Raw genomic sequence first — 55,387 nt, 5'->3', positions numbered from 1 at the left:
ACCACCGCGTCAGGCAGCTCTTTTTCAGTTGAAAAATATGTGTCTAACGTCATGTCGGCAGTTACAAGAATTTTATGCGCGCCTTCAACGTTTCTGGAAGAAGTTCCTGTTGCCGCGATTATAACTTCAGTTCCTGCCCTGCGAAGATAATCTGCCGGCGAAAGTGCTTCTATTTCTTCAAATCCGTTTGCCAAAAGAACTACTGCTTTTTTCATTTTTCCTCCATGAACTGAACTGCATTTGTGCAATTGTTCTAAATTGTGTTTATAATTGAAATTATACAATTTATGAAGTATTATGTATATTATGAAATCGGTACTTCTTATAGACTGCTCTTCTTTATTCGGCGGTTTTTTGCATGACAAATTTTCAACTGAGCAAATTTCGCTTGAGTCAGTTTCTAGTAGAGAAGCCTATACAAAAATGATAACTTTGCTGCCCAATTTGATAATCATTGAGGCGGAAGACGGACTTTCAGAAGATGTGATGCATCTTTTGGAAAAAAAGAGCGTTGATCCAAATGCGCGCAAAATTCCTATAATAATCACAGGACCTGTAATTGAACGCTCAAAAATTGCGAATCTTGTTGAATATAATGTAGTAAAATATTTTTCAAGGCCAGTTAAATTTGATGTTTTTTTTGAAGCTGTCGGAAAAATTCTTCAGATTGAATTTTCAATGGACAAAACGCCTTGCATTCTCGATGTCCATTTGAACGGAAGCCTGATTTTTATTGAAGTTGCGTTTGGACTTAACCGCGAAAAACTCATGCTTTTAAAATACAGGCTTGCGGAGCTTATTGACCATTACAAAATAAATGTTCCCAAGGTTATCCTGATGCTCACAAATATTCAGCTTAGCTTTGTTGACGGACTGAACCTTGAGCTTTTGATTGACAATATTTCCGCGGAAGGAAGAATTCCGAACAAATATATAAAAATCCTGACAAACGATGTTTTTACAAAAGAACTTGTAAAAGGGCATCCTGAATATTTTGGAATTCAAGTTTCCAGCGACATTGAATCTATTGTTGGATTTATGGTTGACCAAGATTCAAATTACAACATCAAGGAATTTGTTTGTGATAAAGTTTTGACTTCCGACAAGCCTGCCGAGGATTCCGTTTTGGGATTTATTGATTCTAAAAGCAATCTCGAAGGAAATTTTGGAAGCATGATGCGAATTGCGGTTATTGACGATGACATTGTTGTGCGCAAGCTTCTGCAAAATACATTTTCTTCTGTAAGCGGCGAAACCGACCTTTTTGAAACTGCCGGAACTTTTTTTGATTCACTTTCAGCTGGAAAAGAATACGATGCTGTTATCATGGATTTGTATTTGCCGGACATGGACGGAATCAGTGTTCTCAAAAATTTTCAGCGGAAAGGCTTGCAAATTCCTGTTATTGTGTATTCAAAGGCGGCGGCGAAAGAAGTTGTAATGCAGGCACTTTCCTTGGGCGCAAGAAGCTACCTTGTTAAGCCGCAAAAACCGTCTGTAGTTTTGGGCAAAGTTCTGGAAATTCTGCATTCCAATTCCTAAAAGCCGGAATATTTTATGATAAAGTCGAATTTTCACACGCACTCAACTTTTTGCGACGGAAAAAACACTCCCGAAGAAATGGTTGAAGCCGCAATCGAAAAAAAAATAGACATTTTGGGATTTTCAAGCCATTCGATGTATCCGTTTTCAAGCGACTGGCACATTCCGTCCAATTCTCACGAAGAATATATAAAAGAAATTTTGCGCCTTAAGGAAAAGTATTCCGGCAAAATAAAAATTTACGCAGGCTTTGAGGCGGACTATATCGCTGGAGTTTGCAGCCCAGATTTTAAGAACTATGAAAAATTTAATCCCGACTTTCTGATTGGCTCTGTGCATTTTGTTCCCGGAAAAAAAGGATTTTTTGAAGCTGACGGAAACCAAGATTCAGTTTGTGAAAAAATAAAAGAATGTTTTGGCGGAAACGTTAAAAAAGCTGTTCAGGAATATTTTTCTTTAGAACGCGAAATGCTTGGAAAGTCTTCATTTACATTTCTTGGCCATGCGGATTTGATTAGAAAGCAAAATTTGGGCGGAAGAAATCTTTTTGACGAAAATTCGCAGTGGTATAAAAATGAGCTTAAGGAAGTTGCAAAAGCGGCGGCAAAGGCTGGAGTTTGCGTTGAAGTGAATACCGGCGGAATTTTAAGAAGCGGAATGGAACTTCCGTATCCATCGCCATATTTTTTGTCGCTTTTAAAAGAACGGAACATTTCTGTTACAATAACTTCTGACGCGCATTCTGCTTCTGGAATTGACTGGTGGTTTGATGAGGCTGTTGAGTACATAAAAAAATCCGGCTACACAGAACTTTCGTACTATGAAGACGGATCTTTAAAAAGTCAAAAAATTTGCTAGCGGTTTTTGCGCTCTTCTTTTGCCTGGCATTCTACGCAAAGAACTGCATAAGGAAGAGCTTCAAGACGGGCTTCTGGAATTTGTTTTCCGCATGACAAGCACTGTCCGTAAGTTTCCTGCCGGATTCTGTCCAATGCTCTGTCAATCATTGTGAGCCTGCGCTGGTCAGCTTCTCCGAGCGAATTAAGAAGAGTTCTGTCAATCGTGTCGGATGCAATATCTACGTCATCGCCGGATTCCAATGTGTCAACAAGCTTTGTGAGCTGCTCGTTGCGTCCTGCAAGCGAATCAAGGATTTCATTTCTTTCTGCGATTAACTTTTTTTTCTGTTTATCTACAAATTCTTTTTTCATTTGAGCCTTCCCCTGTAAAACTGCCTTTGATTTCAATGTTTGATGTTGACAGTCTTAAATGTTTTGTTCATAATAGTATACGAATATTTTGTCAAAAAGGCAAACATTTTTTTGGAGGAATTGTGGCTAGTAAAGACGAGGCTATAGAAGTTGAAGGAATTGTAAAAGAAGCATTGCCTAACACAATGTTCCGTGTTGAATTAAAAAATGGCCATATTATTTTGGGACATCTTAGCGGAAAAATGCGCAAGCACTATATCCGTATTGTTCCTGGCGACAGTGTAAAAGTGGAACTTTCGCCTTATGATTTGAACCGCGGCCGTATTATTTTCCGCGAAAGATAAAAATAAGTTTGTTTAAAATGCAAAAGGCTGTCCAAAAAATGGGCAGCTTTTTTTATGCAGCAATAGATTCCCGCAACAAGTGCGGGAATGACAGAATTTCAGTTTAAAGCGATATTTTTTTCATTTACGGCGTACAGTAAATTCTGCGCGCGGCGTATTCTTTTTTATATCAGCTTTTTTCTTGTATTTTTTATAAAGAACTTCCTGAACACGAACTGCCTGCTCATTTTTTTCTGGAGAAAGTTGTTTCCAAAGTCCTGTCTTTTGCAAAATGTGGCTGTGCGTGTTGTCTTGGAAATACAAAAACAAAATTTCTTTAACTGTTTTAAAAACTTTTTTGTCAGAAATTGGGAACATGAGTTCAATTCGCTTGTCAAGGTTTCTTTCCATCCAGTCCGCGCTGCTTAAATAAATTTCTTCAGAGCCGCCGTTCTGGAAATAAAAAATTCTTGAATGTTCAAGGTATCTGTCCACGATGCTTACAACTTTTATGTTTTCGCTCATGCCTTTTACTCCGGGAACTAATGTGCAGATTCCGCGGATGTTGAGTTCTATTTTTACGCCTGCATTGCTTGCCTTGTAAAGCGCTTCGATTATCTGCGGATGGCAAAGGCTGTTCATTTTTGCAACAATGTGTCCCGGAGTTTCTTTTGTGCTTTGCTGAATTTCCCGCTCGATAAGTTCAAGAAGCCGGCTTTTTAAAGTTACTGGCGCCATGTAAAGATGATGCATTGTCTGAAGCGCGCTGTATCCTGAAATTACATTGAAGAACAAAGTTGCGTCGTTTACAAGCTCGTGGTTTGTTGTAAAAACTGACAAATCTTGATAAAGTTTTGCGGTTTTTGGATTGTAGTTTCCAGTTCCTATGTGCGCATAACGCCGGATTCCATCGCTTTCGCGTCTTACAACAAGGCAGATTTTTGCGTGGACTTTTAAATTTACAATTCCGTAGACAACAATTGCGCCTGCTTTTTCAAGTTCTTCTGCCCAGGAAATATTTCGTTTTTCATCAAAGCGAGCTTTCAATTCAACGAAAACCGTAACTTGCTTTCCGTTTTGCGCGGCTTCTTTTAACGCTTTTACAATCGGGCTGTTGCTTCCTGTTCTGTACAAGGTCATTTTTATTGCAAGAACCTGCTCGTCGTGCGCCGCCTGATGTATGAAATTCACAACTGGCTCATAGCTTTCGTAAGGAACATTTAAAAGAATGTCCTGTTGCCTGAAAACGTTCCAGTAAGTTCCTTCTTCCGGAAGTGAATTCGGAAAGAAATGCTCCCATTCAGGATAAATGTATTTTTCCGCGCCTTCAATGTTAAAAAGCTCGTCCAAAGATGAAGGGTCAAGAATTCCGCAGGCTTCGTAAACATCTTCATTTGAAAGCTTAAGTTGTTGTTTTAAAAATTTCAAAAGTTTTTCGCTTGCAAAATCGTAAGTCATTCTTACAGCGAACGAGGACTGGCGTTTTTCAAGAACTTCTTCCATCGCCTGAATAAAATGTTCCCCGGAATCTTCGTTTACTGCAAAATCCGCGTCCCGTGCTATTTTAAAAAGCATTGTTTCCTGAACTTTGTAGCCCGGAAAAAGTTTTGTTCCGTAAAGCCGGATTATGTCGTCAATCAGCGCAAACTGTTTTGTTCCTCCAGAAGACGGAAGCCACACAATTCTGTTTATTGCCGACGGAATTTGAACCAGCGCAACAATATCTGATTCCTGCGAAGTTGAAAGCGCATTTTTGATTTTTCTAACGCCTTCCATTGGCTCAAGAAGAAATGCCGCGGTCAGGCAAAGCGCGCCAACATGAGGAAAAACATCTGTGTCAGTTCTTAATGGCGTTAAAAGCGGAAAAATTTCATGCTTGAAAAGATTTTCTGCAAATGCTTCCTGCGCCTGCGTGTAGTTTTTTGAAGGAACGTAAACAAAGCCTTCATTTGCAAGAGACGGCAAGACATCGTTCATAAGCGTTGAATATTGCAGTTTTATAAGCGCGCGTGTTTTTTCTGAAATTTTTTTAAGCACAGCGGAATCAGTCAGTCCGCTTGAATCAGCAAAGTTTTTTCCTTGGGAATTTTGAAGGCGGCGTTTTATGCTTGCGACTCTTACTTGAAAAAATTCATCAAAGTTGCTTTCTGTAATTGCAAGGAATCGAAGCCGTTCCAAAAGCGGAACTTCTTTTCTTAATGATTCATTTAGAACTCTTGCATTGAATTCAATCCAGCTTAATTCTCTGTTAAAAAATTTTGTCTTTGCCATAAGCTATACCAATACTATTTTGTAGCCAAAAATATTTTCAAACAAGTCGCCTTTTTCTGAAACGGCAAGTTTTTCCAAGGAAAGGTTGTTGTGTCCTTTTGTTCTGAACGTAATGCTGTCTTTTGCAAAAGAAATGTTGAAGTTGTACAAATGCTGTTTATGCGTTCTGTCCAATGCGTCTGCTACACGTAGAATTGCGCTTAGCTTTAAAACGGTCATTCTTCTGCTTCTAGACAAAAGCCTGAACTCTTCATCTTCCTGCGGCATTTTGCTTCCGCGGTGAAAACTTATTATCTGCGCAACAATTGATTTGTCATCTCGGTTCAGTCCGAAAATTTCGCTGTTGTTTACAATATATTTTCCGTGGATATTGTGATCTTCCGCCCTGATAAACATTCCAACGTCGTGAAGAATCGCGCTTATTTCAAGAAGAACGCGGACGTGTGAATCAAAGCCAAGTTCTTTTTGGAGCGCATCGTAAATTTGAAGGCTGGTTTTGCGTACGTATTCAGCATGGTTTTCGTCGCCCTGATATTTTTTTAAAATCGCTCTTGCCCCCGCCAAAATTTGCTGAGTAAAGTCATTTTGAATTTCAGGATTTGAAAGCTGATTCCGGCTTAAAAGAATTCCTTCGCGGATTGAAGTATCTGGAACAATAAATTTTGTTACATTTGTAAGCTGAATGAAAAGTTTGTAGGCAACCAAGGAAATTTGAAATGTCTGAGCTTCATTGTAGCTCATTTTGAATTTTGCGATGCATTCTTCGGGCGTGTAATGCTGAACTTCATCCACGAAATTTTCAAATGCGCCGCGCTCAACTTCCCACAAAAACGGCGAAATCGGCTTTCCGACAAAAAGCGAAACAATTTTCATGTCGTTGCCAAGAACAATAAACTGCTGGATTTTGTCCAAATTTATTTCTGCGTTCAGCGTATTTTTTGTGTTGCGTATAAATTCTGAAATGAATCTTCTAGCATCGTCGAGGTTTCCCATCATGGAATGAATCATCTGCTCAATGATTACAGTTCCAAGCCTCATGCTGTGCGCTCCGATGATTCTGCCTTTTTCCATGAGCATCATTTCTGTTGCGCCGCCTGAAATGTCAAGGAAAATCGAATCGTTTTGCCGGATTGCAACGCTTCCTTCTTTTATACATTCGCTTACGGCAAGATACATGAGTCTGTTTTCTTCAATTCCGTCGATTACGTGGACAATAAAACCTGTTTTTACTTTTATGCGGTCAACGAATGGATCTCTGTTTTCTGCCTCGCGGACTGCGCTTGTGGCAATTACAATTGTTTCTTCCCGGCTGATTCCCCAGGCTGCCAACTGCTCTGCGTAGCGTTCAAGAATATGAAGGCAGATTAAAAGAGTTTCGCGGCTTATTGAGCGTGTGGTAAAAACATCGCGTCCCAAATTTACAGGCTGATCGCTTCGGTCGAGAATATTAAATTTTTTCTGCGATTGGACTTCAACTGGTTCAGCAACAAGAAGCCTTATTCCTGTTGAGCCAATCTCAATTACAGCTTGAGGTGTGTTCATTTAAAAATTACCTTATTCCATTAATTTTTAGAAACGCTTTGATTTGTGTTAATTTGCTGTTAAATTCAGCGTTTTCCAAAAACTATTTTGCATTTTTTAGCTCTAAAAACATTCAGGGCGGAATTTGTTACAGCTTGTCGATAAGCATTGAGCATTTTCCGCTTGGAATAGGAAGCGTTTTTTTCTTTTGATCCAAAATATTGATTGTAAAATAGTAGAGTTTTTCGCTTTCCATCTGAATTTCCCAGCCACGTTTGCTTTTGTTGCTGAGAATTGTAATAAGATTCCGCTTTAATGAAAGCTTTTCAATTCCCATGATTTCAAGGTTCGGAATAATCCAGTCTACAGTTTTTCTTGGAAGGCTTATGTTCAGGCCGATTACGTTTTCAATCATGAGCGCAACTGTTGAAAGTCCGGTAAAATGCAAAAAACGTTTGCGTGGAAAATCTTTTTCGCTTCGGCAAGTTGCAGGACCTTCTTGGCACGGAAGATAAGCTTCGTACAAGTCGCCTTTCCGCTTTGAATCCGCAGGGCTTAATGCTTCGAGAATATAATACAAGTGCCGGATTGAACATTCGCGTGCAAATGCGTAACGCTGGTATTTTTCAAGTCCCTTTATAACCATGAAGTTGAACGGCGCCAAAACAGAGCCTTTGAATCCTTCGCCGTTTTCCTTGAAGTCCGGGCTGTCCGCGCTTAAAGTAGGAAACGGATGGTCTGTGCCGAACGTTTTTGGATTGCTTAAATGCGCAATGAGGGTGTCTGCTCTGTCTGCATTCGGAAGCTCCGCAAGCAACGGCCAGAATCCGGCTATAGTTTTTTGCGAAAGACGCTGCTCGTTTTTGTCCAAATCGTAGTAAAAACCGCTTTCCACATCCCACATGAGGCTGTTTATTCTGGTTTTTAAGCTGAAATACATTTTTTTATACTGAAAGCTCAAATCCTTGTCATTCAGAATGTCGCCAAGAGCTGACATGTGCGCCATATTGATTGCCATGCAGCAGTTGAAATCAACCGGATAAAATGCGCCTTTCCGCGGAGAATTGAACATTGTTGAGCATTCATGCGGAACTGAATAAAGTCCGTTTTGCTGCTTGAAAGTTCTGTCAATCCATTCCATGTATTTTTGCAGCACCGGCATTACTTCTTTTATGCGGCGTTTGTTTGCGCTTTTGTGATACAAATTGAATTCAGCCCAGGCAAAAAGCGGAAGTCCAATTCCCTCTGGATTTTTTTTGTCGATAATAGGGCTGTTTGTTGCTGCGTCATATTTCCATCTGATTGCTCCGTTTTCTTCTTGACGCGCGTAAAAATAATCTATGTTTTTGCTTGCCGGATAATTTCTATTTGAGTAAACAAGGAAAAATGATGAAAAAATTGTTTCAAGCTGATCTAATATATATTTTCCATTTACAGGATAAACAAAAAGTCCTTCGCTGTCTTGCTCGCCTGTTTCTGTGTTAATCCAATATTCAGAAAGCCAGTTCCAAGTTTTATCATAAATATCTACAAAATCCTGATCGTAAAAGTGGATTTTTGGGAAATCACGTTTGTTCACAATTGCTCCTGCTGCTTTTTTTCAAAAGTTGATGTAACGGCATTTTGAGTAATTATAGCACATATTTCTTTAAAATGACAAAAAATAGTGAAAAAATTTGTTTTTTTTCGCTTTGATTTCAAGCCGGGAAAAATAAGATTGCCGTGTCGAACATAGCAACGGCTTGACATTTTTTTGTTGTTCCTGCGCTTGTTGCGAGAATCTTTTTAATTTTTACTGTTCTTCAAAAGCTGAATTTGTCGTGGCGTTTTCAGAATTTGAAATTTCCGCTGGAGTTTCTTCTGCGGAAACTGAATTTTGCGCTTGTGGCTCTGCTTTTTTAGGCTCTGGTGCTGGCGGTTTTGGCAGTTGCGGAACTTTTGACAAATCTGCGGTTGTCTCAAAAGTTCTCGGTCCATCATAGAAAAGCCTTATAAGCTCCATTTTTGACTTATGGCGCGATTTTATAAACAGCGAGCGTGAAGAATTCTGGTAAACATAGCCGGATGAATTGTAAGTTTCAAAGCGCGGATCAGTTCTGAACATTTGGCTCTGGATTTCAATTTTTCCGTGGAAATTAGGAATTCCGTTCAGCATAATGTAATGCGTCAAAGACAACGGGAAATCTATAAAAATATTTGCTGTGTTTGCCGGTTCCTGCGTGTAAAAAATCGATTTTGCGCAAGTCCAAGCCCAAACGCAAGTGCTTCCGTACCAGCCAAGAATTTCTGTGTGCGGATAAAAATAATTATTTCTTACTATAATAGGATAAATGTTTGCGATTGTCCTTATGCTTGTGTCCGTTCCAGAAAGGCTTGAATAAATCATCAGGTTTCCGGCTTGAGCCAGAATTTTATTTCCTTGCAAATTTCCAAGTTTTTGCAAAGCGTCTCCAGTAAAAACCGTTTCGTAAATGTCCATTGAATTTTCCGCGTCTTTTTGAACTTTTAGAATTCCGTTTTCAATTTTGCAGTTTTCCTGAATGGAATTTACGCAAGTTTCTATTACGGCTTCAAGCGGCTGAACAAGCGCGGAATCTTTGCTTTTTAAATTCGTGTAGACGCTTATAATTCCGGCTGCCTGAAACGGCGAAAATCCGGTTGCCTTTGAAACAGTTTCTATGAGATTTTTTATTGCTGAAGATTTTTTTTCACGCAAAATGTAATCGGAAATTCCTTCAACTGTGAAAACTTCCGCCGAATTTGACTGCACAAGCGACGCATATTTTTCAGTTTGAACTGAAAGGCTTCGGCTCATTGAAACAAGATTGTCAAAATATGGAGACGAAATGTAAGTGCGCTTGTTTCCTTTTTTGAACGAATCTGGAATTGAATCGATTGCCTGATTGTATTTTCCTTGTGAAGCGAGTTCCGCAACGTAAGCCGTGATGTCTGTTTCCGAAAGCGAGTCGATTTTTGCCTGCGCCAATACGGACTGAATTTTTTCAACAAGGCTGTAGCGGATTTTTGTTGTAAGTTCTTTGATTTCGTTGTCGCTAGTTCCTTTAAGGCCGGCAACAAGATCAAATGTGAATTTTTTTGTGGGATTGTAATGCGAATATTGCGCCGCGGAATCTGTTTTTGTAAACGCGATTTTTTCCGCGCTGAATCCGTGCGATGTAAAACTGAAAATTCCGTCTTTTGAAGTTACAAGAATATTTGCCGGCGAAACATTTTCCGTGCTGTAAGTTTGCGCAATTTTATATGGAAGAAAAATTTCCGTGCAGTTTTTAGGCGGAATTGCAAGAATTGAAAGCGCAGTTGAATTTTCTTCATCCTGAATTTGCCGGAACATTATGTGCGCGCCGCCTGTAAACGAAAATTCCACGGAATCAGCTAACTCTTCATAGGATTCAAGAAAAAGCGGCTTTAAATTTCCGCTGGAATCTTTTGCAGTTACTGGATTTTTGTCATCCGCTGAAAACGTAATGCCTTTAAAAGATACTTTTATCTGATTTTTTAAACTTGTCCCGTTGTTTTCCGTTTGAATCTGGGAAATTGAAAAATTCAAGTCTCCCAAAGATTTTGAAAATACAGAGTTGGACTTAAATTGAATAACAAAAATGCCGACAATAATAGTTGAATAAAGGAGTGTAAGTCCAAAAAACTTTCTTACAGGATGTTTACGCATAACTTTGCTATTTTATATTTAAAAATTGTAAAAGGCAATAAGCATTCTGGAATATGAGGAATTATGAAAAGTTCGGTAAAAACTACGTTGACGGAGCTTTTGGCTGCGGTTGTTCTTGTTGTGGCGGTTGCTGTTATTTTGAGCATGGGGCTTTCTTCTTGCGCTTCAACTGAAAAAACTGTAGAGCCGGCTCAAACTGCTGAAACTGAAAAGAAATCAGAGACAAAGAAAAAAGCTGAATATTCCAAAACTGATTTTATGGAAGATTTGAAGTCTGTTTTGAACAAAGACGGACCAGAAGCGGCTCTTTCCCTTTATGAAACTAAGCTTCCGGCAAAATATGCGGACGATTTTGATTTGCTTTTTTTAAAGGCTGCGATAAATGTGAGCGCGGAAAATCTTGATGAAGCGCAGGCTCTTTGCAATGAGCTTTCACAGCGCGATCCGCAGAATGATGACGTTGCTTCCCTTGCGGTTACAATTGCAAAAATGAAAGGCGACACTGCCGAGCGCACAAAACAAATCAATTCGCTTTTGGCAAAAGACAAGCTGAATTCCGCGGCGAATGTGGAGCTTGGCGAAGATATGTTTTTAAAGAAAAACTACAAGCAGGCAAAAATTTATTATAAAAGAGCTTTACTTCGCGAGCCAGAAAATATTGATGCTTTGCGCGGAGCCGGACAATGCGACTACTATCTTGAAAATGATGACGAGGCTGAAAAGACTTTCAAAAAAATTCTTGAGATTGACCCGAAAAACACTCAGTCTTTTTTGTATTTAGGAAAACTTGCCTACGCCGCAAATGAATACAAAATCGCTTCTGACTATGCAAAACAGGCGCTCGATACAGACTCTGAAAACTATGAATGCAACCTGGATTACGGAATGTACGAGCGTTATCTTGGGCATTACAAGAATGCGGAAGCTGCCTGGACAAAGGCAATCGAAATTGAGCCGGATTATTTTTTAGCTTACGCATACCGGGCAGGGCTTTATGACGAGCAGGACATTTTTGCAAAGGCGATGGAAGATTACAAAAAAGTCATTGAGCTGAATCCAAATTATTATTTTGCTTACGAAAGCCTTGGAATTCTTGCCCTTCATGAAGAAAACTGGACAACTGCGCGTGAAGCTTTTATGAAATGCTATGATTCCAACAAGAATAATATTTCTTATCCGCTGATGATTACTTACTGTTATTACAAGGAAGGCAACGGAACTGAAGCAAAAAATTTCAGCAATCAGGTTCTTAGAAAAATGGACAGAAACACAATCGAATATTCTATGCTCCGGGTTTTCCATGACAGGGCGGGCGAGCGTCCTTTGCCGCAGAGAATTTCCGCAATGACAAACAGAAATTTGCAGGGAAAAATGTACTATTATCTTGCGCTTTTTTATGATATGTTTGGTGGAACAGAACTTGCCAATGAATATTACGCAAAGGTTGTCAGCATGAACAGCCCGATGTTTTTTGAATTTCGTTTGGCAGAATGGAGAACAAAAGGAAAAGTTCCTTTAAAATAATTTTTTATGGAAGAAAACAAGTCAACACAAAAAATCCTTGAACTTAATGGAAGAAAATTTATTCTCATTGGAACAGCGCACGTTTCAAAAGCCAGCATTTCGGAAGTTGAAAATGCAATTGAAGAACAGAAGCCGGATTCTGTTGCAATCGAGCTTGATGAAAACCGCTTGAAAAATATGGAGGATAAAGAGTCCTGGAAAAAAATGGACATAATTGAAATCCTCAAGAAAAAGCAGGGATTCCTTTTGCTTGCGAACATTGTCCTTTCAGCGTATCAAAAACGAATGGGAGAAGATGCCGGAATAAAGCCCGGAGACGAAATGGCGGCGGCAATTAAAAAAGCCAAGGAGCTTGGAATTCCGCAGATAATGGTTGACCGCCCTGTAACAGTTACGTTGCGCCGTGCCTGGGCAAAAAATTCTTTCATGGGAAAATGCAAGCTGCTTTCGTTGCTTATTGCCACTGCTTTTTCCAAGGAAGAAGTTTCGGAAACTGAAATTGAAAATTTAAAGCAGTCCAGCGAAATGGATACAATGATGCAGGAGCTTTCGGCTTATCTTCCGGCTGTAAAAGAAGTTCTGATTGACGAGCGCGATTTTTACCTTGCTTCAAAAATTTGGTCTTGTCCGCAAAAAAATATTCTTGCAGTTTTGGGAGCAGGTCATTTGCCGGGAGTTTCTTCTCATCTTGAAAAAATTGCATCTGGAAAAGAAATTCCTGATGTGAGCGCAATTGAAAAAGTTCCAGAAAAATCAGCTGGAGCAAAAGTTGCTTCTTGGATAATTCCGATTTTGATTCTGGGACTTATAGTTGCTGGCTTTGTTGTTGGCGGAATTGAAAAAGGCGCGGACTTGATTGGAAGCTGGGTTTTGTGGAATGGAATTCTTGCGGCTATTGGTGCGGCTGTTGCGGGCGGACACATTCTTGCAATTTTAGTTTCTGCTGTTGGCGCGCCGTTCACTTCGCTTTGTCCGTTTATTGGAATTGGATTTGTTTCTGGAATTGTTCAGGCTCTTGTAAAAAAGCCGGCAGTTGAAGATATGGAAAATTTGCAGGCTGATGCTTCGAGCGTGAAAGGTTTTTATAAAAATAGAATTCTTCGCGTTCTGCTTGTTTTCTTTTTGTCTTCAATTGGAAGCAGCATTGGAACTTTTATTGGCGGCGCAAGTTTTATTTCAATTTTTACACGGTGATTTGCAATGGAAAAAATTGAGCCTGCGCTTTATCTTATTCCTGTAACTTTGGGCGAAACTGAATATCAAAAAGTTCTGCCTGAATATAACAAAAAAATTATCCGCGGAATAAAAAATTTCATTGTTGAAAACCGACGTTCCGCAATCCGATTTTTAAAGCTTGCTGATTCATCGATTGACATTGATTCGCTGGAATTTCTTGAGCTTAACGAACATTCAGACCTTGCAAAAATTTCAAATTATCTTGATCCGCTTTTGAAGAAAAAACTTCCGATGGGAATTATTTCAGAAGCTGGTTGTCCTGCTGTTGCCGACCCCGGAGCTGCTATTGTTGAAATGGCGCAGAAAAAAAATTTAAAAGTTGTTCCGCTTTCCGGACCGTCTTCGATGATTATGGCTGTGATGGCAAGCGGACTGAACGGCCAGAGTTTTGCATTTAACGGCTATCTTCCTGTTAAGCCGAATGAACGCGCCGCAAAAATAAGGCAACTTGAAAATCGCGCTTGGAACGAAAAACAGACTCAGCTTTTTATAGAAGCTCCGTACAGAAATTTAAAAATGCTGGAATCGATTTTGAATTCGTGCCGGAATGAAACCCGAGTTTGTGTTGTCGCAGGTCTTACAACTGAACAGGAATTTATCAGGACGCTTTCTGTGGCTGAATGGAAAAAATCAAATGAGCCGCCTATAAATAAAGTTCCAGCAATTTTTTTAATTTACCGGGGATGAAAAATTGAGCATAATTTTAATGGGCATTAAGCACTGCGGAAAATCAACGCAAGGACGCATAATAAGCAAAAAACTTTCAGTGCCGTTTTTTGACACGGACGATGTGATTTTTGAAATGACAGGAAAAACTCCGCGGCAGATTTATACAGAATTTGGAAATGAAGGTTTTCAGGAAGCTGAAGAAAAGGCCTGCTCATTTTTGCAGGAAAAAATAAATTCTTCCGCTGAAAAAAATGCAGTTATAGCGACTGGCGGCGGAATCTGCACAAATAAAAAAGCTCTTGATGTTTTAAAAAAAATCGGAACTTTTGTTTTTTTAAAGACTCCAGAAAGAATTGCAAGCTTCCGTGTTTTGCGGGAAATTTCTGTTGCTCAAGACGGAACGCTTTTGAATGTTCCTGCTTTTATTGCAAAAAAAAATCCACGTTCAATAGCCGATGCAAAAAAAATTTTCCATGACTTTTTTATTGAACGTGAACTTATTTATGAACAGCTGGCCGATGTTGTTATTGATATGTCCGGCTCTTCAAAAGAAGCGAACGCTAGAAAAATAATCGAAACTGTTTCTTCTAAAGTTTAGTTTTCGCAGCCGCAATTTCCACCGCAGTTGCCGCAGCCTCCGTCAGAACATTCGCCTCCACAGCCGCCACCGCAATTTCCGCCGCAGCCACAAGATGGTGGATTCAGTTCTTCTTCTGTAGCATTGCGCACGTCTGCAATTTCAACTTCAAAATGAAGCCGTGTTCCTGCAAGCTCGTGGTTTGCGTCAACTGTTATTTTGTTGTCGCTGATTTTTGTAACGCGCACAATTTGCGGGCCAGAAGCAGTCATCGCCTGAAAAGCCATTCCGACTTCAATAGGAACTCCATCTTCAAAATTTGAGCGGTCAACATCTGTAACAAGTTCTTTTCTATATTCTCCGTAGCCGTCTTTCGGTTCAAGAATTACGCTGAATTTGTCTCCGGGATTTTTTCCTGCTAACTGCTCTTCCAGCTTAGGCAAAAGGTAGCCGCGTCCATGAACATAATCCAAAGTTTTTTCAGTGGAAGAATCGAGAACTGCTCCTTCATCATTTTTCAATACATAATGGATAGAAACATATTTGTCGTTTTCAACTGTCATTGCTTAATCCTGTACAACTTCGGAAATTTCGGGGCAGGTTTCTTTTAAGTAGCGTTCGATTCCCATTTTAAGAGTCATTGTTGCCATAGGACATGAGCCGCAAGCCCCGGTGAGTTTTAGATGAACTTTATTTTCATCATCGATATTTATAAATTCCATGTCGCCGCCATCTGCGTTAAGCTGCGGTCGGAATGCTTCCAAAGTTTCTTTTACTTTTGCAATGAGAGCTTCGTCTGCCATTTCTACCTCTAAAATTTTATTTTTCTAAAGATACAAAATTTGGCAGATTTATGCAATGATTCACTTTTTTGATTTTATGCCATGTTTTCAAGTTTACGGTTTATTTCAAGGATTCTTGTGTGAAGATAATGGTCAACGGCGAATTTTTCCATAATGCCAAGAGGCTTTCCATCGTTGTCTACAATCGGAAGTGATTCCGTGTCTGCATCGCTGAATTTTTTATAAACATCAGGAAGCGAATCTTCAGGGCTGCAAGTGCAAGCAGGCTTGTCCATGATGTCAACGGCAAGAAGTGTGTCCGCAAACTCTCCAATCATAAGCGTTTCTTTTAAATGCTCAAGCGTGATTATGCCTGAAAGTTTTCCAGATTCAGTTGAAGCGACTGCAAATGACTGGTTGTGGTGAGTTTCAAAATTTTTAAGTATATGGCAGATTTTTTCTGTTTCATTGACAATTGCGTGGCTTTCGGCGCAGCAAATTTTTTCACTTCCCCAATTAACATCTTTTACTTTTGAAGATTTTAAAATGTCGTCTTCTGTTATGGCAAGACCAACTTCGCCTGCTTTTGTAACGCCATGTTTTACGCAGACCGGGCCAATCAGCTGAACAATAAAAGTTGTCGCCGTGATTATCAATATAATAGAAGGACCGATTGAATTTTCAAAGTCGTTGCTGGCTGCAATGCTGAGTCCGATTGCAACACCGGCCTGGCTTAAAAGACACCATGGCAGAAAATCGTGGACTGTCTGCGGAGCTTTTGTTATTTTTGCGCCAAGACGTGCGCCTATGGATTTTCCTAAAGTCCTTCCTGCGACATAGATAATCGCGAGAATTCCCAAGACTGGAGTAACAACCCAAATATTCAGTTTTGCGCCAACAAGCACAAAGAATAAAACATAAATTGGCGGCGTGAATTTTTCAACAAGGCTGAATATCGGGCGTGTTTTTGCAGGTGCGAAATTCACCATAAAAAATCCAAGAGACATTGCGGCAAGAATATTGTCAAGCCCTAAAATTGTGCAGACTCCTGTTGAAAGAAAAAGTCCTCCAAGTCCGAATGAAAGAACTCTGCCTTCATCTTTCATAAGATTTTTTACAACAAAAGTTACAAGCGCGCCAAAAATGCTTCCGGCTATAATAGAACCAAAAATATCTTTTGCAATGTTCAGCATTTGCATTCCGAATGACTGACCTTGTCCGCCAAGCAAAGGTGAAACAACCGTAGATGCGACTGCGTACAAAATCAGCGCGACTGCGTCATCCATTGCGACAATTCCAAGAATTGTTGTTGTTAAAGGTCCGCGCGTTCTGTATTCTTTTAAAACATCAGTTGTTGCCGCCGGAGCTGTTGCGGAACATATTGCTCCAAGAATCAGTCCAAAGGAAATTGCGATTTTTAAATCTTTCATAAAAATGTATGCAATCAAAGTGACAAAAAATCCTACGACAAAAAATGGAGTTACAGATTCGCCGATTAAAATTCCAATGAACTGCTTGCCGTATTTTTTTATTACATCGATTTTTAGTTCTGCGCCGATTAAAAATCCTATCAAAGAAAGCGCGATTGTGTTTATTGGATTCAGTGCGATTATTGTTTCAATCCGCAGAATTTGAAAGCCGGAAGAGCCGATTAAAATTCCGATTACAATATATCCTACGACTTGCGGAATTTTCAGCTTTTGAAAAATGCGTCCGCCGAGCGCGCCAAAGAACATGATGATTCCGAGCAAAAGAACAAACTGTGTTCCCTGCAAATGTGAAAAATGAAAAGCCTGCGGCAGAACTTGTGCAAACGGGTCAGTCATAATTTTGTCTCCGTTTATAAAATTAAAAAGAATAAAAAGTTTTAGAATTTTCTAAAAGCGAAATGTATTCTAGTTTCATTTCATAATTTCTTCAACAACTTGCGATGTGCTTAGTCCGTAATAAAGATAGCCGTACATCGCCGCTGCGGAAACAACTTTGCGTCCGTATTCTCTCGTTTCAGAAAATGGAATCGCCTCTAAAAATAAATCCTTTGGCAAGGCTGAAGTTCCGAATTCAAGGTTCGCGCTTTTTACCCAGGAACGCACTCTTGAAATTCCGCCGTTGTAAGAAAAAATTGCAAGGATAGAAGAGCCGTCAAGTCTGCGTCTAAGTTCTTCAAGATAAAATGAGCCGAACCTTATATTTGTCGCGCTGTCCATTAAATCGAATTGCGCAACTTTTAATTTTCGTGCGACATCTGCGGCAGTTCCTTCCATGAGCTGCGTAAGACCTTTTGCGCCCGCGTTGCTTTTTGCATTCGGATTAAAAAAACTTTCGCTTCTGATTAATCCGTAAAGAAGATATTCTGGCTGCGAAAAATCCTGACAAGACTTTTGAACGCTCTCTTTAAAATACTGCGGAAATGAAAGTTCCAGAAGTTTTTTTTGAAATGGCTTGTCTTTTGAAAACAACCTTCGGGAAGCAATGCGGATGCTTTCTTGTTCTTTTCCGCACTGGCTTAAAAACTCTGCAATTTTTTCCGCGCATTCCATTCCGATTTTTTCTTGAAGCTTTTGGTATTCAGGATAAATAAATTCTTTAAGTCCGAAGTCCGCATAGCCAAGCAAAAGTTTTTCAGCTTGTGAATCCGACTGAATTTCCTTTTTGTTTCCCACTGAAAAAATAATTTCTTCTGCTTTTGTTTTGTCCAGCTTCAAATTTTTTATCGCAAGAAATCTGTAGTATAAATCGCTTCCGCTTTGAAGTGCCTGCGAAAAAAGCCGTTGTTCTTCTTCTGATTTTTCTTTTGAAGGCTTGATGAAATTTTCCTGAATGAGCCGGGCGGAAATATATGAATATTTTGCAGAAATTTCCGGGCTTGCTTTTCCGTAAATTAAATCTGCGGTTTTAAAAAAATCGTTCCAAGCATGAAGCGAAAGAAGCCGCACAGAAAGCGTTTCAAAAAAATCATCAAAGTAAGAAGGATTTTTCCATTCGTTTTTATATTGAGCAATTGCATCGATTGTTCTTGGAACTGAAATTTTTAAAAGGCAATTCAAATAATACCAAAGCGCGTTGTCAAAATTTCCGTCTGACAAAGATTCTTGCATTGCAAAAACAAACCGGTTTAAGGCTCTTGTTTTGTAGGAATCTGCCTTGTCGTAAAGCCGTCCTGAATAAAAGTCTGCGTAAAATTTGCAGTCGTCCGGCAAATTCTTTTTTATGGAATCAAGGTAAAGCGCGTTTGAAAAAAAATTGTTTGAGCCGTACAAAAATGCTTTTCCTGAATCGCTTAGAATTTGCGGCAAAAGAAATTTTTTGTTTTCAAGAATTGACTTTGCATTTGAATATGCGGCGACATAATTTTTTGTAAAAACATCGGCACGTAGCTGGATAACTTTTGATTCTTCCGTTTCTTCGGATTTGAATGTTTCGCAAAAAAGCTTGTAATGCAAATCAGAAAATGTTCTTGATACGCACCACTCAAAAAATTCTTTGCTGAATCTTGAGTCGTTTTTTTTCTGCATTGAAGAAAGTCTGTAGTATGCGGTTTCATTCAGGCAGTTTTTTAAATCAATTTTTTCTGTGAGCCGGATTACTCTTGCATATTCTTTGTTCTTAAAAAATTCTTTTGCGGCTGCAAGTTTTGTTTCTTCATCTGGAAATTTTTTGTATAAACTGTAACTTCTATTTATGCGTTCCTGAACGTTTCCAAGCTGCGAAAGTTTTTCCATTGAACGTCTTGCAATTAAAGGAGACGCTTTTTTTTCAGCTTGCTTTAAAAGATGTTCCGCCTGACGCTCGTTTCCGTTTTCAAGAGAAAGAAGCGCCATAAAATATGCGGAATCCTGTCCATACTTTTTTTGCAGAGAATTATTTTGTGCGCATCCAAATCCTGTAAAGCTCACCAAGACAATCAGGCAGGAAATAAATACACGGATTTTTTTCATCAATAATATAAAAAACTAAATGCCAAAAAATTACTCCGCCGGAATAAGAATCCAGTGCCCGGAAATAATGTGGTCAGGATTTTTTATGCCGTTGTAATTTGCAATCCGCTTGTATTTCCACGGAGTTTTATAGTAGGCATTTGAAATGTCCCACAAAGTGTCTCCCCAGACAATTTTGTAGCGAATGTCTTCAATTGGTTCTGGAGCCGGTTCTGGCGGTTCTGGCACAACAGCTTCTGGAGTTTCTGCAATTACAATTTCATCTTCTTTCGCAGGAATTGGCTCTGGTTCAGGCGGAAGTTCTGAAATTTCTGTTTGCTGATTAATTTCTTCAGAAGGAAGATTCGTTACTTGCTCCTGCTCTGAAATTTTTTCAGTGTGTTTTCCAAAAATATTCAGCTTGGATGGAATTACAAAAAGCACAAGCAGTGCCGCAATCACGCAAATTATTGCGCAGACCACGCAGATTATTACAGGCGCTTTTGTTTTTCTTTTTATTTCGTCTTCCTCGCTGTATGAAGATGACGAGCCTTGCATTGTTTCTTTGTCATAAAGATTGCTGAACATATTTGTGTTTGGCTGAAATGTCGGATCTTTTGGCTGCTCTTCATTTTCTTGTGGAAATTCTGGTTCATCGTCAAATTCCGGCGGAAGAGAAAAGTCGCCATCAGAAAGCGGCTCGTCTGTTTTTTCATCTTCAAAATCTGGAAGTGAAAATTCTGTGTCATCAAAATCAGGCAGCTCGTTGTTTTCTTCTGAAACTTGAGTTTCATTTTCCGCTGATTCTGTCGGTTCTTCATCTTCAACTGATTCCGTGCTGTCAAAATCCGGAAGGTCGTTTATTTCTGTCTGGTTATCTGGAAGTTCAATTTCTGTGTGGTCTACGTCAATCACGTTGTCTTCTGAAGGAGCTTCTGAAATTTCCTGCTCTGGAATTTCTTGTTCTTCTGCTTCAATTGGCTCGTCCGTAAATTCTTCCTGAATGTCTGTGTCCGGCTCTTCAAAAACTTCTGTTTCAAAATTTTCCATTTCTTCAATTTCAGGATGAAGCTTTGTGCTGTCCGGCACAAAAGTTTTGTCGTCATCTTCATCAAGAAATGAATCCGCAGAAATTTCTTCATTTGCATCTGAAGGAAACTCTGGAAGATCCAAACTGTCCTTGCCAAAAATTTCTTCGTCCGCAGAAGATTCTGGTGAAGTTTGCGGCTTAGAATTATTCAGGTCATCAAAGTGAAAGTCGTCGTCATTTGTTTTTTTTGCCTGCTCTGCAACAAAATCTGCAAGTCCGGCATTTGCAAGATCGCTGTCAGAAATTGTAACTGGCGCATCTTCTTCCTGGGGAATTTTTTCTATCTGGTTTGCCTCTGAATGAGTGCGGGATGCGAGGGTAACTTGGATTTCGCTTTTCTTTCCAGTTTCAAGGTCACGGATTTCTGCGGAAAGCTCGTTGTTTTTGTCCACGTCGATTGCAAGGCACAAAGTCGGCTCTCCGTTTTGATGCGGATTCAAATTTGTAATTTCAAGTGTATCCACATATTCTGCGCCTTCGAGCGTTCCGGTTTCTGTTCTATATACGTCAACCTGAACTTTTGTCTGGTTGTCCATGACCGTTGTTAGGTCAATAGTTTTCTTTTCTGGATTTCCTTCTTCCAAAAGCGGATAGAAAGTTCCGTCTGCGAGTTTTATTCCAATAGACTTCATATTGCACCCTCTGAATAAAAAGATTCCCTTGTTCTGATTTTCGGAAAAAATAAAGCGGATGTTTAGGAAAAAAGTTTTGTTTAATGCCAATGAATAAGCAGAAAAAAATTAACAAAAATTTATAAAAGTACTTGACAAATCCCGGGGGGGGTACAATAGAGACTGCTGAATTTTTTCAGCGTAATCTATTTTTTAAGGAGTGAACTTATGAGAAAGTTTGCTAAAATTTCAGCTGTATTGGCAGCTATGGTTCTTGCGCTTGCATTTGTAGGCTGCAAAGATGACGATGATGATGACGATCCAAGCGTTATAACAACTTGGTATTGTACGGAAGAGGATGATGGTTCTGTTGTTACAGAAACTGTTTATTTCTATGATGACAGCACATTTAAGGTGGTTGAATCTTCTGAAGGTGTAAATATTACTTTTGCGACTGGAACTTATACTGGTGATACCACAAAAGATGGCAACGTTGTAATAACAATAAAGAAAGTTGTAAAAGGCATGCTTGAGGATTCAGAATCATTAGAACTTGTTGATGTTCCATCAGAATATGCTTCAGAATTTATTTGGAAAGCTACAATCAGTGGAAACACAATGACTACTGCTGATGGTGATGGAGAGCTTTCAGCTTGGCTTAAAAAATAGCTCTTTCTTCACTGAATAATTTTTAGGCTGTCAGTTCTTGAAATATGTTTCAAGCAATTGGCAGCCTTTTTTATCTTTAGAATTTTCTATTGTAAAAGCCGTATATTCGTGTTACTATAAAAAGATACATACACTTTTTAATCTTTTTGAGGTTTTTCGCAATGTCAAAGAAAATGATAATGGGAAACGAGGCGATTGCCTTGGGCGCGATTTGTGCCGGGGTAAATGTAATTTCCGGCTATCCGGGAACGCCTTCATCAGAGATAATAGAATTTGCGGCAAAATACATAAAGCAAACCGGCGCTTACATAGAATGGTCGGTCAACGAAAAAGCTGCTCTTGAAGTTGCGGCTGGAGCTTCGTATTGCGGCGCGCGCACTTTAGTCACAATGAAGCAGGTTGGACTGAATGTTGCCGGCGACCCTGCAATGTGTCTTTCCTACGTTGGCGTAAAAGGCGGAATGGTGATTGTAAGCGCAGACGATCCCGGGCCAATCAGCTCGCAGACGGAGCAGGACACAAGAATGTACGGTGCGTTTTCAAAGATTCCGGTTTTTGATCCAAGCTCGCCGGAAGAAGCCTTTGAGATGATTCAGCAGGCATTTGAATTTTCTGAAAGATACAATACGCCGGTATTGCTTCGTCCCACAACGAGAGTTGACCACGGATACGCAAGCATGGAAATCCCGGAGCTTCCAAAGGCAAAAAAAATTGAAGGATTTGAAAAGGACACAAGCCGCTGGGTAATTTTTCCGCGCACATCTTTTTTGAACCACAAGCGGATTTTTGAGCGCAACGAATTTATTCTTCCGTCTGAATTTTCAAAAAGCAAATTTAACTTTATAGAAAACAAAACGTCCAAAAGCAAAAAGGGAATCGTTGCAAGCGGCGTGAGCTATTGTTATGCGAAGGAAGCTTTGGAAATTCTTGGTGAAAAAAATATTCCGGTTTTAAAAATCGGAACGCCTTATCCGTTTCCTTCTGAGCTTGCAAAAAATTTTTTAGCGGACGCAGAAGAAGTTCTTGTAATTGAAGAGCTTGACCCGGTTATTGAAAATGAGCTTTTAAAGCTGTGCGGAAAAAATCATCTTGAAAATAAAATCCACGGAAAGCTCACAAAAGAAATTCCAGAAGCCGGAGAATATTCCGTGGAAATTGCAAAGCAGGCGATTGCAAAATTTCTTGGGCTTGAACTTTCAGAAAATAAAATTGAGCTTCCTCCTCTTCCTGTGCGCCCTCCGGTTTTGTGCGCCGGCTGTCCTCACCGTGCGAGTTTCTATGCGGTAAAGCAGGCGATGAAAGGCGAGAAGACAGTCTACTGCGGCGACATCGGGTGCTACACTTTGGGAAACGCCAAGCCGCTTGATATGTGCGACACTTGCCTTTGCATGGGCGCGGACATAACTATGGCGCAGGGATTTTTTCATGCGGAAAATGACAGGCACTGCTTTTCATTTATCGGCGACTCGACTTTCTTCGCTTCGGGAATCACTGGCGTTGTCAATGCGGTCTACAATCAGGCGCGTCAGACAATCTGCATTCTGGACAATTCCACAACTGCGATGACGGGACATCAGCCTCATCCTGGAACAGGCGTTACGATGATGGGCGAAATCACGGAAAAAATCAGCATCGAAAAAATTCTCAAGGCGGTCGGAGTTGAGCCAGTCGTTACGGTGAATCCGTTTGACTTAAAGGAAAGCATTGTGGCGATAAAGGAATGCGATTCGCACGAAGGAGTCAGCGCGGTTATTTTCAAGTCTCCGTGCATTGCACTTTTGCGTAAGGAAGAATTCAAGGAATTCAGAAAGCCCGCACTCTGCGTTGAAAATGAAAAATGCGTCGGCTGCAAAAAATGCATAAACGAAATCGGCTGTCCTGCGCTCGGCATGAACGGCAAAAAAGCCCGGATTGATTCTTCTCTCTGCACTGGCTGTTCATTGTGTTCGCAGATTTGCCCGGTGAACGCGATTGCTTCAAAAAATTAAAGGCGGAAAAAATGAGTGTGAATATTTTGATATGCGGAATCGGTGGACAGGGAACTGTTCTTGCCGCTAAACTTTTAGATCAGGCGGCTCTTCTTTGCGGACTTACGGTTCATTCTGCGGAAACAATCGGAATGGCTCAGCGCGGCGGTTCAGTCGTAAGCCACGTTAGAATCGGAGAAAACTGCTGGTCGCCCCTCATTCCGCTCGGTCAGGCGGACATGATTATTTCTTTTGAAATGACAGAAGCTGTAAGAAATATTCAGTATTTAAAACGCGGCGGAACAATTGTTGTGAATAAAAAAGTTACGTTGTCTTCAGCTTGCGCCGGAAAAGAAAATTCAACTGATGAAAATTCGCTTTTGGAATTTCTGAATAAAAATTGTAACTCTGTTTGCGTTGTTGATTCAGAAAAAATTTGTTGTGAGCTTGGCACTTCAAAAGTTGTAAACACAATTCTTTTGGGCGCGGCGGCTTCACGCGGAATAAACGGAATCAGCATAGAAAAAATAAAAGAAGCTTTAAGAACAACGGTAAAACCTGCGTTGGTTGACATTAACATAAAGGCACTGGAAAAAGGCTTTGGAGGAAAAATATGAAATTGAATGAAAAGCAGCTTGCTCAAGTTGACAAGCAGATTAAGCGTCTTATTGCAGGCGACAGTTACTACGGAAAAATTTTGAAAGAGAAAAAAATTACCGGCGTTTCAAGTCAGCAAGAATTTGAATCCCTTCCGTTTTCTAGCAAGGATGATTTGCGCAACGCATATCCGCTTGGAATTCAGGCTGTGCCGGATGAAGAAATTGTTAGAATTCATTCATCGTCAGGAACAACAGGAAAGCCAGTTATAATTCCGTACACTGCAAAAGATGTTGACGACTGGGCGATTATGTTTGCGCGCTGCTACGAAACTGCCGGAATCACAAAAAAAGACAGAATCCAGATTACGCCGGGCTACGGACTTTGGACAGCGGGAATCGGATTTCAGGCTGGATGCGAAAAACTTGGCGCAATGGCAATTCCGATGGGACCGGGCAACACAGAAAAACAGCTTCAGATGATGCAGGATTTAAAATCGACTGTAATCACGGCGACTTCTTCTTACGCTCTTTTGCTTGCGGAGGAAATTAACAAGCGCGGACTCAAAGACAAAATTTGTTTGAAGAAAGGGGTGTTCGGTTCTGAACGCTGGTCAAAAAAAATGCGCAAGTATATCAAAGACGAGCTTGGAATTGAGCTTTACGATATTTACGGACTTACAGAAATTTACGGACCGGGAATCGGAATCAACTGCGAAAAAGAAAGTGGTATTCATTATTGGGACGACTACATTTATATAGAAATAATTGATCCAAAAACTGGAAAAATTTTGCCGGACGGCGAAGAAGGCGAAATCGTAATTACAACTCTCGTAAAAGAAGGCGCACCGCTTTTAAGATTCAGAACGCACGACATTTCAAGAATCATTCCTGAAAAATGCAGCTGCGGAAGATGTTATCCAAGAATCGACATGATAAAGGGAAGAAGCGACGATATGTTTAAAGTTCACGGCGTAAATATGTTCCCGAGCCAAGTTGAAGAATTGCTGCAAAATGTTGACGGAGTTTCAAGCGAGTATTCAATTGCAATTGCGCACGATGACGAAATCAACAAGGACATTATGATTCTTACTGCGGAAGCCGAGGGCAGAGTGAACTTTGAAGAAACCGCAAAAAAAATCGGCGAGATGTTCAAGTCTAAAATCGGAGTAACTCCAAAAATTACAATTGTTCCGGTTGGCACTCTTCCACGCAGCGAAAAGAAAACAAAGCGCGTAACCGACTACCGCGACAACTGAAATAGAGTTTGCAACAAGTTGGATAAATTGGTAGAATAAAAAAATATTTACAAACAGAATTTTTTTGGAGAAACTATGAGCGATAAAAAAGATTTGTGTCCATGCGGTTCAGGAAAAGATTATGCTGAATGCTGCGAAAAAATTATAAAAGGCACAGAAAAAGCAAAAACTGCTGAAGCTCTTATGAGGGCGCGCTATACAGCTTATGTAAAGCATGAAATTGATTTTATTATCAACAGCTGCGAGAAAGGCGAAAAAATTGCAGAAATTGACCGCAAGGCAACTGAAGATTGGAGCAACAACAGCACTTGGCATGGCTTGAAAATTCTTCGCACAGAAAAAGGAACAGAAAACGACGATGAGGGCATTGTTGAATTTGAAGCTGAATACACTTCAAAAGGAATGCACGACATTCACCACGAAATCGGCGGCTTCAAAAAAGTAAACGGCGAATGGCTTTATAGCGAAGGCATGATGCGCCCAACAACAGTTGTAAGAGAAGGCAGAAAAATCGGCCGCAATGAACCATGCCCTTGTGGAAGCGGAAAAAAATATAAAAATTGCTGCGGCAAGAATTGACGCAGCAATTTTGTACAAGTTTGCGACCAAGGGGAGCAAGCACCAAACTGCGGCAAGAATTGATACAGTAGTTTTGTACAATAATTAATTGCAGATAAAAAAATAATATGGGACTGTTCAAAAAGTTTAAAACGTCATTGTCGTGCTTGATACTGCGATGTTTCTGAAAGAAACTCGGTTAACAATCTATAAATAATTATATATTTAGATTTTCGGATCAAGCCTGAAAATGACACAAAAATACTTTTGGAACAACCCATATTTAAAAATCGGCATTAGCCAGTAATTCCTTTTGAAAAATAAAATCTATATGTCAAAAAATATTTATACAGGCTTTCATGCTGTTGAAGAAAAAGTCAGATTGTATTCAGTTTCTAAGCCTAAAGAAATCAGCTTGAAAATTTTTTATTCAAAGCCAGGACCAAGAATTAAAAAAATAATTTCGCTTGCAAAGGATTCAAATTTTGAAGTTTCGCTTGTGAATGAAAAAGAGCTTGACTCAATGGTTTCATCGCTTCCAGAAACTGCCCGTGATCACCGCGGAATTATTCTTTCAGTTGAAGGAGAAAAAGAAAATTCAAAAAATCAAATTCAGCTTGAACAGTGGATTACTTGCTGCCCGGAAAATGCCGTTGTTATTGTTCTTGACAGCGTTACCGACCCTCACAATGTCGGCGCGATTTTGCGTTCATGCGATCAGTTCGGCGCAAATCTTATGGTCGTTCCAGATCATAGAAGCGCAGACATAAACAGCAATGAAATAATTGCACGTGCGAGCGCGGGAGCTTCTTCTTGGGTTGATGTTGCAAAAGTTCCAAATCTTGTTCGTGCGGTTCAGATTTTAAAGTCAGCTGGATTTTGGATTTACGGAGCAGACGCAGGCGGCACGACTCTTTCAAAAATAAAGTTTCCGAAAAAAACTTGCATCATAATGGGAAGCGAGGGCAGCGGAATTGCGCGGCTTTTGCAGGAACAGTGCGATGAAGTTGTTTCCATTCCAACTTGCGGAAAAATTGACAGTCTGAATGTTTCTGTTGCGGCCGGTGTTCTTCTTTATGAAGTCTACAGGCAAAAACTGGAAAATTAATTTGTGCCGCTGATTCATTTTTCTAAAGCATTACAAGTCCTTTGCCCCTTAGCGAGTGAAGGATTTTTTTTATTCCCGGATTTTCCTGAACAAGATTTTCCATAAATGAGCTGTCAAAATTTTTAGGTGAAAGACAAAAAAGCGCATGAACAAATTCTTCTTTTTCCTGTGCGGAAATATTTACTGAAATTTTAAAATCTTCATGCATATAGTTCCACAAAAATTTGTTTTCACAGAAGACTGCGTTTCCTGCAAGCCAAAAAAGTTTTTTCAAATTTAATGGCAAGTTCCATTCTTTGTCGCGGCGTTCTTCATATTTTTCAATTGATTTTGAAATCAAGTCTTTTGGAACATTTGGATGCGGAACTTTAAATTCAAACCATTTTTCAACAGGCGTATTTAAATTTTCTCCGTGCATCCAGTTTTGAAGCGCGGCATAAAGTCCGTTTCCGAATTTTGCGGATTTTTCTTCGTCCTTAAAGTGAAGTCCATTTTTTGCAAATACTCCGGAATTTTTTGGAGCGAATGGATTTAAATTTTTGTGAAGTCCGTTTTTCCATTCAGAATAAATTCTTGAGTGCCTTGTTAAAACGAACTTGTGCCAGAAGCATGAATCAAGAAGTCCTGCCGCATAAAGCTGCCTTAAAGTTTCCATGGAATTTATTGTGTCTTGCTCGGTTTCTCCAAAGTAGCCGTAAATCATGTAGGCGTGAATCAAAATTCCGGCTTCCTTGAACGCACAGCACGCGCTTACAATTGAATCCAAATCAGTTCCTTTGCTTATGCTGTCCAAGCCTGTTCCTGTTGCAATTTCAATTCCGCCGGAAACTCCAATCAATCCGCCGAACGATAAAAATTCTGCCATGTCGCGGGAATAAATTTTTTCAAATCTTACGTTTCCCCAAAATGAAAAAGAAGCTGAATGCTTTGAATTTAACTGGGAAAATTTTATCATTGCGGCTGGCGGCATTGCTTCGTCAACAAAATGAATTCCGTGTATTCCGTTTTTTTCTGATTGTGATTTTAATCCGTGAAAAAGATTTTCAATTTGAACAAGCCTGTAGGAAGCGACATAGTCAAGGTTTACATCGCAGAACGCGCATTTGTGCCAGTAGCATCCGTGCGCAAGATAAGCTTTCATCCAAGCTCCGTCTGACCACAAACGCTGCATTGGATTTTCATCATCGGCAACACGCGGATAAATTGAAAAATCAGTTTCTGAATAATCAGGAACAATTAACGATGTCTGCTCGTTTTCAAATTTTTCGTATTCCAAAGATGACTGCAATGGCTCTATGACTTTTTCTTTTGTAAACAGGCGCATTTTGTAAATCTGCTTTTCTTCTGAAATTTTTCCGTCTGGAAATTCATCAAAGAAATTTTTGTATGAACCGTAGCCTCTGTCGTAGCTTATTGCGTTCGCATATTTAAAAAATGAATTGTCGCAAAATTCTCTAAGCTCAGTGTTTATGAATCCGCCGCCAAAAGTTATAAAAATTTTTTCGCCATATTTTTTCCGCAAATATTTTGCTGTAAACAAAGCTGGAGTAAAAGTTCCTGCGAACGGCACAGAAATACAAACAAGCGTTTTTTCATTTTCAGAAATATTTGTTTTTGAAAATTCATCTTCCAAAACTTCTGCATAAAAATTTGTCAAAACCGGCGAGTTTAGTTTTTCTTCAATTTGACTAAATGAAGTTTCGCTAACTGCAATGCTTTCCGCGTAACGCACGAGTGAAAAACTTTTGTCGAACGCAACTGAAATGTAGTCCGCCAAATCTTCGAGCGCAAGGCTTGCAATATTTCTTGTGTCGTCTACGGTTGGCTCTCTGTCAAGATTTGCTATGTAGTTTTCCATGCGGTTTCCGCGCGGAGTGTACGGGCTTAAAATAAACCTGTGGCAAAGTTCACGTGCGCTTGGATTTTGTTTTCCGCATAAAACCGACATTATAAAATCAATCCATTCAATCCATAAGTCGCTTTGAAAAATATATCGTCTTAAATTTTTTGCAGTTGCAAAGTCTCCGTTTTTTTCTGCGGCGGAAGCAATTTTCATTGCGTTTTCTTTTGAAAGTTCAAAAAGTTTTTTCAGTCCGTTTTTTGAAAAAATTGAATGTACGAGCCGCACGCTTAAATCAAGCCACACGGCATTGTGTCCGTTTCTGTTAAAAAAGGATTTTAAATATGCTCCGGATGGGTATGGCGAATTAAGCTGAACTAAAGGCGGCTGAATTACAATTACATTCATAACGGAATAATTTTAATTATAAGGAAAGCTGCTGTCAAATATTTTTTATGGAAGATTGTTATATCAATGCGGAAAATCGTTAAAGAAAAAAATATTTTTGTGCATTATAATTTTCTAAAAATTCAAAAATTGCAATTAAGTGAGGTTTGTATGGCATCGCTTCTTCTTGCTGTAATTTATGTGGCTTTTATAAGTCTTGGACTTCCTGATCCATTGCTTGGTTCCGCGTGGCCTTCAATGTACAAAGATTTTGGCGTGGACATTTCTTTTGCCGGAATTATTGCAATGATTATTGCCGCGGGAACTGTTTTTTCAAGTCTGATGAGCGACTGGTTTACAAAAAAAGTGGGCGTTGGAAAAGTCATGGTGATAAGTGTTGCCACAACAGCTCTTGCGCTTTTTGGATTTTCCATAAGCAGTTCATTTTGGATGCTTTGCCTTTGGGCTATTCCTTATGGACTTGGAGCCGGAAGCGTGGATGCCGCTCTTAATAATTATGTTGCTCTTAATTACAAAAGCCGCCACATGAGCTGGCTTCATTGTATGTGGGGAGTCGGAACTGCGATTGGTCCTTCTATAATGGGATTTGCATTGGCTGGTCAGCATGGATGGAATTCCGGCTACAGATACATTGCGATTTTTCAAACTGCGCTTACTGCAATTCTTGTTGCTTCTCTTCCGCTTTGGAAAAAAAATAAATCACAATCTGATTTGCATGAATCTGAAAAAAATGAAAAGCCTCTTTCCTTGCGACAGATTTTTTTAATTCCGGGCGCAAAGGAAGTTATGATTGCATTTTTTTGTTACAGCACGCTTGAACAGACAACCGGACTTTGGGCAGGAAGCTATCTTGCGCTTTATGAAAATGTTTCTCCTGAAAAAGCCGCTTTCTTTGCAGGAATGTTCTACATTGGAATTACAGCAGGCCGCGCCGTCAGCGGATTTTTAACAATGAAAATGAATGACACGCAGATGATTCGGCTTGGACAGATTTTTGCGCTTGCAGGAATTGTTGCGGTAATTTTGCCTTTTGGACAAATTTCCACAGTTGCAGGACTTGTAACAATCGGACTTGGATGCGCGCCAATTTATCCATGCATAATACATTCTACTCCAGCGCATTTTGGAGCAGACAAGTCGCAGGCAATAATCGGAGTTCAAATGGCAAGCGCTTATACCGGCACAACTTTAATGCCGCCGTTGTTTGGAATGATTGCATCAAAAACTACAATCGCATTGTATCCATTTTATCTTTTGATTGCCCTTGCGCTTCTTTTTATTATGCATGAAAAACTTGTAAAAAAAACTTCGGAAGTTTAATTTAAAAGCCGCACTTTGCATACAAGCGGAAGATGGTCGCTGTATCCTCTTCCGTTCCAAAGTGAATATTTGTACGGAATTGAATTTTCGTTGCACCAAAATCCTTCCGCCGCAGGAAAAAATTCTTCGACTTCAATTTTTCCGGAATAAAAAATATTATCAATGCGCGACCATTCTTCTCTAAAGTAATAGCTTCCCGGCTCTATTAAATTTCCATTTTCATCAAACCAAGGCGATTTTACCAAAAGCCCTTCATCGCAAAGAAGTTTTCCGTGCCACGCTCTAAGCAGAACATTTCCGTTTTCCTTTACGCAAAAATCATTTATGTCCCTGTTGAAATCTCCAACTGCGAAAACAGCCTTGCCTTCGTTTAATGCCCGGCTCATAAAAAATGAAAGAACGCATTCTTCACGGTTTCGCCATTTTTCAGTTTTTTCTTCTCCGCCGCTTTTGCTTTTCCAGTGATTTACAAAAAGAGTTAAAGTTTTTTCTTTTAATTTTATTTCAATTTCTGACAAAGGTCTTGTGCGAGGCATTTTTTCATTTTCAGTTCTTATGTCGAGCGAATGCAAATTCTTTTTTTGCAATGGAATTCTTGAAAGAACTCCGCAGCCAATTGCGCCGCCTTCACTTTTTGAAAAGCAAACGTATCTGTAGATTTTCCGCGGATTCCATTCGCCTGCAAGAAAATTGCTTATGTCAAAAAGGACGTTTGAATTTTCAAGTTCTTCCATTATAAAAATATCAGCGTCAAGTTTTTTTATAACGGAACAAAGCCGCCTGAGCCGCTCCTTGTACATTTCTTCGCCCCAAGTTTTGCTTTTGATAAATTCTGAATATTCTGTTCCGTCATTGTTTGCGTCAAAAAAAGTCTGGACATTCCAGTTTGCAATTTTTAGTTCAGATTTGCCGGAATCACAGCAGGCAAAAAACGGCAGAAATAAAATCCACAAAACAGCATAAAATTTAAATCGCTTGTTGAAATTAATTTTCCTCATAATTTCCTCCAAAAATATATATTCGAATATTTACAAAAAATGTATTAAATTGATAAAATATTTTAAAAATGAAAGACATTCCTTTGCCAACGAAACGCAGGCTTGTTCTTTTGGAGCGGCTGCTTTCAGGATATAAAGAAAAAAATATAACTTCGCAAAAAATTCAGGAGCTTACCGGCTGGACTTCCGCAGTTGTCCGTCGTGATATTTCAGCTTTAAAATTGAACTGCGGCGCAACAAACGGCTACAAAGTTGAAGAGCTGAAATCACATCTTGAAAAAATGTTCGGTGAAAAAAAAGAAAGCTTGCGGTGCTGCATTGTTGGTCTTGGAAGAATGGGACAGGCGTTGCTGGACACTTCGGAGCTTTATGATTCGCCGTTTAAAATCGTAGCCGGATTTGATTCGAGCGTGAATAAAACTGAAGTTCTAAGTTCATCGTTTCCGCTTCATCCTACAACTTTGATGAAAAAAATTATCCGTGAAGAAGAAATTTCCTATGCGATTCTTACCGTGGATTCCGACGAAGCCCAGCCGCTTACGGATCTTCTTATTGACTGCGGAATAAAAGGAATTGTAAATTACACGCCTTGTGTTTTAAAAGTTCCGGGCGAAGTTCCCATAGAAAATGTAAGCCTTTTGACAGCTCTTGAAACTTTGGCTATAAACTGAAAACTTCATTTTAAAAGTTAAATTTCTGCATTAATCCTATTGACAATCTGATGTGAATTTTGCTAGTATATTTTCACATTCATGGAGCGATGTCTGAGTGGTCGAAAGTACCTGTCTTGAAAACAGGCGTGCCGAAAGGTACCGGGGGTTCGAATCCCTCTCGCTCCGTCCTAAACAGAGTTTTAGGGAATTGGAGGCGTTGTAGAGCGGTTAATACAACGGTTTGCTAAACCGTCGGTTCCCTAAAGGGCCGGGCAGGTTCGACTCCTGTCGCCTCCGCTACTAAACAGGTTTCACTTGATTTAGCAGCAGAGAAAAGGTCTGTTTATGAGATTGTAGCTCAGCTGGATTAGAGCACCACCCTGCGGAGGTGGGGGTCGCACGTTCGAATCGTGTCAGTCTCAATTATATTTAGATTTCAGTTTATAAGGATTCAGCAAGAATGAATCCTTTTTTTGTTGACATTTAGGAAAGATGTCCGAGTGGTTTAAGGTACACCCTTGGAAGGGGTGCGTAGCAGAAATGTTACCGGGGGTTCGAATCCCCCTCTTTCCGATTTTGAGCCTAGATGCTCTGCACATTGCGGCTGGAAAACCCCGCCAGAGCGGGAACGCAGCAACGGTATTCAGTTTGCAGTGGTGCCGGAGATTATCTAGGCTCTTTTTTTTACATTGAAAAATCTTTTCCAAGGTAGATTTCGCGGGCTTCCTGCGACTTTAAAATTTCTTCCTTTCCGCCCGAAACTAAAATTGTTCCTGTGGAAATTATTATGGCGCGGTCGGTTATTTCCAAAGTGTCGCGCACATTGTGGTCTGTTATAAGAACGCCGATTCCTCTTTTTGCAAGAAGCCTTATTATTCCTTTTATATCTGCAACCGCAATCGGGTCTATTCCGGCAAACGGTTCGTCCAAAAGCAGAAACTTTGGTTCTATTGCAAGCGAGCGCGCTATTTCAGTTCTGCGCCGTTCTCCGCCAGACAAAGTGTACGCCTGCTGTTTTCTTATGCGCCCGATGTTGAATTCTTCAATGAGTTGGTCAAGTTCCCGTTTTTTTTCGATTCGAGTTAAATCCTTGCGCGTTTCAAGAATTGCCCAGATATTTTCTTCGACTGTAAGTTTTCTAAAAACTGAAGGCTCCTGCGGAAGATACGAAATTCCAGCCCTTGCTCTTTTGTACATCGGAAGCTGCGTTATGCATTCTTCGTCAAGAAAAACATCGCCTGCCGTTGGCTTGTAAAATCCCACAATCATATAAAAAGTTGTGGTTTTTCCAGCTCCGTTTGGTCCCAAAAGTCCCAGAACTTCCCCGGTCTGCATTGAAAAATCAACACCTTTTACAACGCTTTTTTTTCCGAAAGATTTGTATAATGAAGAAACTCTTAGTGTGCTTTTTTCTTTATTCTGAGATTCCATTCTGCTCCTCCGGGATTTCTTCGTTTTCTTCCGCATTTTCGCTGATTTCTGGTTCGGCGGAAATTTTTTGCTCCGGCTTGCTTGATTCCGCAGTGGAAACAGAGCCTTTTACTCTTCCTGTAAGCGTTATTTCCTGAGTTTCCATATCAAGAAGAATTACCTGCGCGCGGAAAGTGTCTCCGTTCTGCACAATTTTCGGATTTCCGCTCATTTCCAAAGTCTGCTCGTTTTTGCTGTAGATTGCGTAGGCGGAAGTGCAGACATTTTTCTTTTGCGTCAAATTCACCTGAATCTGCATGATTGCAGTTTCTTTTTTTTGGTCGTATTCAATGAGTTCAGCCTTTGCATTTACACCGTTTTCCGTGTCCGAAAGCTCAACGTTCTGTTCCAAAACTGCGATTTTTGTCTGCCTGTCGTATTTCATTCTTTCGCAGGTAAAATCCATTTTGCTTTCTGTGTTTTTGCCTACGACATTTCCGCTTGCCGTTATCCGCCTGAAATTTTTTCCAGAAAGCTCTATTGTTTCCGCGGAAATTTCCATGCTTTCTGTTTTTACTTTTGCGTTGCCTTTTAGAATTGTCGTGCTGTTTTTGCTTCCGGCTGTTCCCGTCATTGAATCCGCGCTGAACGTTATTTGCTCCGCGTTTGCCGTAAAAGAAAAAATCAGCAATATATAGAACAAAAGAAATTTTTTACTTTTCACTGAAATCCTCTTCGCCTGATTCGTCGTTAGTTGTAATTGTTCCTGTTACAGGATTTGCAAACTCAAAGCTTTTTGAAGTTCCGCTTGCAGAAAATCCGCTTCCCTGAATTTCAATGTCGCTTCTGGTGAGCTTTACATTTCCGTCTTTTGTGGAAACCATCTGCTTTGTTTCTGAATTCCATTTTAGGCTTTCCGCGTTTATTTTGAAATTCTGCTCGATGTTGTTGATGAAAATTTCGTTGAACAGCGTGTAGATTTTTGTGTCGCTGTTGATTCCAAGCAAAGCGCAATATCCTTCAGTCAAAAGATCGCCGCCTGAATTCCAAGTTTTGAATCTTGCGTCTTTTGCATAAGCTGAACTGTCCTTGTACTGCTCAAGAGTCTGCGCCTGAATCTGCGTTGAAAGTTTGTTGTCTTCGTATTTTTTGTAATCGGCGTCTTTAAATTCAAGTTCCGGGGAAGAGTCTGTTCCGCTGGGATTTTCGTCGTATTTTAAGGAACAGGAGGAAAATGCAAGGAGCAAAAGTAAAAAGGCGGTTTTGGACATTTTGAGTTTACAGAACTTCGATTATTTCAGGCTTGCCTGGAATTGGAATTTTCCGTGTAACTGCAAAAACTAGCGCGGAAGACAAAAGAAGAAACAAAAGCACGAACACAGCTTTTCCGTCATTTGAAATCGATTTGCCAAAAAAATTCATTATAGGCGAGGCTGAAAAATATCCTGCGATTGCGCACAAAAACGGAATAAAAAGCGAAACAATTCCTTGCGCCGCCTGCACTTTTTTGTTCGCCCCGATGATTACAACAGAGCCGCTTGAAATTTTCATGTTCTGCGGATTTGCAACTTCAAACGCGTGGTTTCTTTTGGCGCATCCGGCTGAGCAGCTTGCGCATTCTTCTTTTTCAAATCTTGCGGCAAGAATTTTGTTTTCATTTATTGACATTATAAGAGCTTTTTCTGTCATGTTTTCCTTCTTGGCGGATTTTATTCAGTTTTTTTTATTGACTCAAGCATCCTGTTGCATTCCTGAACGCCGGCTTTGTTGTTTAGTTCTTGGTAAGTGTCGCGCAGGTTGAACAAGGCATCGTAATAATGCGGACTAAGCGAAACCGCGTGCTCAAAAAATTCTGCGGCTTCCAAATAGTTTCCCTGCTGAAATCTTATGACTCCGCTTGTGTTCCAGTAATGCGGATTTACTGGATTTAGTTCAAGGCCTTTTGCGCAGTAAAGCATGGCTTCGTCAAATGTCTTTGTGGAAACACAAAATGAAGCTAGGCTGTCCAATGTGTCTTCATCGTATGGATTTATTCTGTAAGCGTGCTCCATTGCGGCTTTTGCAAGGGAAATTTTTCCTGCGTCATGGTAAGTAAGCCCCAGATTGAACCACAAAAGATAATTTGAATTTTCTACAGTTATTGCGCGCTTTAAACAGGCAATCGCATCCTCGTATTCGCCTTTTGAGGCAAGATGAACTGCCTGGTTATTTAGTTTTTCGCTGTTTTCAAGCATCTTTATTTTCTGCTCCCATAAGTTCTTTTGGAATCATCGAAACAAAAAGCTCTTTTATAAGAATCGCATCCTCGTTGTCTTTTCCGAAAAGCTCAATAAAAGAGTTTCCGCCGTTAAAAATAAGCTCGATTCCTTTTTTCTTTGCTATTTCAATAGAAGAATTTTGCCCCATAAGTGCGATTGCTTTTTCCACAGCTGGACTTTCAATTCCTTCTTTTGCAGCCTGAATAAAGCACTGGCTAAGCTCCTGGTTTTTTTGCGGATTTTCCTTGTTCTGCTCAAAAAATGTAAGGACTGGAAGCGATTTTTTGCCTTCAACGATGTCGTCGCCGCGCTTTTTGCCGGGATTTCCTGTTGTGAGATTTATAACATCGTCAATAATTTGGAATCCGGCTCCAATTTCAGAAGCGATTATTCCGGCTTTTTTTACAGTTTCGTCGTCCGCATTGGAAGCAAGTGCTCCTGTTTTGGCGGCAAGAGAAGCCAAAGTTCCGGTTTTGCCCTTTACCATTTCAAGATATTCCTGCACTGAAGGAACTTTTGTATTGTCTCTGTGCCAAGCTATGTCCATTGCCTGACCCAAATGAAGCCGCCTAAGCTCCATAAGATAGTTGCTGTAAAGCCTATTTTTAAGCTCTATGGAGCAATTTAATTTCTTTATGCAGAGTGGAGCTTCAAAATATAGCCATGAGCCTGCGTTTATTGCAGTGTCGATTCCGTAAGTTATGTATGCGGCTGGTTTTCCGCGGCGGACAGGAGAACTGTCTTCAATATCGTCATGGATAAGGCTTGCTGTATGCACAAATTCAACAAGAGGCGCAAGCAAATATGCTGCTTCTTGGGATTTTTCTTTGTCCTTGGCACAAGCACGCGCGCATAAAACCAAAAGCAACGGCCGCCATCTTTTTCCGCCCAAATCCACCAAAGAGCGTGTTGTTTCTATAAGCGGAAAAATGTGCTTGGAGTCTATATTTTCGTTTCCAAATGAAAGTTTTTTCCATTCGCTGTTTGCTTCAAGCGGAAGAAAGTTTTTTATAGAAGATTCAATTTGTTCCAAATGCGCCAAAAAATGCTTATTCATAGAATACAATAATAACTGAGGTTGCTTCAAAAGTCTATGGCTATTTGGAAATAGGAATTAACTGTCATTATCGGGCTTGATACGACAATCTCTACATATGCGATACTCCGGGCAAGCCGGAGCATGAAATCAGTTTTAGTAATTGTAAGAAAAATCTTCTATGCGGGAAAGCTCGTTTACTGTTGTTCCGAATTTTTCTGCAACATCGTAGTAGCTTATTCTGACTGGATTTCCCAAAGCGTCATTCTTGTAAATGCGGCGTTCTTTGATTTTTCCGTTTTCGTAAACCTGAATTTCTGTAAGGAAGTCGTTTGCGTCATAGCGGAAAGCAACTTTGTTTGTGCAGTTTCCTTCCTCGTCAAAAGTTTCAATTGCGGCGATTTTTTTTGATTCTGTAAATGAATAGCTTCTTGAAAGGCTGAAAGTTCCGTCCCCGTTGTATTCAGTTTCCTGAACAGGAATTCCGTCGTCATTCAAAGTCTGGATTACGCGCAGATAGAGTTTTCCGTCTTTGTCGTAATGATTTGCCGTAACTTTTTTGCCTTCATATTTATAGATTGTTTTTGAATTAAGGTTGCCGGAATCAGTTTCTGTAACTGTGTATGACTTGATTTTTGAATCAACGCCGTATTCGTATTCAGTTTTGAGTTCCGCGGAATTTGCAATGTCTGAATATGTGAAGCTTGCAAGTTTTTTTGCGTCGTAAGTGCTTGTTGTTTTTGTTATAAGCTCGTCTTTTGCGTTCAAAAGTGAATATTCAGTTTCAAGTCCGTTGCTGAATTTGTGAATTTCTTTTTCTGAAACAGAGCGGAAATATTCGCCGAACTTAGAAGTTACAGAATAATTTGTCTTTGTGTAAGAAGAAACATTTCCGGCTGGAGTGAATCCAGTTGAAAAGTTGTCGGCAAAAGCAGAAAAAGCTGCAAGGACAGCAATAGCGAAAAAAGCGGTTTTTTTCATAAATCCCCCAAGTGTTAAAAGTGTAAATTTATCTTCTTGATTATCGACTAAAAAACGAAAAATTTTTATAGTAAATACATGGATTTTTTTGAGCTTAAGGCTTTTATTTCTGTGGCGAAGAATCTGCATTTTGCCCGTGCCGCGAACGAAATCAATTTAAGCCCTTCCGCATTGAGCCGGCTTATTTCAAGGCTGGAAGAAGAGACTGGCGCAGAACTTTTTGACAGAAGAAGCAAGGATATATTTCTTACGGAAAAAGGCAGAAAATTTTTAGCCTTTGCTTCAAAATGTGTGGAAGAAAAAGAAAATCTTGTAAATGAATTTTCGCAGATAAAGGACAGCGTGTGCGGAACTCTTCATGTTTATGCTAGCGTTACGGCGTGCTATACGATAATGCCTCCGTTCATAAAAAAACTTTCTGCAAAATATCCGGCGGTTCATCTTTCCATAGAAACAGGAGATCCTGCCGGGGCTGTGAGCGCGGTGAGGGAAGGGCGGGCGGAACTTGCGGTGGCGGCAATTCCTGACGAGCGTTCTGCATTTTTTGACTGCATTTCCGTGTGCCGAACTCCTCTTGTGTTTGCCGCCGCTTTGAACAGTCCTTATGTTGACGTGCAGGGAAGTCCGCAGGATATAGTTTCTACAGTGCCTTTGATTTTGCCCAAAGCCGGACTTGCGCGCAAAAGATTTGATTCCTGGATAAAAAGCCGCAATGTTCACCCGGAAGTTGCCGCCGAAACAGAAGGAAACGAAGCTGTAATGGCTCTTGCCGCTCTTGGACTTGGAATAGGACTTGTTCCAAAAATTGTCCTTGAAAACGGGCCGTACAAAGAAGGCTTTGTGTCGCACAACGCAGGAAACGCGCTGGGATTTTATGACATAGGATTCATTCAAAAGGCAAAAATCACAGGAAGTGAAAGCGCAAGAAAAATCCGCATTGCAGTAAATGAAATATTAGGCATTTCATGAAAGTGAATGAACTGTCATTCCCGCACTTGATGCGAGAATCTATTTGCAACTAAAAATGCTATAAGAAAAAGCGCGTCAATTCGCCAAGTTGAGCGTAAATGGAATTGGACTGCGCGATTTTACAATCGCTTGCCATCGCTCAAAATGGTTCTGTTGCCGCTTTCTTTTTCTTACCGCATTTTTAGTTATTTGTTGTTAGTAAATAAAATATTAATGCTAATATTTGCATTATAATAAATTTGGAGAATATTTATGGAAAAAGATTTGATTCGCATTGATAAATGCCAGATAAGAAAGGGCGGCTCGGTTTTGATTCCGCAGATTGGCTGGACGATGAAAGAAGGCGAAGCATGGCTTGTTACAGGACCAAACGGCGGCGGAAAGGCTGACTTTATAAAAGCGTTGTCTGGTTCTTTGGAATTTTACCCGGAACAGGGCGGCTCGTTCTGTTCTGAATTTGCAAAAAGCACGGCTGTAGTTTCCCTTGAAGAAGCCGCAAGATTAATAGAAGAAGAGCGCGAGCGGGACGAAAGCGAATACTTGGATAAAATCGACATAGGAAGAACCGGCCGTGAATACATTTACGAAGTGATTGGCGGACCAAAAAAGAAATCAGAGCCTCTTGCAAAGGACGCGTACAAGCTAGAAACATTTCCGCAGGTAAAGCTTTGCGGCGTGGAAAAAATTCTTGACCGCGGACTTCGCTTTATGTCTACCGGGGAAATAAGGCGCACGCTTTTGTGCCGTTCACTTTTGTCTGGAGCCAGGCTGCTTGTCTTGAGCGACCCTTTTGCGGGGCTGGATGCCGAGTCGCGTTCAATTCTTATGGAATTTTTCAATATGATTCTAAAGCGGCAGACTGAAAATTCTGGAACAGATTTTCCGCGCATAATTTTGTGCATGGAGCGGTTCAGTGAAATCCCGGAAAAAATAAACCGCGTTCTTGAGTTTTCAGATAAAAAAATTTCCTTCTGCGCAAGCCGTTCTGAATATGAAACTCTCCTTGAAATTCGAAACGCAGAAAAAAAATCCGTCCGCGAAAAAGAAAGACAGGAATTTCTTTGCGAGCTAAAAAGAATCCGCAGTGAAAGCAATTTCGCCTTGGAAACAGAAGAATTTTCTGAAGTGCCAGAAAGCCTTATAAAGTTTGAGGATGTGAATGTAGGCTGGGACGAGCATAAGGTTCTTGTAAACTTAAACTGGGAAGTTAAAAAAGGCGAGCATTTTCTTGTGAGAGGTCCGAACGGCTCTGGAAAAACCACAATCATGGAACTTATAACGGGCGACAATATGCAAGTGTTCCGCGAAAAAGTCTACTTGTTTGGAAGCCGGCGCGGTTCAGGCGAATCAATCTGGGACATAAAAAAGCACCTTGGAATTGTAAGCTACAGGCTTCATGTGGAATACAGAATGGTCGGCGGAACTGATTTGCAGAGCGTGATTGTAAGCGGATTCAAGGACAGCATCGGGCTTTATGAGCCTGCCACGGATTTTGAGCTTGCAATGGCGAAGGCTTGGCTTAAACTTGCAGGATTTGCCGGACGCGAAAAGGAATCGTTTGGCTCTTTAAGCTACGGAGAGCAGCGCGCAATTCTGATTCTTAGAGCCGCAGTAAAGTCGCCGCGTGTTCTTATTTTGGACGAGCCTTGCCACGGATTGGATGAAAATTACCGCGGAAAAATCCTAGACCTGCTAGAAACTGTTGCGGAAACAGGAACGACAACGCTTCTGCACGTAACCCACGAGCCTTCTGAAGTCCTTGCGTGCGAAAAAAACATCCTAGAACTTTGTCCTGGCCAAACTCCAATGTATAAGATTTTGCACAGATAGGAAAGTTGAATCCGTCATGCAAAAAATGAACGATGTAAAACAACTTGTCATGGATATGTCTAATAAGTCTAACTGTCATTGCCGTACTTGATACGGCAATCTATTTGTTGTTTTGCAAAGGGTACTGACATGCACACGCAAGGGGGTCTTGCAAGCATTTGTTAGGGGGTGTTGCAAGCGCAGAACAGGAGTGCTGGCCTGTGCTTGCAATCATCATAATGAAATTATTTATTCCTCGTCTGAGGCATCAGGATCGGTATTACATCCTTCTGCTGATATGTACATTGAGTTTCCGCTTAGGCATACATTGCTGAATTTTATGTTCTCTAAATCTACAATGGAATCGATTGCAAAATTATAAAGATTTACATTTACAACTCTGTTATGTGCAAAAAGTTTTCCTGATTTGCCTGCGGTTTTGTTTGGAAGAACAAAGTTTGCACCGCAGTCTGCAATTGCAAGTTCCTTGGGCTTTATGGCTACGAATCTGCGCGGACCGTAAAATTTTTGGTTGTTTTCTTTTAATGCTGGAATGTATGCTTCAAGAGAACCTATTGGGCTTCCTGCGCTTTCAGGATTTCCAATAGAATTTATTGTTCTTTCGGAATTTGTCCAGCCCAAGGTGTTTTCTACTTCAAATCCATAATCTGTGCCTGCAATCTTTAAAAGCGCGCCTCGGCTATATACTTTGCAGTCATGAAAATTATAGAAAGTGTCATCGGTGCCTTCTGCGGAATTTCCTACATTTGAAACCAGCGCATAAACATAGCCGTCGTACAAAATGGCTATGTCGTTGATTGTGCCTGAAACACCCATTTGCTCTGTGGACTGCGCCGCTCCTTTTATGTCTATAAAAAAATTTGAATCATCGATATTCGTGATTGTTCCACGCTGAAGGTACGATGAGCCGTTCTTTGTGTATGCAAAGTAAATATCGCTGCCCTGAACTGCAAATGCTGTATAAGATGCCCCGGAAACAGAAAATTGTGTGGAATATAAAGAAGTCGCTGATGAAATTGTAGAAATAAAGTTTGTTGAAGGTTCTGTTATTTGTAAAAGTTTTAATTCGCCAGTAGAAGAATCATATCCGCCTATCCATAGAGAATCTGTGCTATCATCAAAATACAAAGGGTCTTTTACGGATGTGCTACTAAATTGAATGTCATAAGGTCCTGAACCTTTCCCTTTATAGTAGATAAAATTTGTTCTATTAAATTGGCTATCAGCGTTTTCTATATAATAGTTATAATATGCATAAAAAGATTCTGCAAATCCTAGTATAGTCGAATTTCCAGGTTTATTTGAGGTAACGGAATCAATGTTATTTATAGTTAAATCACTTGTTATAGAATCAAATCGATTGTAATAATATTTAGAATTATAAACATCCCATAAATAATATTTTTGATAATTAATTACATCTCTGTTGCTAGCCAGTATCATCAAAATTGTTTTTTCTGCGGTTTCGCCGGCTACAACTTTTACTTCTTCACTTCCGCTTCCTATGCGTATTCCGTCTGAATCAAATGCTTCGGCTTTTACTGTGTATGTGGCAGGCTCAAGTTCGTCAAATGTAATTACCCCCCCAATTCTGCGGTCTGCGAGTCGATAACTTCTTTGTCAAGGATTATGCTTACTTTGTAAGATGTGGCATTGTCCTTGGAAAAAGTGTAAAGCCCGCGTTCTCCTCCCGGAACTGTTATGCGGATTGCGCCTTCTTTGCTGTTTGAGCCGCTCATGTTCGTGCAAGACGCAAGGGCAAGAATCAGCGCCGGCAAAAATGCAAATGAAAATTTCTTAATGTTCATAAAATTCTCCTGTGGTTAATTTCGCTTTCTATATTTCACTGCTGAACGGTTCAGCGTGAACACATTTCATGTTTTTTTCAAGCTGCTCTGTGGAGCTTGCGCCAACCAGCACGCTTGTAACGCCTTTCTGACTAAGAATCCAAGACAATGCCATTTCTGCAAGAGTTTCGTTGCGTTTGCCTGTCTGTGCGTTCCATGCCTTTAGTTTTTCCAGAAGTTCTGGAGTCAAATCTTTGCTTTTTAGAAAATGCTCTTTTGCCATTCTGCTGTCAGAAGGAATTCCGTTAAGGTATCGGTCTGTAAGCAAGCCTTGCGCCAGTGGAGAAAATGAAATGAATCCAATTCCATGCTCGGCGCAGTAGTCAAGAATGCCTTCATCTTGCGGTGAACGGTCAAGAAGATTCAGCCTGCCTTGATAAATAAGAAGCGGAACATCCCGTTCGCGAAGATAGTTGTCGGCGAATTTTAATGCTTCAAGCGGCCAGCGGCTTAAACCCAGATAAAGGGCTTTTCCTTGCTTTACAATGTCAACCATTGCCTGCAAAGTTTCTTCCAAAGGAGTGTCCTGATCGTATCGGTGGCTGTAAAATAAATCTACATATTCAAGATTCATGCGCTTTAAGCTTTGGTCAATGCTTGCGGTAAGATATTTGCGCGAGCCCCAATTGCCATAAGGACCTTCCCACATATCGTAGCCTGCCTTTGTTGAAATAAAAAGCTCGTCGCGGTAAGGGCGGAAGTCGTCTTTTATGAGTCTGCCCATTGTTTCTTCTGCGCTGCCGTAAGGAGGACCGTAGTTGTTCGCAAGGTCAAAGTGATTTATTCCGTGGTCAAACGCAAAATGTGTGATTTTCCGGCTGCGTTCATAAGAGTCGTTTCCGCCGAAGTTGTGCCAAAATCCTAGGCTTACTTTGGGCAAGAGAATTCCGCTTTTTCCGCAGCGATTGTATAAAGTTTGGGAGTCATCATAGCGGCGAGCGTCTGCTGTATAGATTCCTTTTAAGTCCATGCGCGTCTCCTTTTATACATTATAATGAGTTGTTTCGGAATTTCCACTTTTTGCGTGTTTTTTTTTGCAAATTTTATAAAAAAAAGCTGCCCTTTGAAGTTTTCTTCAGTTGGACAGCTTGTATGAAGTAAAAGATTTTAAGATAGCTTAGCAGATTACAACAGAATTGTCTGTGTGGGAGAATGGAGCAGGAATGTACTTGTCTGCCGCCCAGTCGTTTTCCCAGTGCTTTCCGTCAAGAAGATAGCGGAACTGATATTCCTTTCCGGCTTCAAGAGGGATTTTTACAGAGAAAGAACCGTCTTTGCCTTTTTTCAACGGAGTTTCTGTGCTGCTCCAGCTGTTAAAGTCTCCTGCGATTGAAACTTTTTCTGCGCCGTGTGCTGCTTCCTGAGAAACAGAAAAAGTTACGTTACAAGTTTTCTTGTCTTTGGAATAAGACTTTTTCAGTGACATTTCATGTCTCCTTATTATAAAAACAATTTGATATAAAACAACAGTTGCCGGATAGAAAATAACGCATATAAACGCATTGTTTTCGCTCCTTTGCTATATACATATATTATATAATATTTCAAATGTAATCAAGGGCATATATAAAAACGTTTCGATTTTAGGTGGAGGGAGAGTTTATGAAAATTTGAGTTCTTATTTTAACACTAGAAAACTAATTGAAATGTGATATAATTAAATTGTTACTTGAGAATTATGGAGGTTTTGTATGTCATATTCTGTACTTGAGGAAAAATTAAAAGAACTTCCTCAGACAGCACTTGAAGAAGTTGCTTCATACATTGATTATGTTCTATATAAGTTTACAGCCTCTGAAAAACAATATTCTGTTAAAACAAAAAAAAGCGGATTTGGATGTTTAAAAAATATATCATGCAAAATGTCTCCTGATTTTGATAAGCCTCTCGAAGAATTTGCGGAGTATATGTAATGTATTTATTAGACACTCATGCAATAATTTGGTATGTAACAGGAAATAATGAGCTTTCTTTAATAGCTCAAAACATAATGGAAACAAAAAGATGTTTTTTCAGTTTTGCATTCTTATGGGAAATTGCAATTAAGCAAGCGAAAGGCACATTGCAATTTGATATTGATATTCCAAGATTAAAATCTGTTTTAGAGAATGAAGAATTTATATATCTTCCACCAACAGAATATGATGCTGAAAGAATAAAGACTTTGCCAGATATTCATAAGGATCCGTTTGACAGATTGTTGATTGCACAAGCAATGGAAAATGATTTAACAATTGTAACAACAGATTCAAAAATTCCTTTGTATAATGTAAAAACTGTTTGGTGAAAAAGAAAAGATATTTGCTCAATTAGAAGAAAAAAATTTCCCTTGCTTGTTTTTTTGCTTTTGATTATATTGTTGTGAACAAATTATCCGCTGATTTATCCAAATTGCAGGCGGAACAGTTTTCTTGTGGAACTGAAACTTGCTAAACAGGAGGCTCTAAAAATGAGCGCTGTCTTATCAAAAAATCATTATTTATTTACTTCGGAATCCGTGGGAGAAGGTCACCCGGACAAAGTTTGCGACCAGATTTCAGATGGAATTCTTGATGAATGTCTGCGTCAGGATCCGGAAAGCCATGTTGCCTGCGAAACTTTTGCATCTCAGGCTCTTATTCTTGTAGGCGGCGAGCTTTCTACAAATGCTCACGTTGATATTCAGAAAGTTGTGCATGACGTTGTTCAGAGAATCGGCTACACAAATCCAGACTACGGCTTGGACTGCAATTCCATGGCTGTTCTTAACATGATTCATTCCCAGTCGTCGGATATAAATCAGGGAGTTGTAGGAAAAGGCCTTGATGAATTCAAAGGACAGCAGGGCGCAGGAGATCAGGGAATGATGTTCGGTTTTGCCTGCAAGGAAACGTCTGAGCTTATGCCTGCTCCGATTATGTTTGCCCACAAGCTTATGAAAAAATCCGCAGAGCTAAGGAAAAGCGGCGAAGTCAAATGGATGCGCCCGGATTCAAAGAGCCAGGTTACAATTGAATATGAAGGCCATCGTCCTGTAAGAATCGATACTGTTGTTATAAGTCAGCAGCACGATGCGGGAATCAGCTATGATGAAATAAAATCTACGGTAACGGAAAAAATAATAAAGCCAGTTCTTGAGCCGGCAGGGCTTTTGGATTCCAAAACAAAGTATTTTATAAATCCTACAGGCCAGTTTGTAATCGGCGGTCCTGTTGGAGACACTGGTCTTACAGGCAGAAAAATAATCGTTGACACTTACGGCGGAATGGGACGGCACGGCGGCGGAGCTTTCAGCGGAAAAGACCCTAGCAAGGTTGACCGTTCAGGAGCATACATGGCGCGCTACATTGCCAAGAATATTGTTGCCGCGGACTTGGCGGAACGCTGCGAAGTTCAGCTTGCTTATGCGATTGGAGTTCCGTTCCCTGTTTCTGTTCTAGTTGAAACTTTTGGAACTGGAATTGTTCCTGACTTTCAGATTGCGGACGCTGTAAAAAAAGTTTTTGACTGCACTCCAGCCGGAATAACAAAGACGTTCAATCTTAAGCGTCCTATTTATTCCAAGACAGCTTCTTACGGACACTTTGGAAATTCGGAATTTCCGTGGGAACAGACAGACAAAGCCGCGCTCCTGAAAAAAGAGTTCTAGCTTGAAACTTTTAACTCCGCAGCAGATTTCGCAAGTCTTTCTGCGGTTTCAAAAACTGAATCCGTCTCCAGAAACTGAGCTTGTTGCTCCGAATGCTTTTTGCCTTTTGGTTAGCGTTGTTCTTTCTGCGCAGACTACGGACAAAGCCGTGAACAAAGCAACCGAACCGCTTTATAAAGTTGCCTATACGCCTGAACTTATGCTTTCGCTTGGCGAAGAAAAAATAAGAGGCTTTATAAAGTCAATCGGGCTTTACAAGAACAAGGCAAAACACGTTGCGGGCTTAAGCAAAATGCTCGTGGAAAAATTCAATTCGCAAGTTCCAGACAACAGGGAAGACTTGGAATCTTTACCGGGCGTTGGAAGAAAAACTGCGAATGTTATTCTAAATGTTGTCTACAACAAGCCCACAATGCCTGTGGACACACATCTTCTTAGAATCTGCCCCAAGATTGGACTTGCCCAAGGCTCAACGCCGCTTGAAGTTGAACGCTCCTTGCTTGAGCGTATTCCAGCTGAATTTATGATGCACGCCCATCACTGGCTTATATTGCACGGACGCTATATTTGCACAGCGCGAAATCCCAAGTGCGCGGAATGCCCGATAAACGACTTGTGCCTTCACAATGAAACTTCTACCAAGTAAGTCCAATGCCTGCCGTGTATGCGCCGAATTTTTCTGTTTCCTCGTCTTTTACAGAAGTGTTTACGTTGCTGCTCCAGTTGTAGCTGTACTCAAGGTTCAGCATGAATTTTCCAAGTTTAAAGTCTATGCCGGCTCCGGTTTTAAATACAACGTGGTCATCGGTCCGCGCGTAAATTGAAGTCTGGCCGTAAGGACGCAAGTGAGTTCCAAGGTTCAGGTTTAGTCCGAAGATTCCGCCGAAAGAATAAATCGGAACGTCGTCATTAAGCGAAGGCAAATCTATTCCGGCTGAAATTCCTGCAAAGATAAATTTTCCAAGCCCGAGCGTAAGAGTTCCGTACATATTGTCGAGCTTATACGAAGTGAAGTCCGTGCTTGAAAAATCGATGTTGTCCGTGGAAGTTTCCGCGCTTACGTAAAATGCCCGTCTGCCTTTTTGCTCGCTGAATATTATGTCTTTTTTCTTTGCTTTTTCCGTGGAAGCGTTTTTGCTTTCGTCCTTGAGAAGTTTTTTTATGCGCGCGTTGTTTTTTTCAATCTGCTTTTCTGTTCTGAATTCCTTTTCTTCCGCGAATGTAAAAAAATCCTTGCTTTTTGTTTCATCGATTTTGATTATTGCTCGCGGACGTTTTGAATTCTTGTAGATTTTTAGTGCGACTGGCTCGAATCTGTATTCGCTTGCTCCCTGCCAGTGCGTGAGTTTAAATGTAAGTTCCGCATAAAAGAATTTTTCCCCGGAACGGATTCTGGTTTCGTAGTCGTTTATGTAATATTCGTAGTCGCGCCGCTGGTATTCAGTCATTTGCGGTTCTGGAACGTATTTTTTTTCCATTGCGTCGGAATACATGATGTCCACGCTGCGCTCATATTTTATTTTTCCGCCGAAGAAAAGAGCCTGAATTTCCGTGGGCCATTTTGTTTCAACAAGGCTGTATTCTCCTATTGAAAAATCCATTGCGCCGCTAAGCGAGTTTACTGTGTATTCGTCTCCTTCAAGAACCTGATAAAGAAGATTGAGCGCGTCCATTTCCTCGTCAGAAAAAAATCCGTTCGGGCTTGAGCTTAGGATTCCGCTTTTGAATTCTTCGATTGCAGAAAGCCTGTCCTGCGCGTCATTTAACGTGGCGGCAAAAATTCCTGCGGAAGATATTAAAACTGCGGCAAGTCCCAAAAGCCTTTTCATTTTTCCAAAACCTTGCGCCATTATAGTGCATTGCGCATTTTTTTTCCTAGTGGAATTTTCGGCGGAATGCTGAATTTTGTATAAATATGCAGGAATAAATGGTATTCTCCAAGAATATTGTATATTCCTAAAGAATTTGTATAAATATTGAGGGATAGAAGATATTCCAGAGTTTTTATGCATATTCTTCAGGAAAATTTCATATTCCTGAGTTTTTTGACGAATTCCAAGTGGAAAATACAATATTCCTGATTTTTTTAACAAATTCCAGAAGAAAATCAAATATTCCTGAAGTTTTTAAAGGATTCCAGACAAAAATAAAATTTTCTTGAAGCTATCTGTCATTGTCAGATTTTATTTTGATTTTACGAAATGTGTTCTATTCAAAAGTTGTGAAAATCTATAGAATAATGCCATGTGTGGAATTGTAGGATATATCGGCAATAAAAATGCTACACCGGTTTTGGTGAATGCGCTTAAAAAACTTGAGTACCGCGGATATGACAGCGCGGGAATCGCAGTGTTTAACGGCCAGGATATTTTGGTGCGCAAGGTAAAAGGCGCGCTCAAAGCTCTTGAAGAAAAAATCGCGAAGGAAACTATCGAAGGTTCTCTTGGAATCGGGCATACAAGATGGGCGACCCACGGCGAGCCTAGCGACATAAACGCCCATCCGCATCTTAACGAAAGCGGAACAATCGCTGTTGTTCACAACGGAATTATCGAGAACTTTGCAAAGCTCAAGGCGTGGCTTCAGAGCGAAGGCGTTGTTTTTAAGAGCGACACAGACACAGAAGTCATTGCTCATCTTATAAACTATTACTATGAAGATTCTCTTGATATTTTTGAAGCTGTAAAGGCGGCTGTAAACCGCTTGGAAGGCAGCTATGCTCTTGGAGTTTTGTGCAAGGACTTTCCGGACAGAATCATTGCCGCAAGAAAGGAATGCCCGCTCATTGTAGGTCTTGGCAAAGGTGAAAACTTTATTGCAAGCGATGTTCCTGCTGTTCTTGAGTACACCCGCGATGTCTACTTCCTTGACCAAAAAGAAATTGCTGTGCTTTACAAAGACCACGTTGATCTTTTTGATGAAGACGGAAACCGCATAATAAAGCAGCCGTTCCATGTTGACTGGGATATTTCTTCCGCGGAAAAAGGCGGATATGAGCATTTTATGCTTAAAGAAATCCACGAGCAGCCAAAAGTTCTTACAGACACAATGAGACCGCGTCTTGTTTTTGAAGGCGGAGTTCCTGTTGACATAAAATTCGATGAGCTTCGCTTTGATGAAAAGTGGAAGGAAGCTAAGCGCATTGTGATTGTTGCCTGCGGAACTGCATATCATGCCGGGGTTGTGGCAAAGTATGTTTTTGAGCAGCTTGCACGCGTTCCTGTTGTAGTTGATGTTGCAAGCGAATTCCGCTATAGAAATCCTATTTTGTGTAAGGATGATATTTTTATTGTAATAAGCCAGTCCGGGGAAACTGCCGACACTTTGGCTGCATTGCGCCTTGCCAAGCAAAATGGTGTTCACGTTACGGCGATTACAAACTGCGTGGGTTCAACTGTAAGCCGCGAAGCTGACGATGTTGTCTATACTTGGGCAGGTCCTGAAATTGCGGTCGCTTCTACTAAGGCGTACACAACTCAGCTTATGTGCCTTTCTATGCTTGCCTTGAAAGCTGCCTTTATAAAGGGAACAATTTCCGCTTCTGATTATAAAAAATATCTTTGCGAACTGAATTCTATTCCGGAGAAAGTTCAGCAGATTCTTGAAGATAAGGCTTCTATCCAGAGATTTGTTTCCAAGAACTACAATAAACAGAAGGTTTTCTTTATTGGCCGCCAGTATGACAGCGCGACAAGTCTTGAGTGCGCCCTTAAGCTTAAGGAAGTAAGCTATATGCACAGCGAGGCTTTTGCGGCAGGCGAACTTAAGCACGGGCCGATTGCGCTTATAGACACGGATACTCTTGTTGTTGCGACAGCCACAGTTCCTGAACTTTACGAAAAACTTGCAAGCAACATCATTGAAGTCAAGAGCCGCGGAGCTTCAACTTTTGTTATCACGCAGGATGATTCCGGGGCATTCAGTTCTTCCGCAGATGAAATTGTAAAAATTCCTTCTACGGAAAGTTTTTTTGAGCCGATGCTTGCAATAATTCCAGCGCAGCTTTTTGCTTATTATTGCGCAGTCCACAGGGGAAACAACCCGGACAAGCCGCGCAACCTTGCAAAGTCTGTTACTGTTGAATAAAAAATGCCAAAAAAAAAAGAGCCTTTTGCTAAAGCAGCAAAAGGCTCTTTTCAGATAAACTGCTTTAATTAGCAGCCTTTAAAATCCTGAACAATATTTACTGCTGATTTTATTGTGCAGCTTGGAAGAATCTTTGCGGCAAGAGTAACAGCTCTGTCTACCACAGCCTGAGAATCTGCCACGCCTTGCAGCGTTATGGAAGTTCCTTCGTCGTCAATAATTGCGCGCAGGAAATTTATATTCAGCTTGTATTCAAAGAGAAGCTTGTTTGTCAGGTCTTGGGCTTTGAGCATATTTTCAATTCGCTTTTTGCCTAGAGCTTCTTTTTCCGGGTCTGCAAAATATTTTACAAAATTTACAATCTGCTTTACAACTTCTTCCTGCTCAAGAATTCCTGTGTTTATTGTGAGCATATAGTGGCTTGAATCTTCGTTGTCCACATTGAAGAAACTCTTGTGGAATCCTTTTCTGTTTGCCGCGCTTTCGTTGATTCTTGCCATTGCCTGTTTTTCTGTCCAGTTGAATTCTTTTTCAAGCCGCTTGACTCTTACAGATTCTTTTGCCACGAACCGAAGCGAAATCAAATTTGGAACATCTTCAAGAATTACAAATGAACCGCGTCCTATCAAAATGCAGTTTCCTTTGCTTGCCGCTTCCAGAACCGCATACTGCAAATAATTCAGGTATTCATCGCGTCCTTTTGCGAGACTTGCGAAAAATCCCGGTTTTATTTCGTCATATTTTTGAAGTTTTTCCTTTGGAAATCCCAGCTCTACAATGCGGTTTTCTATTTGTTTTCGAGTTATAAATGTGTAGCCAAGTTTTTTTGCTGCCGCCGCAGCTATTTCGTCTCCAAGAGCTGCCACCTGTCTTGAAATTGCTATGATTGCCATAATGCGCCTCCTGTTTTAAATGTTATTTTTTGATAATTAAATTATAAATCCGTTTTTTGAAATTTGCAATTTTTTATGATTGTGTTCTTTGTCAAGCAAGAGAATGGCAGTTGTTGAAATTTTCTTTCTTGCTAAAGTTTCAGAATAATTTTAGTATAAAACGCATGGACGACAAAAAACTTATATGGCACGAAAAATCACGCAGGGAAGCTTTTAAAACTCCTGTTTTTACTGTTACTGAACGAACCAGCGTAAGCCCCGACGGAACAGAAGGCATCTACATTGTGAACGAAGCTCCTGACTGGGTTATTGTAATTCCGGATGACGGTGAAAATTTTCTTATGGTAAGGCAATGGCGGCACGGGGAAAAATCTTTAAGCATTGAATTTCCGGGCGGCGTAATAGACAAGGGCGAAGTTCCGCTTGAAGCTGCAAAACGTGAGCTTTTGGAAGAAACCGGCGCAACTGCAAAAAAAATTATTTGCCTTGGCTCAATGAATCCTAATCCGGCTTTGTTTGCAAACCACGTTCATGTTTTTCTTGCTGAAGATTTGGAGTTTTCCGGCAAGCAGAATCTTGATGCTGATGAATATTTAAACTACTTGGAAATTCCAAAATCCGAAGTGATAAAAAAAATGGGCAGCCCCGAATATTGCCATGCTTTGATGGCTTCAGCAGCTGCCCTGTATTTAGCTCGGAATTTTTAGCGTTTCTGGAAAGGCTCGTAGTCTTTGTCCGGGCTGTAAACTCCGTCGCGGTATTCGCCAGAAATTGAAGGAATTTCCATTTTCATTCCTGGACGAATCAAGTTTGGATTCTTTGGGTCTGGAAGGGAATTCTTGTTCGCTTCGTAGAGGTTTTCCCACAAATAAGGATTGTTGTAAACATAAGGTCTTCCAGAAATATTCCAGAAGCAGTCTTTGTCTGATTCCCAAGGTTTTACAACATAATATTTTGGAAGCGGTGTAACTTCTTTTATTTCTGCTAAAGCGTCAAGAACCTGCTTTGAATAGCTTGAAGCTGCGTCCCATTCTTCTTTTGCAAATGCGTCTTCTGCCTGTGCAAGAGATTTTGATGCTGAATCATAAGCAATCGGGAAATTTTCTTTTCCGTTGATGCTTTCAACATAGGCGAGCCTGTTTCTTGCAAGATTGAGATCTTTTTCCGCGCTTTCCTTTGAAAGCATGTGGCTTATGTAAGTGTCGGAAAGTTCTGCGTTCTCTTTTGCTTTTGCGGCGTATTCTTCAGCAAGAACATATTCTCCTGCGTCCAAAGCTCTTTCTGCTTTCTGTGTGTATTCTTTTGCAAGTTTCTGGTAAGTGTTGTTTGTGTAGCTGGCTGCAAAAACTGAAAGTCCCAGAACAGATGCGATTGTGCAAGCAAGTAATTTTTTCATTATTCAGCCTCCTGTGCAGATTCTTCGATAGTTTCTTCGATTTCAACTTCTGAATTTTCTGCTTTTGTAAAGTCGTCCGCTTCAAGAAGCTGTGTGTCTGCTTCTTCGATTCCTTCTACCGGCTCGTCTCCAAGAGGTTTTTCCTTGTCTGCCCACTGAGCGTTTGTCTCGCTTTCTGCAACACGTTTCTTTGCTTCTTCAATTGCTGCCTGAGCCTGAGCTCTTGCTTCGGAAACCTGTGTGTAAAGAGATGTGAATCCTTCTTTTGCCTTTGTGTAGTTTGCAAGCGCGCCTTCCGGGTTCCCTGTAACGTAATTCTGGTCGCCGGACTTGAAGTTTGCAACAAACTTGTCGTAGTCAGCTTTTCTTGAAACAGAGCACTTTATGCTGTCTGCGTTTTTCTTTGCCTTAAAAGCTTCTGTGCGTTCAGCCTGCGCAAGCGATTTGTGAGCCGCCTTAAGAACAAATGTCATTTTTGCATCTGCGGAAACTGCTTTTTTGTTCCAGTCGCTTCCGTAGTCTTTTGAAGATTCAAGCTCGCTGATAATAGAAACGCCGTCGTTGTATACATTCTGCGCGTAAGAAGCAAATCCGTTTTCGTCAATCTTTGCTTTCTTTGCAACTGCGTCTGCGTAAGCCTTTAAAGCTTGATAGCGTGCAAGAAGATCTTTCAGTCTTGCGGAAACATCTTCGCCTTGCTCCATTGCGGCTTTTACAGAATTATATTCTTCTTCTGCGGCGTTAAATGCGTCTGGGGCTGCGTTCTGCGCGCCGGCATTTATTGCGTCTTGTCTTGAAGATTCAATTTTGCTGAGTGTTGCTTCATTTGATTCTGCTGTGTCTTCTGAAATCTGCTGTTGGTCTTGAGATTCTTCTGCTGTGTTTTCAGAAACATTCTCTTCTTGAATCTCTGGCTCTTCTTTTGGCGATGAGCCGCACGAGATCAGCGCAAGCGACATGGCTGCAAATGCTGCCAATACAAGTTTACTTTTAATCATTTTTCCTCCATAAAGTAAAAAAACGAAAAGCTTTGGTTGCCTTTTGAATTTCAGTTTTCATAAAAGCGATTTTGCTTACTATCAATATATAATACTAATTGCATTTCGGCAATAAACAGACCGCGCAAAAGACATAATACGTTTTGTTTTAGAATGAAATTTTATTGATGACAAAAAAAGCAAACGGCATTAATATAAAAGCTAAAAAAACGCCTGTAACTTTTTGCTTTGCGAGCGGTTGTTTCTATAAAAGTGCGGCGCATATTTTATCGGAGGATTTTATGGCAATGTCTGAAGGTTTTACTCCGCCGGATATACAGAAAAATATCGGTGTTCTTTCCACGTCAAAATCTGGCTGGAATCTTGAGCTGAATTTTGTGTCTTGGGGCGGACGTCCTGCAAAGTACGACATTCGTTCCTGGGATTCCGAGCATGAAAAAATGGGAAAAGGCGTGACTTTCACAAAAGATGAGCTTTGCGCTTTAAAGAATCTTCTGAATGGAATGGAAGAACTTAATTAATAGAGGAAAATATGAAAAAGAAAATTTTGTTTATAATGGTCGGAACAATGGCTGCGTTGTCGTTTGCGGCAAGAACTCCAAAAGTAAAGCAGGAAATTGAAACTGTAAAACTTGGAAAATTCGATCCTGTTGAACTTGGCTCTGGAACTTTCAGGCTAAGAAAAATTCTCGTTAATGAACTTGAGGCGAAGGATTTTTCTGTAATGCTTTTCCCAAAGAACGGAACTGCCGGAATTGTTTACAAAAATATGCCGAACAAGGAGCGTCTCCTTTTGGATAAGGATGCGCGCAAAGCCGTCATCACTTCTTACAATGCTTACTTAAAGGATTTTGAAGAAAAGAAGCTTGACCGCAATCAGAAAAAATACAAGGCGACTTATGAATATGCCCGCGCGAGAATTGAGTGGGGACCTTTTCAGTATTCTTCTTATGCTGACCCTAAAATTTCCATGGGCTATGTTTTCGTCGGAAAATCGCCTTATTTCTGCATAAAAATTCCTTCCACAAAGTCAAATCAGAGAAAGGGCGACACTCAAATTGAATACGGCGGAAATCTTTTGTACTTTACAAGGGCGCAGGCAAAGGACTTGGTCGATGCGATAACAGAAGAGGAAATTCAGAGCGCGGTGCAGTCCCAGATGGTTGTTCTTCCTGCCGATGATGAATATGACGGTGGCGAATACGAAGAACCTGACTTGCCAGCAGAAGAAGTTTCAGAAGAAAACCTTGATTACGAGGAAAACTAAGAAGTTAAATAGGTTTATATTCTATACAATAAATGAAAGCAGGCTGAAAAAGTCTGCTTTTTTTCGGAACAGAAAAAATTTAATAAATTTTATATTTTTTTGAAATTTGCTATTGACAATATTTCTTCACAGCTATATATTCTATCTCACCCTTTGAAAACAAAGGAACAAAACAAAAAATGTTAGGCAGTATGACTGCTAGTTTATATCGCCGTTATTTGACAGTTTAAGGGAAGGAAAGAAGAAACGACAGAAGAGCGTACATTGGGAGAGCGAGTTTTACCGGAATTATTTATAGGCAGTCAGATTCGAGAAGAATGAGAGGGCCTGAAGAAGGCTCTCTGTGTTTATGCAATCTCCGGCTCCCTCGGGGGCCGAGGAAATAGGCATGGAGAGTTCGATCCTGGCTCAGAACGAACGCTGGCGGCGCGTCTTAAGCATGCAAGTCGG

Annotated in this window: 53 protein-coding genes, 4 tRNA genes and 1 other RNA gene (1 of these 58 cut by a window edge); 30 read left to right on the top strand and 28 right to left on the bottom strand. The window is 40.4% G+C overall.

The features are described from left to right. Positions 1-215, bottom strand: the start of a protein-coding gene (locus Q0H92_RS00290) for a DJ-1 family glyoxalase III (RefSeq protein WP_296010361.1). 364 nt of this gene lie to the left of the window's left edge; the window shows 215 of its 579 coding nt (coding positions 1-215); the start codon lies at positions 213-215; the stop codon falls past the left edge of the window. Positions 216-306: 91 nt separating this feature from the next. Here Q0H92_RS00290 and Q0H92_RS00285 point away from each other — a divergent pair, with 91 nt between their 5' ends. Both Q0H92_RS00285 and Q0H92_RS00280 read left to right on the top strand, forming a co-directional pair. Continuing rightward, a complete protein-coding gene (locus Q0H92_RS00285) occupies positions 307-1,542 on the top strand; it encodes a response regulator (protein ID WP_296010358.1) in 1,236 nt (411 codons plus the stop codon). Between the two features lie 15 nt (positions 1,543-1,557). Next, positions 1,558-2,400 carry a histidinol-phosphatase gene (locus Q0H92_RS00280; protein WP_296010356.1) on the top strand — a complete coding sequence of 281 codons (843 nt, stop codon included), beginning with the start codon at positions 1,558-1,560 and terminating at the stop codon, positions 2,398-2,400. Here Q0H92_RS00280 and Q0H92_RS00275 read toward each other — a convergent pair. After that, positions 2,397-2,753 carry a TraR/DksA family transcriptional regulator gene (locus Q0H92_RS00275; RefSeq protein ID WP_013702529.1) on the bottom strand — a complete coding sequence of 119 codons (357 nt, stop codon included), beginning with the start codon at positions 2,751-2,753 and terminating at the stop codon, positions 2,397-2,399. The two genes, Q0H92_RS00280 and Q0H92_RS00275, sit on opposite strands and share 4 nt — an antisense overlap. A gap of 122 nt (positions 2,754-2,875) precedes the next feature. On the opposite strand from Q0H92_RS00275, the gene infA reads away from it, so the two are divergent. Further along, complete coding sequence (gene infA, locus Q0H92_RS00270; protein WP_013702528.1) at positions 2,876-3,097, top strand: translation initiation factor IF-1; 222 nt, start codon at positions 2,876-2,878, stop codon at positions 3,095-3,097. 120 nt (positions 3,098-3,217) lie between these two features. On the opposite strand, the gene ppk1 is transcribed toward infA, so the two are convergent. The 4 genes from ppk1 to Q0H92_RS00250 all read right to left on the bottom strand — a co-directional run bounded on the left by ppk1 (position 3,218) and on the right by Q0H92_RS00250 (position 10,556). Further along, positions 3,218-5,347, bottom strand: a complete 2,130-nt coding sequence (gene ppk1 / locus Q0H92_RS00265; protein ID WP_296010354.1) for a polyphosphate kinase 1 — start codon at positions 5,345-5,347, stop codon at positions 3,218-3,220. A 3-nt stretch (positions 5,348-5,350) separates the two neighbouring features. After that, positions 5,351-6,889, bottom strand: coding sequence for an HD domain-containing protein (locus tag Q0H92_RS00260; protein WP_295795480.1), 1,539 nt, complete (start codon positions 6,887-6,889; stop codon positions 5,351-5,353). A 127-nt stretch (positions 6,890-7,016) separates the two neighbouring features. After that, positions 7,017-8,447, bottom strand: a complete 1,431-nt coding sequence (locus Q0H92_RS00255; protein WP_296010352.1) for a trehalase family glycosidase — start codon at positions 8,445-8,447, stop codon at positions 7,017-7,019. A 213-nt stretch (positions 8,448-8,660) separates the two neighbouring features. Beyond that, positions 8,661-10,556 (bottom strand): hypothetical protein, encoded by a 1,896-nt coding sequence (locus Q0H92_RS00250; RefSeq protein ID WP_296010350.1) that lies wholly within the window; start codon positions 10,554-10,556, stop codon positions 8,661-8,663. A gap of 63 nt (positions 10,557-10,619) precedes the next feature. Here Q0H92_RS00250 and Q0H92_RS00245 point away from each other — a divergent pair, with 63 nt between their 5' ends. From Q0H92_RS00245 to Q0H92_RS00230, 4 genes are read left to right on the top strand one after another with little or no spacing between them, the layout of a single operon-like run. Beyond that, positions 10,620-12,080 carry a tetratricopeptide repeat protein gene (locus tag Q0H92_RS00245; protein ID WP_296010348.1) on the top strand — a complete coding sequence of 487 codons (1,461 nt, stop codon included), beginning with the start codon at positions 10,620-10,622 and terminating at the stop codon, positions 12,078-12,080. A gap of 6 nt (positions 12,081-12,086) precedes the next feature. Continuing rightward, entirely contained in the window at positions 12,087-13,274 is a 1,188-nt protein-coding gene (locus tag Q0H92_RS00240) for a TraB/GumN family protein (RefSeq protein WP_295795474.1), read from the top strand. A gap of 6 nt (positions 13,275-13,280) precedes the next feature. After that, complete coding sequence (locus tag Q0H92_RS00235) at positions 13,281-14,003, top strand: SAM-dependent methyltransferase (protein WP_296010345.1); 723 nt, start codon at positions 13,281-13,283, stop codon at positions 14,001-14,003. Positions 14,004-14,007: 4 nt separating this feature from the next. After that, the gene (locus Q0H92_RS00230; protein ID WP_296010341.1) at positions 14,008-14,583 is read left to right on the top strand and encodes a shikimate kinase; all 576 of its coding nucleotides are present in this window, start codon (positions 14,008-14,010) and stop codon (positions 14,581-14,583) included. Here the strand turns inward: Q0H92_RS00230 and Q0H92_RS00225 are convergent. The 5 genes from Q0H92_RS00225 to Q0H92_RS00205 form a co-directional block, all read right to left on the bottom strand. Further along, the gene (locus Q0H92_RS00225; RefSeq protein WP_296010338.1) at positions 14,580-15,125 is read right to left on the bottom strand and encodes a peptidylprolyl isomerase; all 546 of its coding nucleotides are present in this window, start codon (positions 15,123-15,125) and stop codon (positions 14,580-14,582) included. The two genes, Q0H92_RS00230 and Q0H92_RS00225, sit on opposite strands and share 4 nt — an antisense overlap. Before the next feature lie 3 nt (positions 15,126-15,128). Continuing rightward, on the bottom strand, positions 15,129-15,365 hold the full coding sequence (locus tag Q0H92_RS00220; RefSeq protein ID WP_273353452.1) for a NifU family protein: 237 nt from the start codon (positions 15,363-15,365) through the stop codon (positions 15,129-15,131). Positions 15,366-15,439: 74 nt separating this feature from the next. Further along, positions 15,440-17,170: a cation:proton antiporter gene (locus Q0H92_RS00215; protein WP_296010334.1), complete on the bottom strand. Its 1,731-nt coding sequence runs from the start codon at positions 17,168-17,170 to the stop codon at positions 15,440-15,442. Between the two features lie 75 nt (positions 17,171-17,245). After that, positions 17,246-19,282: a transglycosylase SLT domain-containing protein gene (locus Q0H92_RS00210; RefSeq protein ID WP_296010332.1), complete on the bottom strand. Its 2,037-nt coding sequence runs from the start codon at positions 19,280-19,282 to the stop codon at positions 17,246-17,248. A 30-nt stretch (positions 19,283-19,312) separates the two neighbouring features. Beyond that, positions 19,313-20,983 carry an Hsp70 family protein gene (locus Q0H92_RS00205; RefSeq protein WP_296010329.1) on the bottom strand — a complete coding sequence of 557 codons (1,671 nt, stop codon included), beginning with the start codon at positions 20,981-20,983 and terminating at the stop codon, positions 19,313-19,315. 207 nt (positions 20,984-21,190) lie between these two features. Between Q0H92_RS00205 and Q0H92_RS00200 the strand changes: the two genes are divergently transcribed. The 6 genes from Q0H92_RS00200 to rlmB all read left to right on the top strand — a co-directional run bounded on the left by Q0H92_RS00200 (position 21,191) and on the right by rlmB (position 27,119). Then, complete coding sequence (locus Q0H92_RS00200) at positions 21,191-21,631, top strand: hypothetical protein (protein ID WP_296010326.1); 441 nt, start codon at positions 21,191-21,193, stop codon at positions 21,629-21,631. A 161-nt stretch (positions 21,632-21,792) separates the two neighbouring features. Continuing rightward, positions 21,793-23,619: an indolepyruvate ferredoxin oxidoreductase subunit alpha gene (iorA, locus tag Q0H92_RS00195; RefSeq protein ID WP_296010323.1), complete on the top strand. Its 1,827-nt coding sequence runs from the start codon at positions 21,793-21,795 to the stop codon at positions 23,617-23,619. Positions 23,620-23,630: 11 nt separating this feature from the next. Further along, on the top strand, positions 23,631-24,215 hold the full coding sequence (locus tag Q0H92_RS00190) for an indolepyruvate oxidoreductase subunit beta (protein WP_296010320.1): 585 nt from the start codon (positions 23,631-23,633) through the stop codon (positions 24,213-24,215). Continuing rightward, positions 24,212-25,453 (top strand): phenylacetate--CoA ligase, encoded by a 1,242-nt coding sequence (locus Q0H92_RS00185; RefSeq protein ID WP_296010317.1) that lies wholly within the window; start codon positions 24,212-24,214, stop codon positions 25,451-25,453. The genes Q0H92_RS00190 and Q0H92_RS00185 overlap by 4 nt, the downstream gene beginning before the upstream one ends. 75 nt (positions 25,454-25,528) lie before the next feature. Further along, entirely contained in the window at positions 25,529-26,032 is a 504-nt protein-coding gene (locus Q0H92_RS00180; RefSeq protein ID WP_296010314.1) for a YchJ family protein, read from the top strand. A gap of 310 nt (positions 26,033-26,342) precedes the next feature. After that, positions 26,343-27,119, top strand: a complete 777-nt coding sequence (rlmB, locus tag Q0H92_RS00175) for a 23S rRNA (guanosine(2251)-2'-O)-methyltransferase RlmB (RefSeq protein WP_296010309.1) — start codon at positions 26,343-26,345, stop codon at positions 27,117-27,119. A gap of 22 nt (positions 27,120-27,141) precedes the next feature. Here rlmB and Q0H92_RS00170 read toward each other — a convergent pair whose 3' ends face one another. Then, positions 27,142-29,367: a radical SAM protein gene (locus Q0H92_RS00170; protein WP_296010306.1), complete on the bottom strand. Its 2,226-nt coding sequence runs from the start codon at positions 29,365-29,367 to the stop codon at positions 27,142-27,144. Positions 29,368-29,517: 150 nt separating this feature from the next. Here Q0H92_RS00170 and Q0H92_RS00165 point away from each other — a divergent pair, with 150 nt between their 5' ends. Then, a complete protein-coding gene (locus Q0H92_RS00165; protein WP_296010303.1) occupies positions 29,518-30,687 on the top strand; it encodes an MFS transporter in 1,170 nt (389 codons plus the stop codon). On the opposite strand, the gene Q0H92_RS00160 is transcribed toward Q0H92_RS00165, so the two are convergent. After that, positions 30,684-31,685 (bottom strand): endonuclease/exonuclease/phosphatase family protein, encoded by a 1,002-nt coding sequence (locus Q0H92_RS00160; RefSeq protein WP_296010300.1) that lies wholly within the window; start codon positions 31,683-31,685, stop codon positions 30,684-30,686. The two genes, Q0H92_RS00165 and Q0H92_RS00160, sit on opposite strands and share 4 nt — an antisense overlap. A gap of 68 nt (positions 31,686-31,753) precedes the next feature. Between Q0H92_RS00160 and Q0H92_RS00155 the strand changes: the two genes are divergently transcribed. From Q0H92_RS00155 to ffs, 6 genes are all read left to right on the top strand, one after another. After that, entirely contained in the window at positions 31,754-32,356 is a 603-nt protein-coding gene (locus Q0H92_RS00155; protein WP_295798593.1) for a redox-sensing transcriptional repressor Rex, read from the top strand. Positions 32,357-32,439: 83 nt separating this feature from the next. Then, positions 32,440-32,524, top strand: a tRNA-Ser gene (locus Q0H92_RS00150). Positions 32,525-32,548: 24 nt separating this feature from the next. Next, positions 32,549-32,635, top strand: a tRNA-Ser gene (locus Q0H92_RS00145). A gap of 50 nt (positions 32,636-32,685) precedes the next feature. Next, positions 32,686-32,760, top strand: a tRNA-Arg gene (locus Q0H92_RS00140). A 64-nt stretch (positions 32,761-32,824) separates the two neighbouring features. Beyond that, positions 32,825-32,911 (top strand) — tRNA-Ser (locus Q0H92_RS00135). Between the two features lie 7 nt (positions 32,912-32,918). Then, positions 32,919-33,017: signal recognition particle sRNA small type (gene ffs, locus Q0H92_RS00130), an RNA gene on the top strand. A gap of 5 nt (positions 33,018-33,022) precedes the next feature. Here the strand turns inward: ffs and lptB are convergent. The 7 genes from lptB to Q0H92_RS00095 form a co-directional block, all read right to left on the bottom strand. Then, a complete protein-coding gene (gene lptB / locus Q0H92_RS00125; protein WP_295798590.1) occupies positions 33,023-33,769 on the bottom strand; it encodes an LPS export ABC transporter ATP-binding protein in 747 nt (248 codons plus the stop codon). Next, positions 33,753-34,472 carry an LptA/OstA family protein gene (locus tag Q0H92_RS00120; protein ID WP_296010298.1) on the bottom strand — a complete coding sequence of 240 codons (720 nt, stop codon included), beginning with the start codon at positions 34,470-34,472 and terminating at the stop codon, positions 33,753-33,755. Before Q0H92_RS00120 ends, lptB begins: the two co-directional genes overlap by 17 nt. Next, a complete protein-coding gene (gene lptC, locus Q0H92_RS00115) occupies positions 34,462-35,019 on the bottom strand; it encodes an LPS export ABC transporter periplasmic protein LptC (RefSeq protein ID WP_296010295.1) in 558 nt (185 codons plus the stop codon). Before lptC ends, Q0H92_RS00120 begins: the two co-directional genes overlap by 11 nt. Before the next feature lie 7 nt (positions 35,020-35,026). Then, positions 35,027-35,437: a SoxR reducing system RseC family protein gene (locus Q0H92_RS00110; protein WP_295798540.1), complete on the bottom strand. Its 411-nt coding sequence runs from the start codon at positions 35,435-35,437 to the stop codon at positions 35,027-35,029. 20 nt (positions 35,438-35,457) lie between these two features. After that, positions 35,458-35,982: a tetratricopeptide repeat protein gene (locus tag Q0H92_RS00105; protein ID WP_296010292.1), complete on the bottom strand. Its 525-nt coding sequence runs from the start codon at positions 35,980-35,982 to the stop codon at positions 35,458-35,460. After that, positions 35,975-37,063 (bottom strand): polyprenyl synthetase family protein, encoded by a 1,089-nt coding sequence (locus tag Q0H92_RS00100; RefSeq protein WP_296010289.1) that lies wholly within the window; start codon positions 37,061-37,063, stop codon positions 35,975-35,977. Before Q0H92_RS00100 ends, Q0H92_RS00105 begins: the two co-directional genes overlap by 8 nt. 135 nt (positions 37,064-37,198) lie before the next feature. Next, positions 37,199-38,023 carry a hypothetical protein gene (locus Q0H92_RS00095; RefSeq protein WP_295800159.1) on the bottom strand — a complete coding sequence of 275 codons (825 nt, stop codon included), beginning with the start codon at positions 38,021-38,023 and terminating at the stop codon, positions 37,199-37,201. A 78-nt stretch (positions 38,024-38,101) separates the two neighbouring features. On the opposite strand from Q0H92_RS00095, the gene Q0H92_RS00090 reads away from it, so the two are divergent. After that, positions 38,102-38,992 (top strand): LysR substrate-binding domain-containing protein, encoded by an 891-nt coding sequence (locus Q0H92_RS00090; protein WP_296010286.1) that lies wholly within the window; start codon positions 38,102-38,104, stop codon positions 38,990-38,992. Between the two features lie 252 nt (positions 38,993-39,244). After that, positions 39,245-40,822 carry an ATP-binding cassette domain-containing protein gene (locus Q0H92_RS00085; protein ID WP_296010283.1) on the top strand — a complete coding sequence of 526 codons (1,578 nt, stop codon included), beginning with the start codon at positions 39,245-39,247 and terminating at the stop codon, positions 40,820-40,822. 228 nt (positions 40,823-41,050) lie between these two features. Here the strand turns inward: Q0H92_RS00085 and Q0H92_RS00080 are convergent, their stop codons facing one another. The 4 genes from Q0H92_RS00080 to Q0H92_RS00065 all read right to left on the bottom strand — a co-directional run bounded on the left by Q0H92_RS00080 (position 41,051) and on the right by Q0H92_RS00065 (position 44,095). After that, on the bottom strand, positions 41,051-41,950 hold the full coding sequence (locus Q0H92_RS00080; RefSeq protein WP_296010281.1) for a hypothetical protein: 900 nt from the start codon (positions 41,948-41,950) through the stop codon (positions 41,051-41,053). Positions 41,951-42,399: 449 nt separating this feature from the next. Beyond that, positions 42,400-42,630 (bottom strand): hypothetical protein, encoded by a 231-nt coding sequence (locus Q0H92_RS00075; RefSeq protein ID WP_296010276.1) that lies wholly within the window; start codon positions 42,628-42,630, stop codon positions 42,400-42,402. A 28-nt stretch (positions 42,631-42,658) separates the two neighbouring features. Further along, positions 42,659-43,639, bottom strand: a complete 981-nt coding sequence (locus Q0H92_RS00070) for an aldo/keto reductase (protein WP_296010273.1) — start codon at positions 43,637-43,639, stop codon at positions 42,659-42,661. A 147-nt stretch (positions 43,640-43,786) separates the two neighbouring features. Further along, a complete protein-coding gene (locus Q0H92_RS00065) occupies positions 43,787-44,095 on the bottom strand; it encodes an isoamylase early set domain-containing protein (protein WP_013702492.1) in 309 nt (102 codons plus the stop codon). Between the two features lie 265 nt (positions 44,096-44,360). Between Q0H92_RS00065 and Q0H92_RS00060 the strand changes: the two genes are divergently transcribed. The 4 genes from Q0H92_RS00060 to nth all read left to right on the top strand — a co-directional run bounded on the left by Q0H92_RS00060 (position 44,361) and on the right by nth (position 46,943). Next, positions 44,361-44,582 carry a DUF2281 domain-containing protein gene (locus tag Q0H92_RS00060; RefSeq protein ID WP_296010269.1) on the top strand — a complete coding sequence of 74 codons (222 nt, stop codon included), beginning with the start codon at positions 44,361-44,363 and terminating at the stop codon, positions 44,580-44,582. Further along, a complete protein-coding gene (locus Q0H92_RS00055; RefSeq protein WP_296010267.1) occupies positions 44,582-44,956 on the top strand; it encodes a type II toxin-antitoxin system VapC family toxin in 375 nt (124 codons plus the stop codon). Before Q0H92_RS00060 ends, Q0H92_RS00055 begins: the two co-directional genes overlap by 1 nt. A 162-nt stretch (positions 44,957-45,118) precedes the next feature. Next, a complete protein-coding gene (metK, locus tag Q0H92_RS00050; protein ID WP_296010263.1) occupies positions 45,119-46,297 on the top strand; it encodes a methionine adenosyltransferase in 1,179 nt (392 codons plus the stop codon). A gap of 1 nt (position 46,298) precedes the next feature. Then, positions 46,299-46,943 (top strand): endonuclease III, encoded by a 645-nt coding sequence (gene nth / locus Q0H92_RS00045; RefSeq protein ID WP_296010261.1) that lies wholly within the window; start codon positions 46,299-46,301, stop codon positions 46,941-46,943. Here nth and Q0H92_RS00040 read toward each other — a convergent pair. Further along, positions 46,933-48,126 carry a hypothetical protein gene (locus tag Q0H92_RS00040; RefSeq protein ID WP_296010258.1) on the bottom strand — a complete coding sequence of 398 codons (1,194 nt, stop codon included), beginning with the start codon at positions 48,124-48,126 and terminating at the stop codon, positions 46,933-46,935. The genes nth and Q0H92_RS00040 overlap by 11 nt on opposite strands. Before the next feature lie 415 nt (positions 48,127-48,541). Here Q0H92_RS00040 and glmS point away from each other — a divergent pair, with 415 nt between their 5' ends. Further along, on the top strand, positions 48,542-50,383 hold the full coding sequence (gene glmS, locus Q0H92_RS00035; RefSeq protein WP_296010255.1) for a glutamine--fructose-6-phosphate transaminase (isomerizing): 1,842 nt from the start codon (positions 48,542-48,544) through the stop codon (positions 50,381-50,383). Between the two features lie 68 nt (positions 50,384-50,451). On the opposite strand, the gene Q0H92_RS00030 is transcribed toward glmS, so the two are convergent. Further along, positions 50,452-51,276, bottom strand: coding sequence for a cytidylate kinase-like family protein (locus Q0H92_RS00030; RefSeq protein ID WP_296010253.1), 825 nt, complete (start codon positions 51,274-51,276; stop codon positions 50,452-50,454). A 164-nt stretch (positions 51,277-51,440) separates the two neighbouring features. Here Q0H92_RS00030 and Q0H92_RS00025 point away from each other — a divergent pair, with 164 nt between their 5' ends. Beyond that, on the top strand, positions 51,441-51,983 hold the full coding sequence (locus tag Q0H92_RS00025) for an NUDIX hydrolase (RefSeq protein WP_296010250.1): 543 nt from the start codon (positions 51,441-51,443) through the stop codon (positions 51,981-51,983). Here the strand turns inward: Q0H92_RS00025 and Q0H92_RS00020 are convergent. Continuing rightward, positions 51,980-52,672 carry a hypothetical protein gene (locus Q0H92_RS00020; protein ID WP_296010247.1) on the bottom strand — a complete coding sequence of 231 codons (693 nt, stop codon included), beginning with the start codon at positions 52,670-52,672 and terminating at the stop codon, positions 51,980-51,982. The two genes, Q0H92_RS00025 and Q0H92_RS00020, sit on opposite strands and share 4 nt — an antisense overlap. Beyond that, a complete protein-coding gene (locus Q0H92_RS00015; protein ID WP_296010244.1) occupies positions 52,672-53,670 on the bottom strand; it encodes a hypothetical protein in 999 nt (332 codons plus the stop codon). Before Q0H92_RS00015 ends, Q0H92_RS00020 begins: the two co-directional genes overlap by 1 nt. Positions 53,671-53,957: 287 nt before the next feature. Between Q0H92_RS00015 and Q0H92_RS00010 the strand changes: the two genes are divergently transcribed. Together Q0H92_RS00010 and Q0H92_RS00005 are read left to right on the top strand one after the other, a co-directional pair. Then, complete coding sequence (locus tag Q0H92_RS00010) at positions 53,958-54,191, top strand: PC4/YdbC family ssDNA-binding protein (protein WP_296011682.1); 234 nt, start codon at positions 53,958-53,960, stop codon at positions 54,189-54,191. Positions 54,192-54,202: 11 nt separating this feature from the next. Continuing rightward, entirely contained in the window at positions 54,203-54,937 is a 735-nt protein-coding gene (locus Q0H92_RS00005; RefSeq protein ID WP_296010241.1) for a hypothetical protein, read from the top strand. Positions 54,938-55,387: the final 450 nt, after the last annotated feature.

Source organism: uncultured Treponema sp. (assembly GCF_934725225.1).
Lineage (GTDB): Bacteria > Spirochaetota > Spirochaetia > Treponematales > Treponemataceae > Treponema_D.
Note: the sequence above shows the minus strand (reverse complement) of the source record. Positions and strands in the feature narration are given on the sequence as shown.

What these genes read in the sequence shown, in the direction of transcription:
- Q0H92_RS00285 (WP_296010358.1), top strand. Translation starts at nt 307, where the DNA reads ATGAAATCGGTACTTCTTATAGACTGCTCTTCTTTATTCGGCGGTTTT.
- Q0H92_RS00280 (WP_296010356.1), top strand. Translation starts at nt 1,558, where the DNA reads ATGATAAAGTCGAATTTTCACACGCACTCAACTTTTTGCGACGGAAAA.
- Q0H92_RS00275 (WP_013702529.1), bottom strand. Translation starts at nt 2,753, where the DNA reads ATGAAAAAAGAATTTGTAGATAAACAGAAAAAAAAGTTAATCGCAGAA.
- ppk1 (WP_296010354.1), bottom strand. Translation starts at nt 5,347, where the DNA reads ATGGCAAAGACAAAATTTTTTAACAGAGAATTAAGCTGGATTGAATTC.
- Q0H92_RS00260 (WP_295795480.1), bottom strand. Translation starts at nt 6,889, where the DNA reads ATGAACACACCTCAAGCTGTAATTGAGATTGGCTCAACAGGAATAAGG.
- Q0H92_RS00250 (WP_296010350.1), bottom strand. Translation starts at nt 10,556, where the DNA reads ATGCGTAAACATCCTGTAAGAAAGTTTTTTGGACTTACACTCCTTTAT.
- Q0H92_RS00245 (WP_296010348.1), top strand. Translation starts at nt 10,620, where the DNA reads ATGAAAAGTTCGGTAAAAACTACGTTGACGGAGCTTTTGGCTGCGGTT.
- Q0H92_RS00240 (WP_295795474.1), top strand. Translation starts at nt 12,087, where the DNA reads ATGGAAGAAAACAAGTCAACACAAAAAATCCTTGAACTTAATGGAAGA.
- Q0H92_RS00235 (WP_296010345.1), top strand. Translation starts at nt 13,281, where the DNA reads ATGGAAAAAATTGAGCCTGCGCTTTATCTTATTCCTGTAACTTTGGGC.
- Q0H92_RS00225 (WP_296010338.1), bottom strand. Translation starts at nt 15,125, where the DNA reads ATGACAGTTGAAAACGACAAATATGTTTCTATCCATTATGTATTGAAA.
- Q0H92_RS00220 (WP_273353452.1), bottom strand. Translation starts at nt 15,365, where the DNA reads ATGGCAGACGAAGCTCTCATTGCAAAAGTAAAAGAAACTTTGGAAGCA.
- Q0H92_RS00215 (WP_296010334.1), bottom strand. Translation starts at nt 17,170, where the DNA reads ATGACTGACCCGTTTGCACAAGTTCTGCCGCAGGCTTTTCATTTTTCA.
- Q0H92_RS00210 (WP_296010332.1), bottom strand. Translation starts at nt 19,282, where the DNA reads ATGAAAAAAATCCGTGTATTTATTTCCTGCCTGATTGTCTTGGTGAGC.
- Q0H92_RS00205 (WP_296010329.1), bottom strand. Translation starts at nt 20,983, where the DNA reads ATGAAGTCTATTGGAATAAAACTCGCAGACGGAACTTTCTATCCGCTT.
- Q0H92_RS00200 (WP_296010326.1), top strand. Translation starts at nt 21,191, where the DNA reads ATGAGAAAGTTTGCTAAAATTTCAGCTGTATTGGCAGCTATGGTTCTT.
- iorA (WP_296010323.1), top strand. Translation starts at nt 21,793, where the DNA reads ATGTCAAAGAAAATGATAATGGGAAACGAGGCGATTGCCTTGGGCGCG.
- Q0H92_RS00190 (WP_296010320.1), top strand. Translation starts at nt 23,631, where the DNA reads ATGAGTGTGAATATTTTGATATGCGGAATCGGTGGACAGGGAACTGTT.
- Q0H92_RS00185 (WP_296010317.1), top strand. Translation starts at nt 24,212, where the DNA reads ATGAAATTGAATGAAAAGCAGCTTGCTCAAGTTGACAAGCAGATTAAG.
- Q0H92_RS00180 (WP_296010314.1), top strand. Translation starts at nt 25,529, where the DNA reads ATGAGCGATAAAAAAGATTTGTGTCCATGCGGTTCAGGAAAAGATTAT.
- rlmB (WP_296010309.1), top strand. Translation starts at nt 26,343, where the DNA reads ATGTCAAAAAATATTTATACAGGCTTTCATGCTGTTGAAGAAAAAGTC.
- Q0H92_RS00170 (WP_296010306.1), bottom strand. Translation starts at nt 29,367, where the DNA reads ATGAATGTAATTGTAATTCAGCCGCCTTTAGTTCAGCTTAATTCGCCA.
- Q0H92_RS00165 (WP_296010303.1), top strand. Translation starts at nt 29,518, where the DNA reads ATGGCATCGCTTCTTCTTGCTGTAATTTATGTGGCTTTTATAAGTCTT.
- Q0H92_RS00160 (WP_296010300.1), bottom strand. Translation starts at nt 31,685, where the DNA reads ATGAGGAAAATTAATTTCAACAAGCGATTTAAATTTTATGCTGTTTTG.
- Q0H92_RS00155 (WP_295798593.1), top strand. Translation starts at nt 31,754, where the DNA reads ATGAAAGACATTCCTTTGCCAACGAAACGCAGGCTTGTTCTTTTGGAG.
- lptB (WP_295798590.1), bottom strand. Translation starts at nt 33,769, where the DNA reads ATGGAATCTCAGAATAAAGAAAAAAGCACACTAAGAGTTTCTTCATTA.
- lptC (WP_296010295.1), bottom strand. Translation starts at nt 35,019, where the DNA reads ATGTCCAAAACCGCCTTTTTACTTTTGCTCCTTGCATTTTCCTCCTGT.
- Q0H92_RS00110 (WP_295798540.1), bottom strand. Translation starts at nt 35,437, where the DNA reads ATGACAGAAAAAGCTCTTATAATGTCAATAAATGAAAACAAAATTCTT.
- Q0H92_RS00105 (WP_296010292.1), bottom strand. Translation starts at nt 35,982, where the DNA reads ATGCTTGAAAACAGCGAAAAACTAAATAACCAGGCAGTTCATCTTGCC.
- Q0H92_RS00100 (WP_296010289.1), bottom strand. Translation starts at nt 37,063, where the DNA reads ATGAATAAGCATTTTTTGGCGCATTTGGAACAAATTGAATCTTCTATA.
- Q0H92_RS00095 (WP_295800159.1), bottom strand. Translation starts at nt 38,023, where the DNA reads ATGAAAAAAACCGCTTTTTTCGCTATTGCTGTCCTTGCAGCTTTTTCT.
- Q0H92_RS00090 (WP_296010286.1), top strand. Translation starts at nt 38,102, where the DNA reads ATGGATTTTTTTGAGCTTAAGGCTTTTATTTCTGTGGCGAAGAATCTG.
- Q0H92_RS00085 (WP_296010283.1), top strand. Translation starts at nt 39,245, where the DNA reads ATGGAAAAAGATTTGATTCGCATTGATAAATGCCAGATAAGAAAGGGC.
- Q0H92_RS00075 (WP_296010276.1), bottom strand. Translation starts at nt 42,630, where the DNA reads ATGAACATTAAGAAATTTTCATTTGCATTTTTGCCGGCGCTGATTCTT.
- Q0H92_RS00070 (WP_296010273.1), bottom strand. Translation starts at nt 43,639, where the DNA reads ATGGACTTAAAAGGAATCTATACAGCAGACGCTCGCCGCTATGATGAC.
- Q0H92_RS00065 (WP_013702492.1), bottom strand. Translation starts at nt 44,095, where the DNA reads ATGTCACTGAAAAAGTCTTATTCCAAAGACAAGAAAACTTGTAACGTA.
- Q0H92_RS00060 (WP_296010269.1), top strand. Translation starts at nt 44,361, where the DNA reads ATGTCATATTCTGTACTTGAGGAAAAATTAAAAGAACTTCCTCAGACA.
- Q0H92_RS00055 (WP_296010267.1), top strand. Translation starts at nt 44,582, where the DNA reads ATGTATTTATTAGACACTCATGCAATAATTTGGTATGTAACAGGAAAT.
- metK (WP_296010263.1), top strand. Translation starts at nt 45,119, where the DNA reads ATGAGCGCTGTCTTATCAAAAAATCATTATTTATTTACTTCGGAATCC.
- Q0H92_RS00040 (WP_296010258.1), bottom strand. Translation starts at nt 48,126, where the DNA reads ATGAAAAGGCTTTTGGGACTTGCCGCAGTTTTAATATCTTCCGCAGGA.
- glmS (WP_296010255.1), top strand. Translation starts at nt 48,542, where the DNA reads ATGTGTGGAATTGTAGGATATATCGGCAATAAAAATGCTACACCGGTT.
- Q0H92_RS00030 (WP_296010253.1), bottom strand. Translation starts at nt 51,276, where the DNA reads ATGGCAATCATAGCAATTTCAAGACAGGTGGCAGCTCTTGGAGACGAA.
- Q0H92_RS00025 (WP_296010250.1), top strand. Translation starts at nt 51,441, where the DNA reads ATGGACGACAAAAAACTTATATGGCACGAAAAATCACGCAGGGAAGCT.
- Q0H92_RS00020 (WP_296010247.1), bottom strand. Translation starts at nt 52,672, where the DNA reads ATGAAAAAATTACTTGCTTGCACAATCGCATCTGTTCTGGGACTTTCA.
- Q0H92_RS00015 (WP_296010244.1), bottom strand. Translation starts at nt 53,670, where the DNA reads ATGATTAAAAGTAAACTTGTATTGGCAGCATTTGCAGCCATGTCGCTT.
- Q0H92_RS00010 (WP_296011682.1), top strand. Translation starts at nt 53,958, where the DNA reads ATGTCTGAAGGTTTTACTCCGCCGGATATACAGAAAAATATCGGTGTT.
- Q0H92_RS00005 (WP_296010241.1), top strand. Translation starts at nt 54,203, where the DNA reads ATGAAAAAGAAAATTTTGTTTATAATGGTCGGAACAATGGCTGCGTTG.